The organism is Spirosoma humi (genome assembly GCF_054776575.1).
This window is the reverse complement of the sequence record NZ_BAAHBR010000017.1, coordinates 965,524-1,023,194: the sequence shown is the minus strand read 5'-3', so window position 1 is coordinate 1,023,194 and position 57,671 is coordinate 965,524. Positions and strand designations below refer to the sequence as shown.

Genomic DNA, 57,671 nt, shown 5'->3' with positions numbered 1-57,671 from the left:
CATACAGGTAATTGCCTTTGTTAAAGCGTACACAGTAGAGGTAGTATTTACCATCGGTATCCTTAAAAAGATAGGAATCAATATTTTTCTCAGAGCCGTCAATTGGGCGGACTTCTTTTTGTCGGTAAGGACCTAGTAACGAGGTTGACTGGGCCAATGCGGTTTGCTCATCGGCCGTATAGGTCAGGTAATAGACACCCTTATCCTTGAGAATTTGAGGAGCCCAGAAGCCTTTTGTGCCGAATGTGTGGTCACCTTTAGTGAGGATTATCCCCAGTGAATCGTTTGCCTTGGCAGGCACGGCCCATGTTTTGAGGTCCTTTGACTCTAATAAGGCAAATCCTGGCGGCCCTCCATCTCCCCCTCTGGAGCCGGTTAGATAATACTTGCCTGCCTCCGTATAGATGGTTACATCAGCAAAAAAAATTTCCTGTTTCGCTTGTGCTAAGGCATGATAAGAAGTCAGTAAAAGAATCGAGTAAATAAAAAATGACTTCATTTTAGGGATTATGGTATACTGATTGCAGGTTGGGTCGTTACGTAAGCGACTGATCGATATAACAAAAATTTGCCATAACGCTCCCTTGATAAAAGTGTTTTGAGCTATGCATGTCATGAAAGCCACTCACGAATTGTCATTGTCACGCTAAAAAGCACGAGCTGTCTTTACCGCGATGTTTCCTTTGTGTTAGCTCTCTAAATAGCTGGATAAAAAGCCCGCATTGGTGAAAACCTCTACAAAGAAGTTAAATACTTGGTGGAGCCAATCGCGAGCAAGTTACATATCTCAAAGACCACGTTATACAAGTATATACGCTGATGAAGGGTTGAAATAGACTTTTCCGTCTCGAACCCAACCGCTACCACTGAGCCTGGAATTAGCTAGTTGTCATTTACCATTTAACGGAACGTTCGGTATCTGTTATAGTTCTTCAACCCCGCTGGGGTGACCAGCGGGGCTTTTTGCTCAAACATTTATGCATATAGCTGGCCCTTTGAAGGAAAGACGTTCTGTTCACTTTAGGTGAATTTTGCATTACTCAATCGCTTGGCCTGCTGTTGGTATGATCCTTAAGGGCCTATTCACTTCCCATTTTTAAACCAATTTATCGGGTGTCATGGGCAAATCTCGCAACCGTTTGCCGGTAGCATTGAACACCGCGTTGGCGATGGCCGCGGCCACACCGGTGATACCGATCTCGCCAATACCCCGGGCACCAATGGGAGAAATATGTGGGTCGGGCTTGCCAATAAAATGAACATCAATGGGTGGCACATCCAGGTTGACCGGCACGTGATAGTCGGCCAGGGTGCGAACGACCGGGTTGCCCCAGCGTTTATCATACTCTGTAGCTTCCATCAAGGCTGCACCAATGCCGAAAATGACGCCCCCGATAATCTGCGAACGGGCCGTTTTTTCATTCATGATCCGGCCCACATCCTGTACGCTGGTAAAGCGTTTCACCCGGATCGTTCCCAAGTCCTCATCCACCCATACCTCGGCAAACTGGGCACCGAACGAATGGAAGGCATAGTGTTTATCATCGCTGTTCTGCTCAGCGGGAGCCTGCCGGGGGGTACAAAGAGCACTGGGTACCGTGAGACCCGCACCCGAAACCGGTTGGGTGGTCGCGCAGGCTTCCAGCTCAGTCCGCTTAGCCCGGCTTAGAATGGCGGTGTACGAATCGGTCTTCTTGGGCTCACCGGTAACAAATAGGTGGCTATCCCCGTACCCAATCTCGTCCAGCTTGCGGCCATAGAGCGCCGAAGCGGGGTCGGCTACCGCCAGTGCTACCAGTTCTTTTCTCAGCAAAACGCAGGCTTCCATCGCGGCCGGGTGAATGCTGGCCGTTGTTTGAGAGCCGCCCGCCAATGGAGCTGGCGGAAGACTAGAATCGCCGATCTTTACCTGAATCCGGTCAACTGGTACGCCTAGCGCATCGGCCGCCGTTTGCGCCAGTACGGTATAGGTTCCCGTGCCGATGTCGATGGAGGCCGTCATCAGGGTTACCTCCCCGCCAGCCCTCATGGCTACCCTGACCGATGCCGCGCTCCGGCCGCCGGGATAGGTAGCTGTGGCCATGCCATAGCCGACCAGGTAGTTCCCCTTTCGTGTCTGCCGGGGTTCCAAACTGCGAGCTGACCAGCCAAATTTTTCGGCCCCAATACGGTAGCAGTCCAGCAGATACTCACTCGAAAAGTCATGCCCTTTCATGGGATCCTGGCCCGTGTGATTGGCGATACGGAACGCAATGGGATCCATTTTAAGCGCATAAGCCATCTCATCCATCGCCGATTCAAGGGCAAATGTACCGGGTGTCTCACCGGGGGCCCGCATGAACGTAGGGGTACCGCGGTTTAGTTTTGCCACGTTGTAGGTAACCTCACGCAACGGCGCTTTGTAGAGCACCAGCGACTGTTTGCCACTCGGTTCAAAAAATTCGGTCAGGTTATTGTACGTGTCGGTATGATGCCGGAGGACGCTCAATTTCCCGGACGTATCCGTGCCCAGAGCCACCCGTTGGATGGTAGCGGCCCGATGCCCTACGTTAGTTTGCATCATCTGCCGGGTCAGCGCCAGTTTGACGGGGCGACCCACGGCCCTAGCCGCCATGGCGACCAAAAGGGTGTGCAACCAAAGACCTTTGCTGCCGAAGCCACCGCCCACGAAAGGAGCAATCACGTGCACATTCTCGGGTTTAAGACCCAGAAAATAAGCCGCGATGGAACCGGTGAGGCCCACGCCCTGGGTCGCATCGTAGAGGGTAAGCTTGTTATTCCCTTCCCAAACGGCTACGGTGGCGTGGGGTTCCATGGGGTGATGATGCTCGACCGGCGTAGAATAGGCATGATCCACCCGATGAGCCGAGCTGGCCAATGGGGCAGCGGCTTTACCCTCACTCACTTGGGCTTCCTCCCCCATAAACATTTTGGGCTTCTTACTGGTGGGCAGCGCGGTCTTCAAATCGGTGGCTGCTCTCTCTACTGCATAGCGTACCTTCAGTTTATAGGCGGCTGCCCGGGCTTGCTCGTAACTCTGGGCGACAACTACGGCGATGAACTGGCCAGGGTAGTGCACCTGACTATCCTGCAAAGGCGGCAGGTTTTCCCCCAGAAACGCGGCCCCGGCTTTGGCTTGCGCCGACATGTCCAGAGGTTTCAGCTTCAGGGCATTCTTATAGCTGATGACGGCAAGCACACCCGGCTCTTTTCTGAGGGCCGCGTCATCCAGGGTGGTGATTCGTCCTTTGGCAATCGTTGCCCGGACGGGGAAAGCATACGCCATGTTGGCTTGGTTGAATTCGGCCGCATAGGTTGCTTTACCCGTTACCTTCATCCGGCCATCAATGCGGCTGATTGGTTTACCAATTTCACTCATGGTCTGCTGGGTTGTCTTTTGAGGAATATTACTTAGGCATTCCGTTTTCAGCCCTACCTTCCAGGCCGTACACCCCGCCCTGCATGGCTCCCTGTAACGCTCGTGTAATGGCGTTTCTGGCTATCGCCACCTTGAATTTATTATGCTCCAGGGGTCGGGCGTTTTTAAGCTCGGCGTCGGCGGCTGCCCGGAAGTTGGCCTCCGTCGCTTCTTTACCCGTCAGCCATTTTTCGGCGACCGCTGCCCGCCAGGGTTTATGCGCCACGCCCCCCAGTGCGAGCCGAACCTGTTTAATTTGATTCCCTTCCAGAGACAATGCGGCCGCAACGGACACCAGCGCAAACGCATAGGATGAGCGTTCGCGAATCTTCAGATAGTACGAGCGGTCAGCCAGTTCATTTTCCGGTAATTCGATCGAGGTGACTAGTTCGCCGGGTTTGAGGGTGTTATCTTTTTCGGGCGTATCGCCGGGCAGGCGGTGATAATCGGCGAATTCAATGGTGCGTTTGACATTATTGTTGCCTTCCACGTGCACCCGGGCATTCAGCGCGGCCAAGGCCACGGCCATGTCGGATGGATAAACCGCGACGCACTTTTCTGACCAGCCAAATATGGCGTGATTGCGATTGATTCCCTTCAACGCACCACAACCCGAACCTGGTTGACGTTTGTTGCAGGGCATGGCCACATCGTAGAAGTACGTGCAGCGGGTACGCTGATTGAGATTACCACCGTTGGTGGCCATATTGCGAATCTGCGCACTGGCCCCCGCCAGGATTGCCATCGAGAGCAGCGGATAGTTTTTCCGAATCAACTCATGATTGGCCGTGAAGGCATTGGTCGCCATACCACCGATGGTTATGCCATTGGCCGTCTTTTCAATATCGGCGTGTTTCAACCGGGAAACATCGACCAGTTCTGTTGGATGCATCACATCCTCTTTCATCAAGTCGACCAGGTTAGTACCACCGCCTAAGTACTTGGCGCCGGGATTTGATGCGACCAGGGTAATGGCCGTACCTGCCTCACCCACCTTCGAATATTTGAATGGTTTCATAAATGAGATTGGGTCAGAGGATCAAATCGTACCGTCGGCAAATTGCCAAACCTGGGCTACGGCCTTGTCGCCATGTACTTCGCGGATGGCATCCACAATATTGGGATAGGCTCCACAGCGGCAGATATTGCCCGACATGCGTTCCTGAATTTCTTCATCGGAAAGCCTCATTGGTTTGCCTGTTTGGCGCACCTGCTGGGTGACGTAGCTGGCTTCGCCGTTCTTGGCTTCACTCAGCAGGGCTACTGCCGAACAGATCTGTCCGGGCGTACAGTAACCACATTGAAATCCATCATGCTTAATAAATGCCGTTTGCAGGGGGTGCAGCGTGTCGCCATCGGCTAATCCTTCGATGGTCGTCACGACTTTATCCTCACAGGTGGCGGCCAGCGTTAAGCAGGACAGCACGCGTCGACCATCTACCAGCACTGTGCAAGCACCACACTGACCCTGATCACAGCCTTTTTTAGAGCCCGTCAGTGCTAGGCGCTCTCGCAAAGCATCCAGTAGTGTCATGCGGGAATCTACCAACAGGCTCTGCGCACGGCCATTTAGTTTGAAGGACACATTAACCCCGTTCTCGACATCGGTTGGGGGAACAGGCACCCCGGCGGTGGTTCGGGCCATCAGCTGTTCGATACCCAGGAAATGGGTAGTTAGTAAGCTGGTACCAGTCAAGGTGATGAGTCTAAGGAAATGACGTCGTTTTATGCCTGATGTAATAATCTCACTCATTTCATCGGGCATGAGGTCTTCGATGACCTTTCGCTCGGCGTCAGTTAGCTCCGGAAACTGGGGTTGGTCTTCCATAAGGTCTAGTTGAAGGATACTCTAAAGATACTGGTTTAATCCACGACTTACCATAATTGGATTAGCAATAACTAGCGAGATCACTTCTAATATGGTGGCCACTGACTGAACGAATAACTAATCGATAAATGGGTTGAGGGAGTTTTCGTAATTAGTAAAGTCAGTGCTTCTGTTGTTTGAATCATCCTGAGTGGCTTTACTTACATAAAGCGTGAAAAGCGGACTTAGTCTTCCTAATGTGGTACCGATGCGTTTGTTGCTACGACGGTACTGGCTGACTTTTTAACAAGCTGGCCCTTTTTAGTGTCCCAACTTGAAAATAATTGGTCTCACATGAACAACTGCTACGAGTTACGGATGGTCCACAAGGCTTTCAAATTTAACCACATTGCCGGTCAGCAGCTCATCCACTTGCGTGGCGACAAAGTGAGTAACCCTAGGAGGTGCTGTCCCCACATGATAAGCACGCACCCGCGCTTCAAGCAACTGATCAGATTGGGTAAAGCGGGCATGCTGCCGTAAATGTTCGCCCCAGCTTGAGACGGTAAAAAACTCAACCTGCCGTTCCGGAAGGGCCACATCGGTAAAAATACCGATTCTTGAAGCCCCATCGCGTAGCCGTAGCCGCTGCAGAGGCTGGATAGCCGCCAAAAAAGCGGGTCGATTACTGGCTTCAATTTCATATTCGATCATGACCACAACAGGTCCATCATCGTACTCAACGGGGATATGTACGTCGGGTTCCGCCCAGTGATCAGCGGGGGTTAAATTGAGCTCTTCGGTGGATCGAATCGGAAACGGTATACCCAGGAACATACTCACCAGCAACCATCCAGCTGCGGCGACCAAGGCTGTGGGTAAGTCAATGGCTTCCCCCATAGCACCCCAGACCAAACTACCCAGCGCCATACCGCCTTGAAAGACCAACATATACACACTTAGCGCCCGGGCTTGCACCCATTTCGGTAGTTGTAGTTGGACCGACGCGTTGAAGCTGGTCAGGACCAGCAACCAGGCCAGCCCGGCCACAAACATAACACCCGACAAAAGCACTAAGGAGGTGAGCATGGCCAGTGAGACATTGACCAGACAGAAAGCCAGACCGGCTACGATAATCCGTTGGTTGGGAGTAAGCCACTGGCCCACTTTTCCCTGTACTAGCGCCCCCGTCACCGCCCCTGCACCAATGCAGGAAAGCATGAGCCCATAGGTGCCGGCAGCCAGGTGCAATTGCCGGGCAATCACCAGGGATAGCAAAGCCCACATAGCACTCGCTCCGAAGGTAAAGGCAAAAGCTCGAATAAGAATGACGTACAAGGAAGGCGAGTAACGCACATAGCGTAGGCCCGCCCGCAAGGCGCTGAAAAAATCCTCGGGTACTGTCGGCACAACCGGATCACGAGTCCATCGCCACAGGGTTTGTATTGTAATTAGAAACGATAAGCCATTGAGGATAAATAAATAGCCAGGGGAATAGTAAGCGATGATGAGACCGCCCAGCGCGGGTCCCGCTGCCCGGGCCAGGTTCACACTGACGCTGTTGAGCGTGACCGCTGCGGGTAAGAGTCGACGGGAAACCACTTCAGGGGTAACCGTTTGCCAGGCAGGTCCATTGAGGGCGGACCCAATGCCCAGCACAAACGTAAAGGCGACAACCATAGGTGCGGTTATCAATCCCGTGAGGGTGACAATGCCCAGCAGTAGGGCAATCAGGGCCATAAAGGTTTGAGTCACCAATAACAGTTTACGCCGGTCAACGATATCTGCTAAGGCGCCAGCGGGGATGCTGAGCAGAAAGACAGGCAAACTGGTAGCTGTTTGCATCAGGGCCACTAGGGTTGCTGAAGTAGACAAAGTCGTCACCAGCCAGACACCGGCCACATTCTGCATCCAGGTACCCAGGTTAGAAATCAGAGCTGCCGTCCAGATACTGCGGAACAGGGTTTGGCGTAGAGGCTCCCAAAGTGAAATTGGCGGGCTAGGTTGAGGTGAGGCAGGCAGGGGTAAATTCATCCAGTGGCAAAACGTAAATCATCCAGTATGGCTGGCTTTTTTATTAACCGACCCCTCGCTTGCTTTGTTACCAGTACATCGCCGACTGGGCCGGATGCTAGCCTTGTCTAAGATTTTAAGTTCCTGAGTGGAACCATATTTTGTGGTAGCGATTACACAGCCTACTTAGATTTTACCAGATACACTGTTGCCTTCAATTCGCCAAGGCGCTCAAGTATCCCTTGCTGTACCATGTATTGCAAATCCTTTTTAAGGGTGTTTATCGATACATCCGGCAGCAAAACACTTAAGTCGCTAACCTTTACGGGTTGATGATCCTGTAGCACTGCTAGTATCTGATGTTGGCGCTCGTTTAGATACCCTCCTTTATCTTTGTACAAAGCGTATTTGCTTTCTAATCGACTTGTCAACGTTTGCAGACAATCTAAAAAGAAAACCATCCATTCTCCTACCACCTCTTTTTCCGTACTACGGTATTGCTGACCTGCCATCAATGCCCGATAATAGTCTGCCTTACGTTGTTCGATTACATTCTCGAAGGATACATACTGAGCAAAATCATACCCCATTTTTAGCAGCAACAGTGTGGTCATCAGACGTGACAACCGGCCATTGCCATCCTGGAAAGGATGGATTGATAAGAATTCATAGACAAATAGACCAATGACTAGCAGCGGATGAATTTTGCCGTTTTCTAAGGCAATCCCTACCCAGCTAATCATCTCATACATTTCTGTTTCAGTCAGATGGGGAGCTGTTGTATTGAAGATGACCCGCTGACTCCCGTCTGGATAATTGGCTACTACTTGGTTCGATAGCGTTTTATAACCACCCCGGTGCCGCTGATCCTTGTTGCTGTAACGGAGTAAAATACCATGCAGCTGCTTGACATAAGCCTCTGACAGTTCAATCTCCTTAGCATGATCCAGAATCAAATCTAATGCTTCATAGTAACCGTAAACCTCCTGTTCATCCCGGGTTTTGAACTCAGTAATTTTTACATTCCTGATTAACTTTTCAACCTCTTCATTGGTCAGGATTGCTCCTTCAATCCGCGTCGATGATCCAATACTTTCAATGGTCGCTACTCTACGTAGCTCTCTTAGATAACGATTATTCTTTTGCTCGATAGCCCCCCATTTACCTCTAAATGTGTCAATTAACCCAATTCGACGGATTACCTCCTGCATGGTAGTAAAGTCAAACTGAAGCTTATTCTCGAATGTCATATCCGTATTGTATCTGTATTGTATCTGTAAATGTAGTATATTTAAGTCGCTTCGGGAGACCTATTTTCATTTGTCTAGGCCCTTGTACTATATCATCCGAGAAAAGAATCACAGGATTAAATGATATTATATAAATATTTGTCGCGTTTCGAAGTCTTAACCAGTGGTATGCTCCGATTTACGCAACCGGGCTCCTTTAATGATCCATTTGAAGTAACACCGCACATAGACGCTCTGGTAGAGAGGAGCAAAATAACTTCATTTGGTGAAACGCTCTTCACAGGGTCAAACTTTGAGCAGGAGTTCTTCGCTCACTTTGGTCAAAACATCGACCAAATCATACAGGAACATAATTTACCTGCTGAGATTAGCTCATTGCTTCAATCAACAAAATCTGAAGATGCCTTAGCGATTGTCCAACCCTTATTGATGTCGATCTTTAACGAATTTGTGGGTTTGGAGTCTGAGGGCATGAAAGAACAATTTCAGGATACATTACAGAGAGATATGAACAGCCGGTTTGGCCTCCTTTGTTTATCGGAAAAACCAGATAACGAATTGATGTGGTCTCACTACGCCGATTCTCATAAAGGTTTTGCCATTGGCTTTAAATCAGAACACCCTTTTTTTAGCCAGCGTAAAACGGAGCGTGATCAAACGAATTGTCTACAAAAAGTAATTTATACCAATCAAAGGCCAAGCCTTGCTTTAATAAATCCTGAATTATCCGAAGAGGAAGCTATCGCCATGCTTGTACGCGAAATCTTTTTGAAGAAAAGCCTCAAATGGGAATATGAGGAGGAGTGGCGAATCATTAAATTACTGAATGAGGCTGATTTAGTCAAACAGATACCAGGAGAACAAATCTATTTATTTAACTATCCCATTGACTGTATGGATAGGATCGTGTTGGGGGCCAAGTGTTCGACAACACAAAAAATGGAGATTGTAAGCTTTATAAAAAATAACGCTGAATCAACACCCATCAAGCTTTACGAGTGTATACTTGATCGTACCTCCTATAAAATTAGATTAAACGAAATAAATCCTATATAACCGATTTTGAGCTATTGCAGCGGTATAAAGCTTTGGAAAACTTCATAAATCTTAATCGCTTATTTAACCAGGTACCGATTGACTATGCTGATGGGTCAACAGATGGCGACATCGATTTAAGTGAATTTAATCGCTTTCAGGCAGGCGGTTCGCTCGGCTGGAAAGAACTAGTAAACGAGTATCGTGTTGTAATACTCGCCGAGGCAGGTGCAGGCAAAACACAAGAAATTCGCCACGCCACTCAGACGCTCCGAACAGAGAATAAATTTGCTTTTTTCATGCGCCTGGAGCATGTAGCCGATGATTTAGAGAGCGCTTTTGAAGAGGGCACGTACCAGGAATTTCAGAACTGGTTAAATTCAAACGAGGAAGGCTGGTTATTGCTTGATTCCGTTGATGAAGCACGACTAAAAGATCCGAAGGACTTTACAAAGGCAATTCGTAAACTGTCTTCACGCATATCGATAGCTATTCAACGGACACATATTGTCATTACCTCACGAATATCTGCGTGGCGACCAAAAACCGATTTGAAGTTCTGCGAAACTCAATTTCCCGCTGTCTATACAGTTTCCAAAGAAAATAAAATTGAGATAGAGGAGGAAGATATATCGTTAAAAGAAGCCCGTTCATCTTCTCTGCAAAACGGATTGAATAATACCCCTAAAGAGAAGAAGGAAGGCTTCAAAGTCTATTCACTAGCTGATTTAACGGGCAATCAAATTACTACGTTTGTACACTACGAAAGGGGTAAAAAAAAGTGCTGATTTTTTACGCGAACTTGAAAGACAGGATGCCTGGGCATTTACCACTCGACCTCAAGACCTAGAGGAACTGTTAGCATTCTGGGATGATAAGCAGCGAATAGGAACGAGGTTTGAATTGATGGAGCACAGCGTACAGCGCAGGCTGGAGGAACGTGATCAGGACAGACGGGATTCAAAGCCGTTTACGATCGAAAAAGCGCAAAAGGGCGCTCGTCTGCTGGCTTCAGCATCCGTTTTGATGCATGAATCCGCGATTCGAATTCCTGATGGAACTAATAACTTGAGAGGCATCGATGTAAAGTCAATATTAACCGATTGGGATGATACAGACTGTCAGATTTTGTTGAGCCGTCCGATCTTTGATGAAGCTATCTATGGTACGGTCCGCTTTCATCACCGATCGGTGCGGGAATACTTAACGGCGGAATGGCTTTCTGAACAACTAAAGAATGAGGGGTCTAGGCAGAAAATTGAACACTTGTTTATTCGCACTCAGTATGAGCAGGAAGTAGTCATACCTTCCATGAGGCCAATTCTGTCATGGCTGGTTTTATTCGATCAGCAGTTATTGCTAAAAGTTTATAAGCTTGAACCAGAATTGATTCTGGAGGGTGGCGATCCAAGCAGAATCCCTATTGCCTTAAGACGAAAAATACTCGCTTCAGTCTGTCAAAAACTAGCTTCCAGTTCATCTTACAGGTCCTTTGAGCAGTTGACTGCCGTGAAGCGTTTCGCTCTACCCGATATGGCAAATGATATTATCCATTTGCTGGAAGAATATAAGCAAAATTCAGATGTTACCTCTTATCTGCTTGATCTGGTTTGGCAGGGGCAAATGAAAACGGCCTTACCAATAGCCTTGGATTTCGCCTTAGATCATAATGCTGAAAGGCATACCCGGATAGCCGCTATACGAGTGGTAAAGGAAGTGGGTACGAAAGAGGAATTAAATGCCGTTTGTACTTATTTACTCACGGATGAAGCACTCCATGATAGGAGGCTCTTGGCTGAGTTAGTCAATAGTTCAGATGGCTCTCAAGAGTCGGCCGCTTGGCTTTCAAAAGCGTTAGCGAACACACAGAATGAAAAATTATACGATTCCGATCCGCTTGGTTATTCCTTATTGAATTTTGTTAAGCGTGCAGATCTGGACGCTGTATTTACTCTAGTCAAAGGAGTAGATACACTTTTACGTTGTCAGCCAGTTTTTGAGCGCAGATATTGTGAGATATCGCAGCAATATGGCTGGTTAATGCACATCAGCCTAAAAGCAATAGAGAAGTTAATTATCAACAAACATTCAACTGTATTCACTTCAGCCAGTTTATTTGCCCTCACTCAGGCTCCTTCATTTAGTTCGCATGAAAGTTATAGGACTTGGGCACCCAGTCACACTATTCCAGCGCTCCTATCTGAATGGCAGGAACTGAACCATGCTCTTTTTTGGAAGGATGTTGAAGAAACTCGTAATTATTTTGAACGGCATGAAAAAGAAGCACTGACTTACTTTTGGCAAGTCTCTGGTATTGAAGGGTTTTGGAAGTTTTCGAGTACTGATTTTCAGCTTATACTAACTGATATTTCTAACCGTTCACTTTTGGCTGATCGACTAGTCGCCTTATCACTAGCATTTAAATTATATAAAGAAAATGGAAATCCAGCGGACTGGTTAACCGAGCTTAAAAAGACAGTAGAACATGAAGATAAGCTAAAGAAAAGACTAGACGAATTTGTGAATCCACCTGCTCCGTCTGAAGACTATAAAAAATGGCAAAAAAGAGAAGCTCAGTGGAAGCGTCAAGAAAAAGGGCAAGAGAAGAAGCGTCGGCTGGTTCACGACCAAAACGTAAAATGGCTGAACGAGAATTGTGTAAAACTGCGTGCAAATGGTTTAAATGAGGGAGCAGTTTCTAAAGCTCAGTATTACCTTTATGAACGCCTACGAAGTCTTTCTAAAGCCGAATCAGCAGAACCAGCTAGCCGAAATTGGCAAAGTTTAATAAAAGACTACGGCATAGAAGTTACCAACGCTTTTCATGATGGCTTGTTAAGTTTTTGGCGGACTTATACCCCTTCGCTCCGATCGGAAAAAGGCAAAAAAGATACCAATTCAGTTGGAATTGAATTTGGATTGTCAGGACTTGAATTAGAATCAACTGAAACGACGGACTGGCCACAAAACCTGAGTAGTGAAGAGGTTGAGAGAGCTTGCCGGTACGCTTTTCACACATTTGGTGGGTTTCCAAGCTGGTTTCCAAGGCTTTATAAGTACTTTCCCTTGCTCATTAATCAATTAATTATTCAAGAAATTAGCTGGGAATTGGCACTAGAAAAAATTCCAGAAGGGGAGGATTATACTTATATATTAAATAAAGTTAGCTGGGATTGTGAGTGGTTATGGGATAGTATAGCTAGACCACTTCTGGAAAGGCTGGAAAAAGAGCCTACGAACATAGTTAATCTACAATACATGTTAAAAATAGTTCAGGGAAGTTCAATGATCACAGATATTGAACTCGCTCGACTAGCTGACAAAAAATGTAATACACTAACCTCTTTGCAACATCTTCCTTATTGGTATTCCACATGGATAAGCCTGGAGCCTGAATCGGCGGTAAGGACCTTTTCGGATCGTCTGGCTGAGCTTTATGGCGAAAATCAAAAAGAAGCCACAAAGCTGGCCATGCAAACAATTGTGGCCCTTCTTGGGGGAAGGCGTTCAGGGGCTAGCGTAAGAGAAACCTTTAAATCACCAACTCACCTGAAGAACCTGTATCAGTTGATGCATCAGTATATCCGGGTTGAAGCGGATATTGATAGAGCCAACAAAGGAGTCTATTCCCTTGGATTACGCGATGATGCACAGGATGCCCGTGACAATTTGTTCTCTATGCTTAAATCTATGCCGGGTAAAGAATCCTATTTAGCCATGATGGAATTGGCCAAAATACACCCAGCTGAAGGTTATCGAAAGTGGATGAAGAAAAATGCCAAAGAGCGGGCGGAAATGGATGCAGATAGTTCGCCCTGGACAATTAAGCAATTCAGCGAATTCGCGAAAACATTGGACTGCACACCCGCCAACCACCGTGAACTATTTGATTTAGGGGTTCAACGGCTGTTAGATCTTAAGCATAATCTTGAAGAAAGTGATAGCAGCGATTCATCGACACTGGCATTGGAAGAGGAGGAAGTTGGTATTAGACGAGTTATAGCCAACTGGTGCCGAGGCCGTTCCATGGGTAAATACCTGATTACGCAGGAGGAAGAATTTGCCGACGCAAAACGGCCAGACTGTCGTTTTCATAGTTCTCTCTTTGATGCTCCGGTTCCGGTCGAACTCAAGCTAGCCGATAATTGGAGTGGCCCAGATTTCTTCGAAAGACTAGAGAACCAGTTATGTAGAGACTATTTACGGGACAATCAATCTAATCGAGGCATATTCGTGCTGGTATATCGGGGGCAAAAAACAAGTTGGCAATTACCAGATAGCAGGACAGAAGCAACATTTTCAGAGCTTATTACCGCATTGCAAGAACATTGGGGAAAACTATCAGCTAGTTACCCTAAGATTGAGCAAATAACAATTATTGGTATTGACTTAACCAAACGAATGAACCGAGTAAAACCATCAAAAAAGAAATTAGGTAAATAATAAAAGTAACAATAAGTTATTCAGCAGGCACACAATTATCGATTTTAATTACCTAATTCTGACTCGTCAAAAATTCATACCAGATCATATTTTAACGCAGTGGATGCTTTAAAACCGTCCAAGTAAACGGTGTGGAGATTCAAAACTCTGAACGACTAAATTGAACGGGTTTATTGGACGCGAAAAAGCCTGTTTTCCGCCACTTCCCTCCTATCTGGTTATCGTTCAGAAAAACGTCCGAGTAAAAGCAAGACAAGACACATTCAGTCTTAGGACGTGATTGATAAAATAGCTACCAATTTTTGGCTTTACGACTGATTTGAGAGACTATTAGCAATTATAATTTTTTCATTACAATGTCGGTTAAGCTAGTGCTTCCAATCACCATTTCCTGACGTTGTCTGGCGCGTTGCGAATCGTAAACCTTAGCTAGACAATGATAAAGTACAAGTTCATACGCCCGTTGTTTTGATGGAAATAGCCGGTTGACAATCATATGCATCATACTGCTGCTGTTGTTTAAAAGAGGTATGCGGTCGAACTGGTGAGCTTCTGCTAATTTCGAAAGGGATGACTGCTGGTCATTAACCCAATTTTCGAAACCATCTGTCAGCGAAAATGGTCGATTCAAGGCCTGTTCCAATAAGGGTTTGTATGTTCGGTAATGGTCATTTAACTGCTGCCTAAGCGCCGGGCTGCCGCCAAATTCTGTAAAAAACTGTTCTTTCATGTTAGTCAATATCGTGCACCGCTCATCGATGGTTGAGGACAGGCCAACAAGTAGTTTGTCTATTTTGTGGGCTGCAAAGGCAAACCTTAGGTTCTCGTCGAAAGCATCGCCAGTCTGTTGCATAAACTGAAGCGTGCTGAGGCTATCGTGGCAAAAAAACTGTTCATAAATTGTTATCTTGTCCATTCCGTATCGTTCTAGTTCACGCTGATACGTGTCGGTCTGAATTCGATGGACCAAACCACTCTGTACATACGGATGTAGTACCTGCTCGATACGCCGGATTACGTAGTGATAAAATTCGATATATGGATTTCCCCGAAATCGGAGTCGCAGGTGGGGGTCCTGATCTTTATAGCGTACAAAGAAAAACTGCTGAATAGTCTGCTGCTGAAGCAACTCCTGAATAGCGGGGTACAGTTGGTTAACTAGCACGGCATCAGACGCCTTTTCTCCCGCATAAATTTTCAGGTATAACCATTCACTACCAACCGAAAAACGGCGTTGTGGCATGTCGGACGTAGCGGAGTTGATGGGTGCATAGGCTGGGGCCGACGGATTATGGAAAGGGAGCACCAACTCATGAACGTAGGTCTGCCCCTGGTTATCGCGAACCGGACACTGGTCGAGTTTGGCCAGGCATTCAACAGCGCGGATAGACTTTGCCCGGCGTATCTCCTGCAAAAACAACGTCAGTGAAACATCCGTAGCCATGTCGATTTTTAGCTCATTGTCACCTTGCGCAATGACAAATTGCGCCGGTAATCCCATATCCTGAAGTTTCTGGCGTGTGTCGGCCAAACCTCCCTTTTTGAACTGATCGGCGGTCAACTGCCAATTAGCTCGGCTCAGAATAATGTGTCGGTATCGGACGCGGGGAAGATAAGTTTGTTGAGTCAGCAGACCCCAGTTCCAGCGAATATCCAGGTACGCATCCTGGTACTGGAGTGTGCTTAGAAACTGGTAAACGGGCAATCCGCCCTTGAAATTATGGGCATTTGACAGCCTTGGAATTATTCGTTTGTTCAGTCGTTTAGATCGCAGCACGAGTCGGTCATTTCGAACGGACAGGTATAGATCTGATAACGGAATCTGATACTCTGGTGCTACTGATGCGCGGCCTAGGTAGGGTATTTCGTACTGATAGAGCGTAGGACGATGGCAGATATTGCCCGCTCTTGCTTCGGGCGAATGCACAATTTCGGCCAAAATTACGTCAGGGTGACTTGCTTCCTCCAGTCTGGCGCACTGTTTCAACTGTTCAGCCAGGGCAGGATCCGCTTCTCCAAAACGGCTAAGCAAGTTAACCGCCGATGGCCCCAGGCAGGACGTTAGCGAGAAGAGGTAATCATCACGGTCAATGCTATCAGCCGAAGAGGAAAGCAGTGTACCGAAGGCATAAAAACTGCTTGGTAACGTGCGCATTGCCTCCTGCGGATTACCTACTTTACCCAGGTCGTCGTCTGTTAAAACAATCTCAGATCGCCCATATCGTAATGCCTCAGTATACCGATCCAGCACAAACAGCTGCCAGTTGGTCAGTGTAGCATCCTGGTCTTTTGCTATTCCTGATAAGCTCAACGTATCGAGCATGGGGGCATTACCCACTCCTAGTGTCGATGTATCCCCATAGCCAACACCCATTTCGTGGTCGAGGGCAAATGCCAGCGGCACCTCTTCCGCTTCGTATCGTAAATAGAACCGGTGCCTGAATTCGTCAAGCACATTGTTCTTATACGGTCGGTTCAGGACCAACAGAGCGTTCAGTTGTTGCTTAAAATGGTCGAGCCAACGCTCGCTCAACTGGCAGGTATCAGCGGGCAGGGCTGTATCGATCTGGATGAAATCCGTATGCGGTAAAGCAATTCCTTGTTCGGCAAGGTACTGTGGCAGGGCATTCAGCGCCAACGGTCGGCGGGTGATTAGTTCATTGATTCTGGTCAGCACCCGGCGGGCGTTGATTACAGCAGGGGAAGCAACAAGCCTGGATAGACGTTCAGCAAAAACGGTTAAATGGGCGTCGCCAGTAAGGGTTGGCTCAAGTTCAAACACCAATAGCTGACAGTTGATCAGCTCATTAACGTAGTCGATCGCGTCGTCTTGACTAACCTGATGCTGATCGTTTAAAAAATCGATTAGTTGGGCCTCCGTAGCACCAGCCTGAACAAAGGCAAAGAGATCGGTCAGGAGGTTATCGCGGCCAACAGCACTTATAAAGTAGGTTCGCCCGTCTGGTTCATGCTGCTGTTCAATAAATCGGAAGTAGTTACCGGCCAGATACAACGTTGTGTTAAGGTGTAGCGTTAACTGAGCGCGTATGTCGGGTTGGGCCAGCAGCCAGTCTTTAATCGCCTGAATGTATTCAATGTCTAACCTAGCATGAGGAGCTATGCGGTCCACTGGTCCGGCAATGAACGACGTTTTTTTTTCGACGGACCCCAATGTATACCCAGCAAAAAGACCGTAGGGCGTACTGCGGGTAGTCATTCGAATCAAGTACTTGTGCAGCGTATTGATTAGCTTGGCTTCGTCGGAGAGCGTCTCCCCCGCCAGCCATCGCTCTACGCGATCATACAGCCGGGGCGAGGCCGTTGCCAGTGCCTGTCGTTGTATCGGATTGGTAAACCACTGCCTGATGGTATCGGGGAGGGTAGTATCCCGATTTTGCAAAGACTCGTAAAGCGATTGAAGGGCGTCGAGCGAAAAAACAGTTCTTCTTAAAACAAAGAAATGGAAACGTTGGACCATTGGATGGTGGGTAAAACACCTTCCAATATATTCATTTATTCTGGCATAGATGTGAAAATGAGTAACATTTTACCTAATCTTAATACAAAAAGTTACCACTCTATAAATAAAAAATATATGATGTAGCTACTTATATTTTCCTACGCACTTCCTGTTGGTATGCCTCAATGCACCCTGTAAATTTCTTGAACGTAAACGGTTCGGTAAGGAAGGTAAACGGTTGCATGAACAGATTCGGAAACTGATGCTTGGGAAAAGGTGAGGTAATGACGACACACGGATGATTCATCAGCTGAGAAGCTAGTTCGTCATGAACAATCTCATCTGGATACCTAAGGTGCAGAAAAACAAAATCGCAGTTTAACCACCATTCCTCATGATTTATATACCCTTCCGGGCCGGTTGCCAAAGTTAATTTCTGGCAACCGGCCCGGAGGATGTATTGACTTAGCAACGACTCACTACCACCATCGTAATTAATTAATAAACAGTGCATATCGATAGGGTAATGTTTCTTCTGGGGTGAATTTTAGTCATTCAATAGACGTAATGCATCTGGTTTTGAGACAAAGCAATCAGACTTACCCGGCTTCTCACAAATCAGTAATAGTAAGCCAACAGGGAAGACCTGATTTGGTGGAGCCTGTCCGAACGCCTACGGCGTTTAAATTGACAACGCGTTGTACTTTGATTGAAGGGCGGTTTGGTTGAACTTGTTGCACTTGCATGGGAGAAAAGAGTTAGGGTTGGGGTGAATTAAATTGTTCATCTCGTTCAGCGCTGTGTGCTGGCTGATTGATGAATTAAATATAGGGGGTAGCCGAAAGGGAATCAACTCTCTTAGACCGGTGCACGAACTCCTTAGACCAATGCCACTTTTTTTTCGACCAATGAAAAAACAATTAGGATCGGGGTGTCTCAACTGGCGCAGAGGCGAGTTGGAGTGTGAGTGTAACCACGTAGCTATCAGCCGAATGCTCCACATCAACCTGATGGGCATCAGGATAAAGCAATGCCAGCCGCTGCCGGACGTTGGGAAGGCCGATTCCCCCTGATTTTTGATCCGGAAAGTTTCGTTCAACAGACGTCGCCAAGCTGTTCTGAACCGTAAAGACGAGCGTGTTCGTCTGCTCTACATGCGCTTCTACCCACACATACGCTTCCTGCTGTTGCCCGCCGATACCGTGCTTAAAGGCATTCTCGACAAATGCCAGTAAAATAAGTGGAACAATGAATAGTTTCTCGTGCGTGCCTTCACTGCTGAAAAGAATCTCGACCCGCTGTCCGTGCCTTGCCTGTTCCAACTGTAAATAGTTTTCGATATACCCTAATTCCTGATCGAGCGAAACGATAGTAGCTTCAGTTTCATAAAGGTTATATCGCATTAGTTCAGCCAGACGCAGTACCAAATTAGCCGCCTGCTCGTCCGCGTTAATTACCCGGGCATAAATACTATTAAGCGCATTTAACAAAAAGTGCGGATTCAACTGCGCTTTGAGCAGGTCGAGTTCCAACAGGTTATTTTCCTGGTTAAGGGCCAGATTAATTAATTCTGTTTGTCGAACATCAAAGCCTAACGACAAATAATAACGGAATAAGGACACCAGTAAAAACAGACTGGCATAAAAATAGGGATTGACCAAAATAAGGCTTACAGCTTCCCAATTGTACAGCCATCCTAACACGCCCAGGTGGTGAATTTTGTACCAATAAAACAGAGAAGACCTGGGCAGTACGGCTACAATTTTTGATTCGGCTATATGCGCTACCGATTGTAGCAAAGGATAGGTAATATACGTTAGCATATGAACCGTTCCCAGCAGTGCAATTGACCCAATAAAAAACCGAAGCCACTGAGCATTGTAAAGGTAACGCACAAACAACCAACGCACATTTACTTCATAAATAAGAATAACCAGGCTATACATGGCGAAGAAAACCAGGTTTTTAATGGGTCGTTCATCGGGACGAATGTATACACCATTAAACACGTATATACTGATACCTATCAGTAACCAAACCGTTAGTCGGCGAACAATTCGCGTGAGTAAGGAACGGATGGAGCGTAACTTCATGAAGCGAGCATTGGGTCGGATCCGACTTTTTCTGAAACTGCATCCAAGTCAAGCTGAAGTTCAACCCTATAATGGTCATCGGTTATGTCATGTGTAACCGTATACCGGCCGGAATACTGAATATCCAGCCGCTTATGAACGTTGGACAACCCCACTCCTCCCGACCGACGAACAGTAGTGAGGGCAAGTTTTCTATGAAGGCTGTTCTCGACGACAAAGTGCAGGACGTTTCGTTCCAGATGCGCATTAATGAGAATATAGGCACCGCCAGCTGCCGACGTAATGCCATGTTTGAAGGCATTTTCAACGAATGCGCTGAGTACGAGTGGCGCAATCAAATATTCAGTCGTTGGGCCAGACGAATTGAACGATACCGTTAGTTGGTCGCCATGCCGCGCCTGCTCCAGCGTTACATAACTCATCAGGTAATCGATCTCCCGGTTGAGCGGCACTCTCGGCACGTTAGCTTCGTACAGATTATACCGCATCAGTTCAGCCAACTTCAACACCAAATCAGCCGCTTGATCATCGACATCAATCATTCGGGAGTAAATGCTGTTGAGTGTATTAAACAAAAAATGGGGACTAACCTGTGCTTTCAGAAAATTCATCTTTAACAAGGTATTGTCCCGATCCAATAACAACCGATTTCGTTTTAGGTCAAATTGTTTTTGCCGGAAAACCATCGTTTCCTGCATAATTTTGATGCTTAGTGGAATGAGTGGAGCCACCAGAGCAAACGCAAAATTCCAGAAGAATACCCGCAGCGATAGAAAGCACCCGAAGAGGCCCGTTGGTCCAATAATAGATTGTATACGGGTTATGTATTGACTTGATTTGGGCAGGCTCGGCTCTACACTAAAAATAGCCGTCCGGTTAAGTAGATAAAGCCCCCAGAAAAGTAGCAGGATAATGAAGGTAAGCCAGCCTATCCGGCGCTTGTAAAAATATTTAGGTAACGCCCAGTACACGGTTCCATAAAAAACGAGTATGTTCTGGCTAACCAATAAAGCAACCAATGAAATCAGCACGGGCCAGTCGACCCCAACGGCCCGGTAAACGATGCCTACGTCAATGCCAGCGATCAGCAGGATGGTAATCGCATGAAGTGCAAGGCGTGCCAGGAGAGGAAGATGACCCGTTTTGGCAATGAGTCGATCAAGAAGAGTACGCTTCACCAGTTTTACATCAGGTTTTCTTTCATCGCTTTCCACACAGATTCCCGGTACGTTACACCAATCGGTACGCGTTTTCCATCGATTGTGGTAATTAGATTTCCGTCAATTTCCCGGATACTTCCTTTGCGAACGATGTAAGACCGGTTGACGCGTAAAAACTGCGTTGATGGCAGCATTTCCTCTATTTTCGTCATGGTCATATGGGTCGTGATGGTTCGGGCTGGTAGATGAATGACCAGATAATCTTTCATTGCTTCCACAAAGACGATCTCTTCCGGTAGTACTTTAATCAATTTCTTTTCTTCTTTAACCAGAAAGAAACTCGCCGATTCTCCAGCGGACTGCCCGGTTTTTGTCGCTGGACGGTTAGCTGGAATCTCCGACAATGCCGGTCCGTTACCGGGTAGTGAGACGGATGGCTGTAATTTCGTTACGGCTTTATTAATTGCCCTCAAAAAGCGATCAAAAGCAACTGGTTTTAGAAGATAATCAAGTACATCCAGTTCGAACCCCTCCAGCGCATACTGTGGCGAGGCCGTTACCATAATAACCTGAGGGCGTGGCGCATTTAGGGACTTTAAAAACTCGATACCTGTCATTTCTGGCATTTCGATATCCAGCAGGATCAAATCAGGTTTTAATTCCTGAACGGCTAGAAGTGCCTCCACGGCATTATAGCTATGACCAACCAATTCCAAGAAGGGTACCCGTTTGATAAACTTTTCTAGTACCGCCTGGGCTGGTTGCTCATCATCAATGATAAAACATCGCAGAGTAAGCGCCATAATAGGAGTGAAGGACTAAAGTCAAATGTACATCTATTTTTCTCTAAGTAGTAATTTAAGGCCATTATCACCGTATACGGTATTAGCGAAAGCTTACTGGTTATTCAATTAACTAATTTCGCCTTGCACACGAACATGTGCAAGGCGAAATAGCCATATGCTATATGATACTTGGCAATAGGTAGATGCCGTATAGCTAAGCGACCAACTCCATTGTCCGAACGTTCCGAACCACTTCGTCGCAATTGGCGCAAGCGCTCGCCCCCTCCTGATGATACCACCGGCAACGATCCCGGATGGCGCAGCTAACCAGGGTGGCTTCTGCCTTTCGGTTCATGGCTTCCACAATCTTGCCTACCAGACTACAACCCACGCTTTCCGAATTCCAATGACCACAACCCGTTTTGGCGCAGTTACTGGCGAAACGGAAGCGCTCTTCCGGGGCACGGCTCTGCTGCCGGGCGGTGTCGACAAATGTCTGATCGACAATGATCGGTTCATCGAGGTATTGAATATGACCGGATGCGTCCTGCACGCCGAAAAGAGCAGCACCGGGTTTCGCGGTTGAACTGGGACAAAGTAAGGAAGCCATGAGTCAGGAATTAAAGGGTCATGTCAGGAAATGTTGGTGGGAACCAGATACCCAGTACGGGCAGGTCAACAATAGGGCTTTTCGCACTCAAAGGGGCTCCGCCATTAACCTGATCCAGCACGTCTTGTGTAAGCTGCCCTTTCTCATCCAGTTCGGCCAGTTTTTTCATAAACTCGGCCTGATTTTCTACCTTGCTCTGTAAGGCCTTAATCTTGTTGTTCATCGATTTTTTCATGATTTCTTTGATTGATTTGTGTTATTGTGACTGTATTTTATTTCGGTATTTAGTACTCTTTTATTTGCGTCAATTACTCCAGGAAGAATCCAAGCCATTTTGGTAAACTTGGCCAGGCACTGCCGCCGTTGACCATATTTAGCGCGTCGTCGGTGAGTTGACCTTTTTCATCTAGCTCGGCCAGTTTTTTCATAAATTCCTCCTGGTTACCCGATGCGTCACGCAGTACGTTTACTTTGTCTTTTATCGCTTTTTCCATGGCTTTTTTGATCGATTAATAGATTTTTTAGCGCTCTATGAATATAACAAAGGTGGCTATTCTGAAGCCCCTGAACTATAACAATCACTTGTAATTCAGTTGATTGAGTTATTATTTATTCACAGTAGTTATACATAAAAGCCGCAACTGGCTGGAATCCGAGTGAAGCGGATTCCAGCCAGTTGCGGCTTGCGTAAAAAAGCCAAAATGGTTATGAATCTATGCTTATGATGTTATTTTTTGGATGACGATCAATGAGCAGATTAAGTGGGTCAATACCTGCCCGTTCGGGCTTTTGATCGACACGCACGGTAATTATTTGCTTAGGTTTCGTGATGTGGTGCCGCTGGTAATACAACAGCTTTTCCTGCTGAATTCCTTTTACTTTGGGCGCGTATACCCCCACCCACATCCACTCGTTCAGGGGACGTGGCGTTTCGTTGCCCAGACTGTCAGCCCATACTTTTTGAGCCTCGACGGTTAGAGTCACGTCGTAGTATTTTCCCACGGGTTTAACCACGATCTGATCCGTTTTGAGTTCATACAGAGTAATCGTATTGACCCAGTCATTTAGTAGCCCCTGCAAACTGTCCGGTGTGACGGCTCGTATCTCGGCCGTTAGGTCATAGGCCGTGGGGTATACACCTGTCTGGGCCACTTTAGCCGTATTCCATCGGTTGCGGTAGTTCTTTAATGCCTTATTGATGGATGCTTCACCCAATTGATCCTGTAAGGCATAGAGTACCAGCGCCCCTTTGTTGTAATGGATGTACGACTGATTTTCGCATTGAGCGAGGGGCTGCTCCTTCCGGGATTCTGCCTGACGCCCTCTCAGGTAGTAATCCAATTCATAGCCCAGAAAAGACTGCATTCGTTCTTTCGGGTAGTGCTGTTTCATCACCATCAGCGCACTGTATTCGGCGAGAGATTCGGATAGCATGGCGCTCCCTTTTACATTGGCTTCCGTAACCTGATGGCCCCACCACTGGTGGGCGGTTTCGTGTGCTGTTACGAAAAATGGCATATCGATATCTTTTGCATCATCAATATCAGCCACGAAGCCCATGTCCTCGCCAAACGGAATCGTATTGGCAAACGATTGAGCATACCCTCGGTAACGGGGAAATTCCATGATGCGTAGCTGGCGGTGCTGGAAAGGGCCGTAGTTCGCCTGGTAATAATTCAGCGACGCCTTCATGGCCCGCATCATACGGTCGAGGTTATGGGTATGGCCAGGATGGTAATAGATTTCCAGACTGATCGGTTTCCCGAACTTACCAGCGTACTGCTCCTTTTTGACCAGGTAGTGCGCCGATACAATGGAATAGAAATTGGCGATGGACGAATCCATTCGGTAGCTGAAGTACCGCCGGGGTTTACCATCAGGCCCTGTTTTTGCCCATACTTTCTGGAGGTAGCCGGGCGCAATAGCCGTTTGTTCAGGGGTGGTACTAATGGTCATGGCAAACCGAATCTGATCGGCATCATCCCCAAATACGCTCTGTCGCCGTCCTATCGGATCGTTTTGCGCACGCATTCGCTCCGTTGGCTTCAGGCCATTTTCTTTTCGTTTGTCGTCGTTCTGCAGTTCGTAGCGCTCATTGTACCCAATACTCGGGAAGTAATCGTTGGTAAAAAACGTGCCATTCTGTACAATATCAATATTAGCCTGACCATTCTTGAACCCCTTGGTTCGATAGACTACATCGAAATCGAGCCGTACACTATCCCCCGCCAGTAATGGCCGGTCGAGGTGATAGATATGGTAGGCGAAATCAGCCACGTATTGATTGTCGACCCGGTTCGGGACTGAAAGCCGTAGCTGTTTTACATGCATCTCATCCGCTCGGTATGTTTGCAGATGGATTTCCTGAATGGGTTGTGTCGTCTTGTTTTTAAGAATATACCAGCCCGTTGCCGAGAAATCGCGGGTTAGCGGAAACAGATCGACGTTCATTGTTACGCTGGTCAGGCGTGGCTGGGGCAGGTCGGCAAACTTCTTCAGGGTTTTCTCATAGCGGGTTAGTTCAGCTTCGACCGCTTTGCTGTTTTTATACGTATTAAGTACGTTGGTGTTGTAGTAAACGTAGCTGCCGCTGGAAACGAACACAACCAGCATCGCCAGGCAAACGGTCAGCACGGGGCGCGTTAACTGGTGGCGACCCATGCGCAAACGCAGTTTCATCAACTCCTCCGACCCTCGCACCGATAGCACCACCGCTCCGGCAAAGAGAATTACGCTGAAGGCTGACCAGTAGAGCGTTGTCCAGGAGAAAGAAGCTACTTGATGCCCAAAGCCATTCATGTCGGAATAAGTCCCTAAGGAAGCGGAGTCGAACAGGAGCAACCGGTGTTCGATGCCGAGGTACGATAAAACGCCCAATGCCACAAAAAACAGGATCAACAGAGCATGTCCGGCGAACTTGTTATTGACCATCGTGTGGATAAAAAAGCCCAGGAGCATAAACGTCAGCATCCCTAGCAACGACCCGCAATAGAGACTCTTGGCGTAAACAGACAAATCGATCAGTGCTCCGCCACCTAGAATGACCTGCATAAGGACACCCAGCCCGATGGCCAGTGTAATCATCAGGAAAAACGCGAGGCCTAATCCCAGGTATTTACTCAGCAGCGGAACCCAGTTTGGTACGGGCAATGCATCACTAATGAGGTTGATTCGTACGTCGCGTTCTTTCCAGATCAGATCGCCAACGTACAGGACCATCAGGATAAACAGAAACAAGCCCGTGAACAATCCCATTTTATGCAACATCATATAGGTAGTAGGTAGCGTTCTGGATCCGTACCAGTCACCCGTATTATCGAAGGCCGAAAAAAGGAACATGCCTAATCCACCGATACTTAACGCCAGAAAGGGAAGGTCTTTCATAACCACTTTGGCGTAAAACAGGGTCAAATGCCCAAGATTGCTAAACCAGGCAGCCTGCCCGTATCTACGTCTGACTTTTGCCAATGGGCGACGTAACGCAATAGCATCCAGTTCGGCCTTTTTGTCGGATTTACGTTTAAGCAGCCCATTTGTCGGTTGATAAGAGAAGAATTGGTAAGTGGCCAGTAATGCAAATCCGGCGATGCCTAGCCATAACAGGCGGTTCCAAAGTAGCATATCCGACAAAGGCAGTAGCTGATTATTCTGCTGGCTGATGGACCAGTATTGCATTAAGTACCCTGTTGCCCTCAAACCAAATGGGTCAAGCAGAGCCGCCGTTTCGCGCCGGTCAATCTGGGAAAGTAAGGTGCCTGACAAAAGGTAGAGCATCAGAAAAACCATGCCTTGTGTGAAGACAACCAACATTTTGCGGCTGAGCGCGCCGACGGTGAAGAAAATACTGCCAACAATCAGTGCGTTTGGTACAATAATCGTCCAGTAGGGCTGCCAGTAAGTGGCCGCTCTGAACGGTAATAATCGGTCGGCATTGCGCCAGGGAGCGATCTCGCCCAGCATCAATCCCATCGGAATGGCAGCCAATGTAAGCAACAGAATGGACATGGCCCCCAGGTAACGGCCCGTTAAAAATTCCCACTGACGGATGGGCTTTGTAAAAAACAACGCGTCGGTGCGGTGTTCGAAATCGCGCACGACCGACACGCCCATGATCGCCGAACTGATGAGGACGCCCATCATCATAAAGAGAATTAGGCTAATGCGTACCACGACCATGGTTGCATTGTCTTTCACGGCCCCGCCCGATAAACCCTGAATCAGATCAGTGGTAACCGTCGCGAAGCTGAGGCCCAGCAGTAGCGCAAAAAACAAATAGGTTGCGGGTCGGTTTCGGCGATAGCGAAACTCGAAACTGAGAATGGATAACCAGTTCATAGAACAGAGGGAAAACGGATGGACGAAAAGAGTTTCCAGATCAGACGCATTGCGTATATATTACACCGTTAGGCAGCTAGCGCATGCGCCGTTGACCGGAAACGATCGGCATTTTTAGCACCGGTTATTTCGGTAAAATAAACCTCTTCTAACCCAGCCTCAACGGGAACAAATCCATAGCCGGGCATCGATTTGGCATACACGTAGATGACCGGTTCGCCGGCAATCATGCGCTCGTTAATGACCACATGTAGTTGCTGCATCGACTCTACTTCTTGCGGACGCACGGACTTTTTCCAGATTTGCCCTTCAAGCCTGGCCACTGCTTCAAGCGGGTGACCCGTTAGCAATACCTGCCCTTTATTAACAATCGCCATCCGACGACATAGTTCCTGCACATCTTCGACGATATGGGTCGATAGAATGACGATGGCCTCCTGACCTAGCCCGGCCAGCAAATTCAGGAATCGGTTGCGTTCGGTAGGGTCCAGGCCCGCCGTTGGTTCATCCACAATAATTAGTTTGGGATTACCCAACAGCGCTTGGGCAATACCGAACCGCTGACGCATACCGCCCGAATAGCCGCTCAGGTTGTTTTTCCGAACGTCCCACAGGTTAACGCGATGGAGCAGCGTTTCGACTGTCTCTTTACGCTCAACCCGATTATGAATGCCTTTCAAGACGGCTAAATGATTCAGCAGGGTTATGGCATCGATGCGCGGATAAACCCCAAAATCCTGTGGCAAATATCCCAGCACCCGGCGCAGTTCGTCCGGTTGACGAACAGCATCAATATCCTGACCATCAACATCCTGCAATACTATATGTCCTTCGTCGGGTAATTGCAAGGTAGCAATCGTACGCATCAAACTTGATTTGCCCGCCCCGTTCGGGCCCAGCAGCCCAAACAACCCTGGCTCAATCGTTAACGATACGTCGTTCAGGGCACGAATCGAACCGGCAGACTGCCCGTTTTGATACGTCTTGGTCAATTTATCGATTAGTAACTTCATGTTTGTAGGGGAAATAAAGTAAAATAGGATGATAGCCAGATTTGGATTATCGCTCGCTCGGACAAAGCAACTTCTCAGAAACTGGTCGGGGAAATTATATCGACCAATGCCTCGTTTTCTTCGACCAATAAGGAAGCAGAACCGACGATTGAAACGTCTGCAGTTCAGCCATAACTGCTTACTATTATTAGTACGGCAATGCATCGTACTGACATTCTCGTACGATGTTTTCGGCTTCGTAGAATGTGGCTAGTGCACCTTTTTATCCTGTTGCAACACTGCGATAATCAAATCGTTGAGTGGTAAACTGAGCAGATCGACCAGACTAATGCCGTACAAAGAGGTTACCTGCTGCAAAACGGTCAAGGATAACTCGGTCCGACCCGTCTCCTTTTTGCTATAAGCGGCCTGGCTAACGCCTAACTGAAAAGCAACGTATTCCTGGGGATAGCCGTGAATCTCCCGAAGCTTGCGGATTTTGATAGCAATGTGGTTCATAGTATAGATTGAAAAGTTTGTATCATTTGATCGATACAAATCAATCTTAGTTAGACATGAACAGAAACTTGTTTCGACCAATGCGCTCACTTCATCGACCAATGTGTCATTAACCAAGCTGATTGATCAGTACGCCCACCCATTACATCGATAAATGACGAGTTAACTGCCTTCTATCCCTGATAAACGGTACTTCCTTTATGGTATATGGCTTTCTAATGAGACATAGCAGTAAGGCCATATACAAAAAAACTGACTTTAAAGAACGTGCCTATCAATGAAGATATTACCAATTTCTCCTCCGGGAACGACGATTTAGTACTGATAATAATTTCTATATAACTTATCTGAATAAACTATATCTCAATGGGTTATGATACAACTGATTGTTATTGAATCCGGCTCAATGGTAGGCAACCTTTGTTGCATCAAACAGGACAAAAAATCAATTCCAAATCAATGTTAACCATAAAGCTAAAAAGCAATGAAAAACCGTATCAACTCCGAATTCTCTTTTGAAGTCTGGATGAATAATGACTTCGACTCTATGGCCCACGAAGCTGGCTCGTTCGATGACAATTGGCTCGTATCTGCTGGCGACCTATTTGGCCAAATAGACCTATCGATGGATGATTCAGCAAATTACTACGACGAAGCTGCCTAGTCAATCAATAGCAACTCAATTACGAGCAGAAAAATTTTTACTGAAATGGATAAATTTTTCTCACTATAGCTGAACATATAATAGTAGTTATCCATTATAACCTAATCGAATAAAATACAATATTTTGTTGTTGATAGCTGATTATTTATCGCACAACTTTGTCCCATCAAAACGGAAACAATTAACAGGAATTAAGACAATACACACACTAAATAAATCGAGACATTATGCAAAATACATTAATACAGTTAAACGAATTAGCGCCGTTGAGCGAAGTCGAACTACCACAAATAACGGGCGGTAGTGATGACGTACCAGTGATGATAGATATCTATTTTCCCCGGCCTTTTCCCATCATAAAATTTCCCCCGATCAAGTTCCCTCCTATCAGATTACCGTTACCAATTGATCCAGGTACACTGTAGTCCAGCGAAACAACTCATTAAGACTAAACTACGCATAGTAACTATACAGAGTAAGCTAATTATCATCTCAATCCCTCATTTACAAAGCACGTTTTCCGGAACGATAAGCGTAAAGAGTTGGTGGAACGAGAGGGATTAATCGCAGAAAAATCAATAGCCATATAACGTATCAAGCTGGTGGGGTAAGATTGGGCAATTCCCCTGCTCTATTGACGGGGGAATTCTTTCAACAACATAGCAGACCCAGTATAAATTAGTACTAGAGGTTATAAAGTAAAACCAATAGCTATTGAGCTAATGACTTATTTATCAGACATTTATGTTACAAATAAACTAAAAATAACCAGAAATCATGGCTAAAGTAAATGTATTGGTCGTAGCTGGCTTACTGCTCCTGGCGACTGCCTGCAAAGAGAATTCTCCTGTGGTACCCGTCCAGGCGGCATCTCAAGAAACCTCTTCAGAACCCGTACTGATTGTCCCCTTGGACGATTCGGTATATGTGAACAAAGGCAAAGGCAGACCTGACAAGGTAAAGCATGAAGTGCCTGGCCCATTATACCACGTCGATGTGATGCCGGAAGAGATAGTAATAGAAAAATAATAACGAAGTACCTGTTTAACAAGTAGTTTAACCTAGTAAATCAATTCAAAAAACATGCTGATAGACCTAACGAAAACGGAATTGGGGACCATTGAAGGTGGAAACTGGCTCAATGACCTGGCTCGCGCAGCCGACACAGTTCTCGACGTTTGCGATGACTTTCAAAATAATGGATCAAATCGTCCATTTCAGAAATACGAATAAACTAATAAACGTATGCAAACAGATAACCAAACTCAGGAGCTAACTCAAAAAGAGCAACGGGAACTAACAGGCGGCAACTGGCTGTACGAAGCGGCAAAGGCTGTTGCCGATGCCGTCCTGGATATGCTTAGCTACAAAGGGCCACAGGCATAATGCCGTGACCGACCATACTCCATCTAGTTCAATAGCTTGGAGGTATCAATTGCGAATTAATTAATAGACACAGGGTTGGCGATCTGCCGAATAACTCAAGGAAGATGCCTGTAATACGTTTGATAGCTATCGGGCACAGATCCCGTAGATAACGATCAGGCAGACGGTTTTCACTAGCAAGAGACGAGCTCTGTGGTATAGATTGAGAGTGCCCTCCTGGCCAACGCATCCCGGGTAAGCCGTGGCCGGAAGGAATAGTGTATACATTGTTTTATACCATTTTAATAAACCAAATCATGACTAATTTTAATCTTGACCAAGTTGAAGTAGTTGAATTGAAAGCCATTGAATTGACCGAAGTTGACGGTGGTTACTCCTGGGCGGAATTTAAGCAGGATGTTTCTGATTTCTTTTCTGGAGTCGGCGAAGGTTTTAGCAATCCTCGTAAATAAAAAAATTATTATTCACTATTTAACTATCTTTTACTATGAAACTGTTAAGCCAAGAAGAATTAACCTCTATTAATGGTGGTAGCGAAGCAACCAGAGAAGCAGGTCGCGTAATTGGCGAATTCTTTCGCGGATTCATGGATGCTTTCGGGTTTTCTTAATATTTCCTTCATTTTTGTTTAATCATTTTTTCCTTTAAAATCCAAAGCAATGAATACTCTTACTGTTTTAGATCTTTCCGTACTCGAGTTGAACGAGATGAATTTCAACGATATGGCCTTGGTTGATGGTGGAATGACTGCCTACGAAGCGGGTCGGGCTGCTGGAGCAATTCTACAAATTGCAGCCACTATTATTGCCTTTTTATAGGTCTACTTTAGAATAATCACGCGAAGACAGGTTGCTAAAGTAGCAACCTGTCTTCCTTAAAAAAACCTTGCCATGAACTTAGAAAAAACGTTAACTTACAATCGAATATTTAGTATAATTGCAGTAGTTTTGCTTTTTATAACTTATACATTTAATGATAAAAGTGCTTTAAAAGAAGCACTCTCAATAATTGTCCCTATTTCGCTTTTTATGAATTTCTTTATAAAAAAGAAGATCACGGAAAGTGAAACAGGTCATCCTGTACCGTTTAACATCAAAAGGATTGCCTTTGAAGTGATTTTTTTGAGTGTAGCTCTCATTAATTTTATAAAATTAGTCTGGTTATAATAAGTATGATGATATAGCTTACAAAAGCGAAATAGCATCACGTTTAGATTTTTTCAATAATCAACTGCACAGACTACATTGTTAAGCAACACATATGGTTTTTATTAGTCATCCTTACTGCTTTTAAAGCGCAGCTCCGCATTGGAGTTGCGTTTATCATTCGTGTTTATAGAATGCCAAGAGTAGATTACGGGTCATTTTACCCAACAGTACAACCCGATCGCATACGGTATTCCCCACCGTTATAAAGTACAACTACCTGTTATTGAACCTCGTATAGCATCGACCGACCTTTGAGATAAGATTTTATCCCAAACGTCAACGCGATGCAACATCAACTACACCCGCCTACTGTCATTGAGCACACGACGGAGGCTTATCTGCCCCAGGTTACGGTTCGGGGGCAGCTTATCTATTGCTCCGTTACCCTGGCCATTGTGGCAGCCCTCTGTGCCCTACCGTTCGTGCATACCGAGGTATCTGTGCAGAGTAGTGGCATGGTTCGCACGGTGGCCGAACGCAATGAACTTCGCCCCCTTGTGGCAGGCATCATCGCTGAAGTGCTCGTTCACGACAATCAACCGGTACACCGGAACCAACCCATGATCCGGCTCCAGACCGACGTACTGGACAGTAAACTCCGGCTGAACCGCTCCCAGCAAAGCGAAAAAAACCTCAACATCCACGACCTCGACCGGCTCGTACACGCTTCCCGCCAAAACCTGTTATCAATATCCGGTCTGCAATCACCAGTGGTACGCCAGCAGTACGAACAATTCCGGTTTTTGCTCACCGAGAACACCCAGACGCAAACCAAGCGCAAACGCGAGTTAGACGTCACCCAGCAGCTTTACCAGGACAAAGTTTTGGCGAAGCAGGAGTTCGAGGACAAAGAATACACCTACAATACGGTGGTCGCCCAATACGCATCGCAGATAGAACGGCAGGTGAGCGAGTGGCAGGCCAGCCTCAACCAACATCAGCTTGCCCTCGATGAACTCCGCGCCCAGGAACGTCAACTACTCAACGAGCAAAAACTACACACAATCAAGGCACCCGTGGATGGCACGGTCAGTCAATTGGGCGGCCGTTATGCCGGCTCCTACGTACAGCCCGGCGAAGTGCTCGGCGTGATCTCGCCCGATTCCAACCTGATGGTCGAGTGTTACGTATCGCCAAAAGACATTGGCCTGCTGCGACCTGGTATGATCACCCGCATGCAGGTCGACGCCTTCGACTACAATCAGTGGGGCATGGTGCAGGGCAAAATCACCGAAGTATCGAACGACATTATTGTAATGAACGATACGCCCGTGTTTCGGATCAAGTGTCAGCTCGACCAGAATTTCCTCGCGCTTAAGGAAGGGTACAAAGGCTATCTCAAAAAAGGCATGACCGTACGGGCACGATTTGTGGTGACGCGTCGCACCCTGTTCGACCTTCTCTACGACAACGCCGATGACTGGCTCAATCCAAAGAACACGCCTGCCTTAGCCACGAAATAAACGAAACTCCCTCCTAAGAAATCATGGCAAAGAAAACGATAATCAAACAACACGATATTACCGACTGCGGGGCGGCTTGTCTGGCGTCGATCTCGGCGCACTATAAACTCATGATGCCCATTGCCCGCATCCGGCAGATGGCGTCGACCGATCAGAAAGGAACGAATGTGCTGGGCATGATCGAAGCGGCTCACCGGCTGGGTTTCCAGGCGAAGGGCGTACGCGGCACGTTCGAGAGCCTGAGCAAGATTCCCAAACCGGCTATCGCTCACATCATTATAAAGGAAGTCCTGCACCATTTTGTGGTCATCTACGATGTGACGGACAAACACATTGTTGTGATGGACCCTGGACCGGGCAAATTCATAAAACACACCCACGAGGAGTTTAAGAAAATCTGGACCGGCGTGTTGATTCTCCTGCTGCCTGATGATCAGTTTACGGCCGGCAATGAGAAAGTGTCTGCCACGCAACGTTTCTGGCAGTTGGTACGGCCACACCGCAGTGTGATGATACAGGCGCTCTTTGGTGCGTTGATTTATACGGTGCTGGGTCTGTCGACGTCGATTTATGTACAGAAGATTGTCGATAACGTCATTGTGGAAGGCAACCGGAATTTGCTCAACCTGCTCAGTATCGTGATGGTTCTGATTCTGGTGTTGCAACTCTTCATCGGCAGTATGAAAAGCATGTTTGCGCTCAAGACGGGGCAGCAAATCGACGCGCGGCTGATTCTGGGGTATTATAAACACCTGATGAAACTGCCGCAGCAATTCTTCGATACGATGCGGGTGGGCGAAATTATTTCCCGAATCAACGACGCGGTGAAGATACGGGCGTTCATCAATGATGCGGCTACAGGCCTGGTTGTCAACGTGTTCATCGTGTTATTTTCCTTCGGTATGATGTTCACGTATGACTGGAAACTGGCGATGATCATGCTGGCCGTCATTCCTTTCTACGGGGTTATTTACCTAATCGTCAATAAGCTGAATAAGAAATATCAGCGGACGCTGATGGAAGATGCCGCCGAACTGGAGTCACAGCTGGTCGAGTCGCTGAACGCGATGGGTACCATCAAACGGTTCGGCCTGGAGGAGTTTGCCAATGTCAAAACGGAGACGCGATTCATCAAACTACTCAAAACCATTTTCACCTCGGCCCGCAACTCGGTCTGGTCGGGCAACGCGACGGAAATCGTGTCGCGTCTGTTCACCATCGTACTGCTCTGGGTGGGGTCAGGCTTCGTTATCGACAACCAGATTACCCCAGGTGAGCTGCTATCGTTCTACGCCCTCATCGGCTATTTCACCGGTCCGGCGAGTCAACTAATCGGGGCTAACCGAACGGTGCAGGACGCACTCATTGCCGCCGACCGTTTGTTCGAAATTATGGATCTGGAACGGGAAGAAACCGAGAATAAGATCGAACTTAAACCGGAGATGATTGGCGATATCCGCTTTACCGACGTATCATTTCGCTACGGAACCCGTACGCAGGTATTCGATAACCTCAGCTTAACGGTACCCCGTGGGAAGATCACCGCCGTTGTGGGCGAAAGCGGGTCGGGCAAGTCCACGATGCTGTCACTGCTGCAAAACCTGTATCCGCTCCAGAGCGGTAGCATTCACATAGGCGATTACGACATTAAGCACATTAGTAACGACAGCATCCGGCGTCGGGTGAGCGTGGTTCCGCAGAAGATCGACCTCTTTGCTGGAAACGTAATCGACAATATTGCCATCGGCGAATACCAACCCGACATGCAGCGGATTGTAGCCATCTGCCAGCGACTCGGCATCACGGATTTCATCGAGAAACTCCCCAATGGTTTTCATACCTACCTCGGCGAAAACGGGGCAAGTTTATCGGGTGGACAGAAGCAGCGAATTGCTATTGCCCGGGCCCTGTACCAAAACCCCGACGTCTTGATTCTGGACGAGGCTACCTCGTCGCTCGATTCCATTTCGGAGAAGTGCGTGCAGGAAACGATTCAGCACTTGCGGGAACACAACAAAACCGTCATTCTCATTGCACATCGATTAAGCACCGTGATGAATGCCGACAAAATTGTGGTCATCGAACAAGGTAAACTAATCGAAGAAGGGTCACACTTCGAGTTACTGGCTCAGAAAACCGCTTATTACAAGCTCTGGGCCTCCCAGATGCCACTAACCATTACTACGATGGCCCAGTCGCCACTGGATCTACTCCAGATTAGTGCCAATGGCGATCAATCCGTTTCCAGAATTGACAACACCGACTCTAAATCCGCCCTGGTCGCATGAAACATATATGCTTACTCTTATTCGCATTGAGCCTATTTAACCCGGCTTGGGCTCAAGGTCCCCTATCCGCCTTGCCAACATCCGCCGAACCACGCTCAACTACGTTGACGCTGGAACAGTGTATTACATTGGCGTTGGAAAATCAGCCAGCACTGCGGCAGTCAGTCCTGCAAAAGCAAGTGGCTGATAACAACATGGAGCAGACCCGAAAGAGTCAATTGCCAGTAATTTCGGGGATTACTAACCAGGGAATGAATTTTGGGCGCAACGTCGATCCGTACACGAATGGCATCACCAACGCTCAAATCGCAACCAGCAACGCAGGGTTGGGATTAAACTGGACTATTTTCAACGGATTTCAGGTCAAGAATACCTTGTTCCAGCAAAATTTGATCGCCCAGGCGAGTCAATTTGACGTGGCAGCCATTAAAAACAACCTTACACTTAACACGCTGCTGGCTTATTTGCAGGTACTATCAGCTCAGGATTTATTAGCGGCAAGTGCGGTTCAGGTAGCGGTATCGCAGGCTCAGGTTGAACGAACCGAAAAGCTGGTGAAGATGGGTACGGTCGCTCCATTTAATCTCTATGATGCTAAAAGTCAACTGGCCATCGATGGTATGCAGCGTGTACAGGCCAAAACGAACCTGAATGCAGCCCTGCTGACCTTGTTGCAGGTACTGAATCTGCCCGCCACCACGCCATTAGAACTTGTGCGACTATCGGACACGATATCGATACAACCCAGCTTAATCGATGCGCACCAGTTGTATAGTCAGGCACGTACGTTCATGCCTGAGGTGCTGGCTGCCGATCTCCGGACGAAAGCTGCACAGAAAGGAATTGATCTGGCCAGAGGGCTCGCGTATCCAAGCGTGACGCTGACGGCGAATTGGGGAACGTCGTTCTCAAGCGCAGCCCGGCAAAATATACTGAGCCCAGATATGATTGAGCAAACCACAACCGGCTTTGTCGATGTGTCTGGGCAGTCATATCCGGTAAAAGTGCTGGCCCCAACATCGGCGACGGAGCGCATTGGCTATTTTCACCAGCTCGACAATAATCAGTATAAAAGCGTGGGTGTAAACATCCGCATTCCGATCCTGAATGGTTTTCAGGTACGCTATCGAACGACCAATGCGCGATTACAGCAGCAGTTAGCCGAGTCACAGGCCGAAGGTGTCCGGCGCAACCTAAGGCAGGCTATTGATCAGGCCGCCAATCAGCTAGAAAACGCTTACGACCGTTATAATGCGTTGAAACAACAGGTTTCGGTACTAGGGCAGTCCTTTAATGCTGCCGAAGCCCGATATAACGCCGGTCTATTAAACGCCGTAGAGTACAATCTGGCGAAAAGCAATGTTGACCGAGCGTCGGTTAATTTGATTCAGCTTCAATACGAGACGATCCTTCGCGAGAAGATTGTTGACTTTTATAGGCGGGGTGAGTTATAACGGGGCACTAACTCAAACTCATCTTAATTTAATGATAAGGTTGTGGATGCAATCTGTAATTATTGAGCTAAATCAGTGTGGCACCTAAACTGTTATAGGCTGGTTCCTGACTAAGCTTACAAAGGATTGTATGTTGCGGTTTACCGATATTAAATACTAATTTTTTATCTACCAAAAAGTCGTTTAGTTAAACGTCCGAATGATATTGGGAAAAGATAGAATAGGGATTTCGGCAATGTGCTTACCGCTTGTGCTTGCAGTGGAGAGAGTTTCCTGCGTCTGATCCTGTTTTGTATAGAGCGTCTACAAAGCCGTCTCAACTACCTCCAGCTATTCCGCTTTATAAAAAGGCTAACCACTGGCTAAATGAAACGATTGTTGTGTTGCCAATAGGACTGTATTTCCCGACAAATACAGCACCAAACCAAACACCGATCATGCCAACCGAGTCGATCCTTAACGCACAACTGGCGTTAGCAGAAATGAAAACAAATCCAGTCCTGCGCGACTGGCAGGAACGAAATCACGATTTCTGGAAAGATATTCTTAGTAAAATGCCACCTAATCCGCTGGAGGTATCCGACTTTCAGCCCCGGCAGGGCTATCCGGGTACCATGCTCGAACTGATGGGAGCAGATTTTGGCGATGTTAACACACCCATCACCGTAACAATAGGGGGCGAGACGGCCCTGGTGTTGGAGCGAACGCCGGTCTGGATGCGGGTATTGACGGGTCAGAATACCAAGACGGGTAAAGTAGAGGTAACCGTGGGTGTTAACTCCGCCACCGGCCCGGCTGATTTTGAACTGGCTAAATCAACAACCTACTACGACGACGGGCCGCCGGTTGTCCTGAAAAGCCAGGGATCGTCAGGACAACCCGGTTTAGCCAAAATGGGTACCATAAAAGTATTTGTGGCCTTAGTGACGCCCAATGACCTTACCGCAGTACCCGCCAACATCCGGCAGACAATTGTTGATCAATGGACGGCAGCCACTACCTATTATAATCAGGCCAGTTTTGGCAAATGTACGTTAGCCCCCACAGTGTCCGCCAACTGGACTACACTGAGTGGCGCATTATCCGATTATTACTGGTCAACAAAACTGGATGCCGACGGTAATCCGGTGCTCGATGATGATGGCAACCCGGTTGGTTATGATAACTTCTGGAACATTGACCGTGTTGCCGCCGAAGCCGTCAACGCTAACCTGACCGCCATTAATAACGGTAGCTTTGATATGGTAGCTGTCTGTGGCTTCCTCAATGGAGCCTTTTGCCGAGGGTGGGGCAACATGGAGAAACAAACGTTCTCTTATGCGGGAAACGGGCTGGCCATTTCGGCTCAACTCAACAAGAATACGCCCTTCATTACCGTAGGCGAGGTATCGGACTGGGGAAGGCTTTGCCACGAAGTTGGTCACAACATCGTAGATCCAGTATTTAACAGTGCTACGCTGGGTGAAGACGTGTATGGTTCTGATCTGATTGACGCCAGCGAAGCAACAGCCCAGACTTTCGATATCATGGGCAATCACGACTCACATCCACTGTTTTCCGGCTTTCACCTGGAAAATTTAGGCTGGCTCATCGATAACAATCCCGGTAATATCGATGCGGATAACAGTGGCATACCGGGCCTGACCAATATCCGGAGGGTGCAGTGGGATCGGAATCCTAACTCGATTGATGTTGATCTGATTGCACACGGTTTGGCCGAGAACAGTACGCAGGGCCAACATCACGTACTGAAAATCATGATTACGCCTTCACTAGCCTATTACGTCGAAGTACGCCAGCAGCCGGGAGCCACAGCGCAGGTGTTCGATACCCAGATTCCGGTTGGGGCCTCCCCTAACCAGGGCGGAGTCGTGGTTACTCGCGTACTGACTGATACGGTTAACAACAATCAGCAGACTCGGTTCATCACCCTGGCCCATGATCCGGTTGTACTAACCCAGGGGCAGCAGGCCGTTGATCCGCTACGGGCGCTGACAATCAGCGTCCTCAACGACAATATACAGGCCCGGCCGCAAATCTGTCGCGTACGAATAGCCTGGGCACAGGTCATTGGAGACGACCCCGCCGGACGCTTTGATCTGCGCATTACGCCCTGGAACAGCGATTTCGAGACGCCTGATATCTGGATTGATCGACCACCGATGGGCACCTTTACCAATCTGTCGGATAGCGAAGGGCGGCCAACGGGCTCGGGGGATAAACCACTGGTGGGCACCATCAACCGATTTATCAGCCGGATCCATAACGATGGGGTTGACCCAGCTACTAACGCCCTAGTTACGTTCTATTCGATTACGCCACCGGGCGTGGGGGACAACGGCTCCTGGACTCCGCTCAAAACGGTATCAGTGGCTACGGTGGCGGCCGGTGGTTTCTTTGATGCGGCAACCAACTGGGTACCGCTGGTTGGCGAGCATACGTGCCTGAAGGTATCCCTATCGCAGCAGCTTGGCGAAATCACGGGCGGCAATAACCAGGCGCAAGAAAATATCTTCGATTTCGACATGCCCAGCAGCAGCCCTGTAGAACCGGTTGTGCTGCCTGTTGCGATTCGCAACCCCTCCCCTCGCCGGGAACGAATCCACTTGATGCCCAGCCTCGTCGGAAGGCAGGTAAAAGACTCTTTTCTGGTAGCGCTACCTCACCAATGGGTGTGGGTAGATGGCAACAGCGAGCGCATACTGAACTTAGTCGTAATCGCTCCGATGACCATGGAGCGCTATCTGAAAATACCGCCCGTTCAGGTACGGGTAGCGGGCTTTCTCGAACGCAAGTACACCCAGCCCGATCCGAAAGGGAATATTCCAGGTGAATTTTTAACGCCCATCGGGGGCCTGACCGCCCGGTGCAAACCCAAACGTCGCGGGCGTATCGACATGAGCGCCAAGCAGGAAAACCGGAGCATTGCAGTTTTTGGTCGTATACAACCCGCAGAACCCACGCAAAATGTACTGCTGGTGACCACAGGCCTGCCCAACGGCGATCTGGTCGTTGGCCAAGTGAAGGCAACAAATGGGTCGTTCGAAACGAAGCTATCCGTAGCTGTCATCCTTCGCAGCCACCCCGAGCTACGGGGCGAAACGATTAAGCTGGTGGCTGTACTGGTCGACTCTTCCACCGTTACGGAAACGCGTTCGGCTCCTGCGCAGCTGATACATCTCTAATTAACGGCTAGGCGCTGGTCATTGGGTGGCTCAACACTTCCTAACCACCGAATGACCAGTCCATGAGGTCCATAGCTAATTTGACTTACCTGTGAACTACTGATAGCTTATTCTTTAGGTTCAATTGGCTTAGAAAGGAGATCGTTCAAAAAAATGAACCTGCTATATTTTACTGGACAGTTTATTAAGATTAATTATAGTCGTGGTCAATAAAATATAGTAAGTCCACTTAACATTTTGTTGGGGCATTGGCCAAACACCCAATCGGCTTAAAGATGTAACTATATTGGTTCTTTTGTGCAGATTAGTTCATTTGTTATCGTTCAAAAAAAGGTCAAACATTATCACTAACTGAACGAGAAGTAATCAGCTACTAAAACCGTTCAATTAAACGTCCGAATAAAATAAGGACAAGACACCCTAAGTTTCTCCCTGATTAGATAACAAGGCGGCTATTGTCAACTTGTAAAAGAGTATCTACAACTTTTAGCTACAAAAATTTTTTCCTTTTTGTAGCTAAAAGCTCAATAAGCCGGGGGGTAGTAAAAAAACGGAGTATGACCGGGGGGGTTTCAACCGGTAGTACCCGGCATCGCTCGTAAACTGATTTTTACAGTATATTAGTATAGTTGTCTACAGAACGAACAGCCCTGACGGAACTATCGAGCTTTCCGCTTGGCGAATTATGGTAGGGAGGTTCGATTTTCTAGGACGAACTGCTCCTCTTGGTTGGGGGTTGAATCAACAAGATTGCTTGAATAAGAAATCGAGACAATCGTTTTGCTCTCTTTTCAATTTGACTACTCCAAGGCTAAATCAGATCTATTTGGTTTGACTTTTTTTGTCAAAACTACTGCCTCAAGGGGTAGTTTAAGGCCTTCGTAATAATTTCTTGACATTTTCACCTATTAACTTAACAATCAATATACATCTCGAAACAATGACCATCAAAGTACATATTTGCGGTCATATATGACCACAAATTATCTGAAGGTCTCTCCAGAAATGCAGTTTGATAGCTGAATTACCCTTTATAGGCTAGTTGTAGCTTTGCCAATTTGTTTAGTTAAGTGCAGGGTTAAAGCGGGGCATGAAGAAGTGGTCTTAACATGAAGAGCTTTATGCCATTAGTATCTGGTGTTGTTAGGTATTGTTTTATGGCAAAGTTACTAATGAGAGTTGATATTAGCTATTGGATCTCCCGGTTGACTTGCAGTTGTTGAGGTCAGACAATGGCAGGTCAAACCATACTTATCATACTAAAACTACTGCCGCAAGACCTATTTTTAAGACCAAATTCACAAATCTCCGGCCTATTTGTATATGTAACTCATAATCAATCAAATAACCTCACCCATGTATTTCGGAAGGGGGTGTTCAGTATAGTATATCATACGGAAGCGTCAGAAAAAAAATCCCATAAAGGCGTTTTTCTTGAAAAACGGCCAGGTCGATCGTTATTCAAATAAGGACATGATTGAGAAGTTTAACGCCTTAAATTAGCCTGATTTAAACAGTTTAGTATTTGTTTCTTTTTAGTTATACCACCTTCTTATGATAAAGATACTTTTGGAAGTTAGGGTAGGTAGCGTATATATTGGCGATGGTACCCGGACAGGCTTTGGAGTCGTCCAGCGAATAGTATTTTAACTGAAATAAACTAAGTGTCTTTTTCCAATCTACTTCGCCTTTTATTTATTCAATACAAATTTGAGGAACTCGTTTTGATTATGACTCAATAATACGAAGATGGTAGTTTCAGCTACGCGATTGGAGCAGCAGATAGGCTGGCGGGCAAACGAAATGTATTCCAGCATATCAAATAGATCACTGTTTTCGGCTAAATCAGTCGTGGAAAGGCTCCTGGTTCATCTTTACCATAACCAGCATCGACTAAACTATTCGATAAGGTCTTACGAGTTGTGGCTAAAATCTGAACTTTGGGTCTAAGCCTTTGATAGTTTACCTTTTTGGGAAAGGTGATATATTTACCTTCACACTGATCGCATTATTGGGAATTCGCACGACAACCACTGGTCCTTTTACTTCGTGGAGCATCTTACGGTTAGTTCTACTTTATGAGTAGTTGCTTTTTTATCATAAGACTTCTCCAAAAGTCATACCGCTTCCGTCAGCCGGGCGATAACGGGGCCGCATGAGTATGTCGCGTAGGTCGACGTTATTTTCACCAGTCAGGGCATTCTGCTGTACGTAGTCAGTCACATATAACGACTGGACTAATGGCCGTAAGAATTCGGCTTTCTTTTGCCAATCGGTAAGCTTACCAGTATCTGGCCATAAGACCACGTCCTTCCCTTTTAAAACGCTGAATGTTTCGGGCTTCGTCCAACCCGCTCCAGAGCTTCCCCCCGTTGCCAGCCATACGTATTCATGCCATATTAATGAACATACAATAGCGGTTGACTCTCCTTCAACCAAAGCGACTTTCTTGTTAGGGTATTTATTCAGTAGGTGTTCGCCAAATAGACACTGTTTTAAATGTATGTCAGTAATACCAGCCTGTTTAGCTATTCTTTTACCAGCGAAAAAGATCTTACTCTCGCCAGATTTGGTAGATTTGAACCGTTGTTCTGTTTGATCCCAGTGTTCGGCTTCCTGATCTATTTTTACTCTACGTCCATTCATAGCATCGAAGGGGATAATCTTCACCTGTCTAAGGTTGCCATCTATGTCAAATTGAGGTAGACAGGTGGATAGGTAACCTAAATATTGCCAATAGTTTGACGTACCCAAACGGTAACGTGAAAATGCCTTGTTAGCCACCGAGAAGCTGAACGTGTAACCCAGATATTCATATAAGCCATTGCGTTCGAACAATATTTGAGAGCGCTCATACAGATCAATAGGCAAATAACCAACCTTTGGCAATGGCATCATTATCGACTGCTCACGTGGTCTATATACGTTAGATGGAGATGTAATTCCAATATTCCGCTTTCCATTAAGGTCGATACCATAGTACAGATGGTACAGATCGAACAAAGCCGTCATAAAATCAACATTATAAGCTTTTGCATAGGCAGTAATTGGATACCAGCATTCATTAGTTTGATGGTTATAGATAACTGGTTTACCGCGTTTATTGGAGATATAGTATCGTTCCGCACTATTACGGGTCTGGTCAAATAATCTGACGAGTTGCTGATTTCGAGTAAGGGACTGCCTTGCTAATTGGGACAGGATGGCCGTACCAAAGTCCGTTTCGAGTTGGTCGGCAAGGGAAGGGCTAAACATACTGCTGACTGCTAATGTAGGTGCCAAATAGATTTTGGCAGGCTAGTTTTCTTACTGCCAACTGCCAAGCCCCCTATAAGGGGCTTGGCAGTTGGCAGTAACTTTCAACAACTTGGGTTCAACTGATAAAACTGATCTCTACCCTTACGAAACTCTCCAAGCACCACCGGGCGACCATCTTCATTATACATAGCTGGTCGTTCTTCTTTGATAGTTTTTAGACGGTCCCGAATAGTTGAGTTATTAGCATCAAACTCGTCTTGTAATTTCTTATGTACTTCGCCTTTGGGCATTGGGCCTTCAGTTAATAAACTGACCAGACGGTCGGTTATGTCTTCAATATCAGCTTTATGTTTTCGCTGATTATTATGTGCGGCCACCTGACTGGCATCCGCTAATACTAAGCGATTTTCCTCCTTCGAAAATTGTAGTAAGACAGCTTCCGGACGTTTGCCTCGTCTTAATTTTAAGTATCGCAACTTTATTATATCAGTCTCATTTCCGTTGGCATCTCGCTCTAACGCAATTTGGAGAGCGGTACTGGCTTTATTGGCAGCTTCTGTTCCGGTATGTCCTCTAGCTTTCTCTGTGCCTGGATTCTGGTGAATAACAAGCATAAAGGTTGCGTCGTAGTTATCGCAGAGATTTCCCAGGAAATCAAACAACTTCATTGATTCTCTAGAGTCATTAAAGTCTCCAATTGCATCTGTAACTACATCAATCAGGCAAAAAAGGTGCAATTTCGTATTTTCACGTACATCCCTTAAAAAGCATTCGATGGCACCGAAACGATAGGGCCGTTCGATTGCTTTGATGGATGTAAATCGAAAGTCTTTAGGTTGGGCTTCGAGTGCAAAACCCGCATTCAGCTTTATATTCTGTATGGCGGAGGGTAATTCTTCATTCAGATTGCGCTCAGTGTCGATATAACAGACGCAAAACTTTTCCTGTGTCTGTTTATAAAAAACCAAAAAGTTGGGATCTTCATCATCGCGAGCCAACATCATAGATGCAAATAGTTCGGCTAACCTTGACTTATGGCTTCCATAAGCACCCTGAATAATATTGATTGTCCCTCGGCCAATGATACCTGCTTCACCGCGTTTTATTAAGGCAGGACTGAATACTACAGGCTTTGTAGCAATATCACTCAGTAGCTGTTCACGTTCCAATAATGAGATGAGCCATTCATCTTTTTCTTTACTTTCGGCTTTCTGGTGAGAGCTAGCTTGTGGGCTGTTAGGCTCCTGAGTCTTATCCATTTCAGTGACAACCTCGCCATAGATAGCAGAAAACCTACTACTACTTGAATTAGAACCGTGTTTACTTATATGCTCATTTGCGTTCTCTGTATCTAGTTTATTTAAATCTGATACAGAGAACGTAGAGTTTGTTTTTAAATAAGTTTCTAATGCTTCTTTCTCTGTTGCCAATCTCCCCGTACGATTCAAAGGACTTACTATTTTAAAAACAACCCTATAGTGTTTTACACCACGAATAACTATACTAATCCAAAGGTCACCATTGGCTGCAGTGAACCGATCAGGAGCAGTTGTCTGACTTTCCATAAAATTTTTTATTAAAGCCTAGGTACAAGGCGGGTTTGAGTTTTACTTAACTGGCAGACTTTTTACAACCAGTTTTTAAGATCGCCGGGAGTGCTAACGACGTAAAGAAGGCTGTTCGCTTCTTCTGGTATATCGTAGTCTTCTAGGCCTGGCTTAAGAAAGATAAGTCGAACATGAAAATAGCCAACCTTAGCCCTTATACGCGATCCAAATTTGGCGAAATCAACATGCCATACTTGACCGCCGACCTCTCGAACAGCAACGGAAATTTGAAAGAGTGTCATATGCGCTTGCCTTTCTTGGCTAGTTGACGGCTGATCTGCTCTTCTGCGGCCTGTTCAAGTTTAGCCGCACTCGGCATGGGTTGGCGGGTCTGACTTCTTAGCCAGTTTAAAACGGCTACTTTCTCGTAGAGAACTCGTTTACCGAACTTGACAACACCCGGTATCTCACCTGCTGCGGACTTGATACGAAGGGTACTTGCTGGTACGCCAGAGCAAGTGGCGGTTAGCCATTTGAAATCGCCGTAAGGATCGGCTTCTGGGGCGGGGGTAGATTGATTGATTTTGATTGCTCTATCGACGGCATCAAAGATTAGGGCTTCTAAGCTTGGCCCATCAAGTATAATTAAAACTGACTTTTGCATCACCGTGCTTAATTTGGTTGATACAAAAGTCAGCTAGCTTATCAGCCGTTAAAAACCAGCTATCGTCCATTATCGTCCATTATCGTCCACGTAAGACGATCTATTGAAATAGCATTAAGCCTACGTATAAAGCCTCGTAGAGCGTCGTCGTAACTTATTATTGATTCATTTCTTGGCCTGCTATATGGCAAGCCTATTTGCTGAGCAAATATTTGGGTCAACTCAGAAGTTGGACGAGCAGGAGGAAGTAATTGTCTTTGTTGCAAAGCCTCAACGAAAGCCATCAAACTATTCTTTTGGCGAGCTCCGATCTGGTGAGTCCCATCCTTTTTAATCAAGTTTAGCCGTTTCAAAAAGGCCAGACAAGAATAGGCGTCACATTCTTGCTCAAAGATGTCTTTGAATTTGTCACTCAAAATAATTGATAGGCTTGTAGTCCTTTGATCAGGTAATTTAAACGAAGACTCCTGTGGATTATACACGCCATAGGCGTTAAAGCCCTTTAAGTCAAGCGTGTAAATATGTATACCTAAAGCCAATTTAGGGAGCCTTTTCAAGTATTTTATTACAGCTGGCCAATAAATATCCCGGTAGACAGCTATATTCCACTCAGCCCTGCCAGTACGCTCTAAGAATGACTTTTCCCAACTTTTGTCATTGAACTTGTCTATAGCCCTTTGAAAGGCTTCAATCCAACCAACCGTCAGATTGGGCATATCATTAAATATAAAGGATGTAATTTCTGTAATCTTATCTCGAGTTTTCTCTATCTCTGCACATAGTAAGTCAACCTGCCTTAGTGTTGGGCATGATGCAACTGCCTTAGTTAATTCTCTACGTATCAATTCAGACTCAAGAAGCCCTTCCCATCTATCGGCCATCCTATAAAAACGGGTACGTTCATACGGAGGTGCTAACCCGGGTGCTTCAGGTAGTGAAGCTATGAAGTGTACAAGGAACCAATCCTTTTCATTTAACGGCTTCTCACATTCCTCTTTATACTTCTGGGGAGTAAACAACGGTACAGTTCTACACCAAATGAAGTCAATAGTTTCATTAAGTTTATCAAAAAGGGGAGTTTCTATAGATGACATAATTAGGTCAAAATATTCTAGCCTGATCTTATTGGCTAATAATCAATTATAGATTTTCAAAAGCAGCATCAACCAAATCGGTATCGAACTCAGATAGGTAAATCTGGGTCGTTCGTTCATCAGTATGACCCATTGCTTCGCTGATAACGGCTGTAGAAACGCCGGAATGTTTTAGGGCCGAAGCAAAAGCGTGCCTTGCGACGTAAGTGGTTAAGGGAGTTGTAATGCCAACTGCTGTACCTATAGTTTTTAAATCCTGGTTAACCTGCCCCATAATTTTAGAACACCGGTTATGCATCTGCGTGGGGGTCTTATGTAAAGCCGTGTTGAGGATAGGAAAAATGTAGGCGTTGGGGTAAACGTCCTCGCCCTTGTACCGTTCAAGAATAGCCAGTACAACTGGCATTAGTCGAAGAGAAAACTTCCCGCCTGTCTTTTGGCGTATATATGACAAACGCGGTTTATCCTCTAAATCTGTGCCGATGTTCTTCCAGCGGAGCGTAGCCATATCAACGAAGTTGATACCCCCACAGTAATACGAAAATAGAAATAGATCCTTGGCCAGTTGTACACGCTGGCTGGTGTCGCGGAGGCTGGCATAAGGGCCTTCATAGGGTGATGGCTTATAACCTTCAACTTTACGAATATCCGCTTTACTGATCGCCCGCTTAGTAGTAGTCAGGTTAAACTTACCTATCTGGAATTTATTCTTTTCGGCGGCATTCCTAGCAAACGGGTAGCTGGTGGGTTTTGCATAACCGTTAGCAATAGCCTTATTCAGTACCGCTCGAAGCGTCCTGAACTTCACCGATAACGTAATTTCGGTCAATCCCTCACTTCTCATCTTGATTTCCCACTCGTTGCAGAACTTGATGTTTATGCCATCAAATGATACATCCTGGCCTTCACCAATAAATCGACGTAGGTTGTTTTGAACGTCCCGGTAGACTTTACTATTACCTACGTTGCCCGTTTTATCAAATTGGCCAATCAGTTCATCAAAATATGCCAACAGCTTGAATTTGCGGGTAACCAGCCGTTCACTACTAACTTTTGTAGCTACAGAACGAACATCGTGTACCTCATCGGACTCAGCTAAGGTTTCAGCTGCATTAATGTATTTCTCCTCCCATTTCCGCAAAGCTTCTTCGATGACTTTTCGCTTTACTGCGGGTACGCTTTTCCTAAATGTATTTGTCTCTTCATTCCAAAACTTGGGGTGTATCGTCAGCCCTGTTGAAATATATTTACGCTTACGATCTTTGGTTATGCGTAGCATAAATGGGTGGGAACCATCTGACAAAGTTTTAGAGGTAAAATAGATTACCTTGACAGCTGCTTGACTTTCTTTATGCTCAGTTGACTTTGCCATTTCACGTAAACCGGTTTACACATTGGTTTACACAAACATACAAAATTAACCAAAGCTAACAAAATATGATTCATATAACATTCTTGCAATTAGTTTAAAATCAACTCGATACGTTATCAACAAAATCTATCTAACATACTTGACTTGAGCTTCCCAAGCTGCAGGCCGTGGGTTCGAGACCCATTTCCCGCTCAAACATAAGCCCATGAAAATTAGCCGGTTAGCAGCGATGCTGGCCGGTTTTTTCTTTGGTCTTCACGGCGGTTTACACAACTATGTAAGTTGCCCTTTGCGTTGTTATTAATTTCAATAAGGCTCTAAGTTATCTTCGTCATGATAACTCATAACATCACAGCTGTGTATTGATCGACTCAAGTCCATGCCCCCTTCTACCAACACATATGCCTTAATTTGGCTTAGCTAGGGGAGGGTTTTCCTGAAGATTTGAGAAAGATAATTGAACACGTACAATCCCTAAATTTACAGCCATTTACGGCGTTCATATACCACTACTCTTTAGTCTTTATATGAACGATTTCATGTTTGTCTTGTCCTGTATTTATTCGGACATATAAATGAACACAAGTTGGGCAAAAAGCCTTAAAATGCCGATTAATCCCAATCAATCGCCAAACCCAGCGGTCTATATACGCATGTTAGTTAATGGGTTGAATGATTCAGACCTAGTTTGTTCTTACGAGTAGATTAACGCGTTTTTTACTTCCACTAGAAGCGCTGACCTACTCATGAAAGCTGATCTATTGGACGATACCTCACTTTGGCAACGTTTCCGAACAGGCGATGCGGTTGCCTTTGATCAGCTGGTTTACCGTTATTTTCAACCGTTATATCGCTATGGCGTCCGCCTGGATGCTGATGACGAATACGTAAAGGATTGTATACAGGATGTATTCATTGAACTATGGCAGCGTCGGAATACCGTTAACGAAACAGAGTTTGTTAAATTTTATCTCCTTAAATCCCTCCGTCGTCGCATATTTCGGGGAAGAGCCAAATGGGGTTCGGGTTGGGAGTCGTTACAGGAAGATTATCTTTTTGAGGTCGAGTTTTCAATTGAGTCCCAGCTTATCAATCAGCAGATTACCCAAGATCAAGTCCGGCAACTGGAAGCGTTGTTGAATCAACTATCCAAACGGCAAAAAGAAGTCATCTTTCTTAAATTCTACCAAAACCTGACTCACGAGCAGATTGCCGAGGTAATGGCCCTAAACCGGCAGTCGGTGTACAATATCCTCCATGAAGCACTTCAACGACTGCGCAACACTTGGCAGGGCGATATGGCTTCCTTCGTGGTCTTACTCGAGTTATTGATTGACTGCGCATAGCTCAGGTGCCGGTAATCATTACACAAAAATTATTTTTATATTTTATTTCATTTTACCCAGTAGGATCGGTAGGGTGACTGCATGTTGGTACTAGAGAGCTAGGTTTTAGCTTATTCCTTCATGAAAAACTACCAGGATTACCAGTTAACTGATTTTTTGCTCGATGAGTCATTTAATCGATGGGCTCGCCGGGAAAGCTCACCAGAAGAGGGGGCCTTTTGGCAGAATTGGCTAAGCCAATATCCTGATAAACGGGAGGTTGTTGAGCAGGCTAGTTTGCTCATAACCGGTTTACAGGTCAAACCATACCGGGAAATCACGGAACAGGCGTTGCATCATCAAGTCGATCAGATTCGGTTCCACACGCACCAACGGCGCTCAATCGGACTATCGATCCCCGCTCAATTTGGGTGGTTAGCGAGAGTCGCGGCCATCCTCCTGCTCATCTCCGGTATTGGTATGTCGATATGGGTATACCGAAATGCGTCGAATAGATCCGTTTATGCACAACTGGTCCAGAGCGCGCCAATGGCTTTACTGGAGAAGGTCAATACAACAAGAAATCCTTTATCCTTACACTTATCGGACGGCAGCCAGGTTACGCTTCAGCCTAACAGCCGCATCAGCTTTGACAAGCAGTTTAAGGGTGACAAACGGGAGGTTTACTTGATGGGAGAGGCTTTTTTTAATGTACAAAAAAATCCACGGAAACCTTTTTATGTGCATGCCAATGAAGTGGTGACTAAAGTTTTAGGGACCAGTTTTACGGTTAAGGCCTACGAAAATCAAGCGAATGTGCAGGTTGCCGTGCGAACGGGGCAGGTGTCTGTCTTTGCCAGAAACGACTGGCAACGGGCAAAAAAAGAAGTAAACAGCGATGTGCCTGGTGTTATCCTGACGCCAAACCAAAAAGTGGTTTTCAACCGTCAGGAAGGCCACTTTCACCGAACAATTATATCCAATCCAGTCATCATTAATCACCGGTTCGCCAACGATGTTTTCGTGTATGACGAAACCCCGGTTACCGAAATTTTCACCCAGTTGGAAGACGCTTACGGTGTTGATATCGTCTTCGACGAACAACTGCTCAAGCATTGCACCTTAACGGCAAAGTTTCATGACGAACCGCTGCTGGAGAAACTTAATCTCATCTGCCAAACCATAAAAGCATCTTACCAAATCGTTGACGCTCAACTTGTCATTAGTGCCCAGGGGTGCTATTGATTCTATTTTCTAATCCTTTTACACACAATTAAACCATATGAAAAAAAATAGACCTCTACGAACTTTCGCTCAGGGTCTCTTGAGAACGTCCCTCGTTCAAGGCTGCTTGCTGATGCTGTTTGCGGGTATGACGTATGCGACCACTGTCGATGCCCAATCGCCCCTGGACCGCCAGATTAGTCTGCAATTGGAAGATATAACGGTAAAAAATCTCCTGAAGACGATTGAGCGCGAAGCCGATGTTGAATTTATGTACAGCGACAAAATTATTCAGTCCAATCGGAAAGTCTCGATCACGGTCGCTAACGAACGACTCTCTGTTGTACTCGATAAATTTCTACGTCCGCTACAACTGAGCTATCAGGTAACGGGCAAGCGCATTCTGCTGAACTCGATCAGTCCAAACTTGCCACTACTGTTAAAGACCAGTCAAAGCCCAGCGAGCGTTACGGCCGACCGGATTGTTACTGGCTCGGTTACGGATGATACCGGTGAAGGGCTTCCGGGCGTTAGCGTCATTGTTAAAGGCAGCCAACGCGGCACGACTACCGACGCTCAGGGTAGCTACCGACTGAGCGTACCCGATGGCGGGTCGCCCATTTTGGTGTTCAGCTTTGTTGGTTACCAAACCCAGGAAGTGGCGCTTGGTAATAGCAGTCAACTATCGGTCAAGCTGCTGAACGACGATAAAACGCTCAATGAAGTGGTCGTCGTGGGATACGGTACCCAAAAGCGGGAAGACGTTACGGCGGCTATTGCTTCGGTACCTATGTCCGAGATACGCGATATGCCCGTATCCAATGCGGCAACGGCTTTGCAGGGGAAAATAGCCGGGGTGGTTATTCAACAGAATAATGGAACGCCGGGTAGTACACCCGCCATCAAGGTCCGAGGGTTTGGCTCGATCAGTGCGGGGAATTCACCGCTGATCGTGGTGGACGGAAACATCGTAGATGCCAACGTATTTGGCCTGCTGAATAGCAACGATATTGAGAGCATTGATGTCCTTAAAGATGCGTCTTCGGCGGCTATATACGGTTCCAAAGGCTCCAACGGAGTCATTTTGGTGACAACCAAACGAGGTAAAAATGGCAAAACCAATGTCAACCTGGACGTTTACACAGGTTTTCAGCAGGTGACCAAAAAAATTGATCTACTCAACTCACAGCAATTTGCCGAGTTTGGCAAAGAATCCTCGAACAACGCCTACATTGACAATGTGCCGGGTGCTAGCATTAATGATCCCAACAGTGTTCGACCAACCTCCTACCTGCGTTACCGCTATCCCCGGGGAGAGGTGTATGACTGGTTCAATTTTGATGATCCAACGCGGGTGGCCAATCTGCCGTATCACGACTATCAGGATATGATTTTTAGAACGGCCAAGATCAGTAACTATCAACTTGGCGTTTCGGGCGGCACCGATAAAGCCCGTTACCTGATTAGCGGTGGCTACCTCAAACAGGATGGAATCATCAAGGGCTCCACCCTTGACCGCTATACCTTACGGGCCAATGTCGATGTCAATATTACACCCCAACTACGAGTGGGTCTGAACCTAAACCCGTCGTTTAAGCAACAGCAGGAAGTTACGGCCGATGGGCACTGGGCTAACAACGGGATCATCAATGCTGCATTATCGGCCATGCCCATGGCACCGATTTACGCAGCCGATGGCACAACCTATTCCTCGCAGACCGAACTGGCCGCACCGTATAACTATCCGGGTATTACGAATCCAATTGCCAACATTACTGAGAACCATAGCCAATACCAGCAAGCTAATTTGTTGAGCAACGCCTACGTTGAATATAATTTCCTGAAAGCGTTCAGGTATCGGGCGTCGGGCAATATCAATTTTACGGAATACCGTCGGAATGGATATCGCACATCCCGTATTCCACTCAACCAGTTGCTGCCGCCCAACGTAGCCACGGGGAGAGCCGAATCCGAGCAAGGACTCGGCTGGTTGTTTAACCAAACCCTGACTTTCACCAAAACCTTGAACGATGTCCACAACCTGGAAGTACTGGTCGGAATGGAGTCGACTCGGTATCAGTATCAGTACAGTTTGGGGACGGGTAGCTCTTATGCCAACGACGTGGTAGAAACGCTGAACGCCAGTGCGAGTGGCACAACGTCTACCATCACGTCTAACCGCCGGGAAAACGCGTCGGCATCCTATTTCGCCCGGATCAACTACAATTATAAAAGTCGATACCTGGCTAATTTCTCCGTGCGTCGGGATGGTTCGTCCATCTTCGGTCCCGAAAATCGCTGGGGTACCTTTCCCGCTGGCTCGTTAGGCTGGCGCATCAGTGAAGAAAGTTTCATGAAGGGTATTAGCGCATTGTCGGAAGCCAAACTTCGGGTTAGCTACGGTTTCTCGGGAAACAATGCGTTCATTTCGGGCGGTAGTCCCGATTATTATCCCTATGCCGCCACCCTCCGGCCCGACAACTATAGCTACAACAATACGTTAGCCAATGGATTAGCACCGAGTTCATTGGGAAACCCCCTGCTGGGTTGGGAAAAGAGCCAGCAATTGGATGCCGGTATTGATGTAGGGTTGTTCAATAACCGCATCTATCTGATTGTCGACTATTACCAACGGATAACCAAAGATCTGCTGCTGGCGGTTAACGTACCTTCGCTAACAGGCTTTACGTCGGCCGTTAAAAACATCGGCAAGATGGAAAACAAAGGTTGGGAATTTGCTATTAACACCCGCAACATGACCGGCGCTTTCGTATGGAATACCAGCGCCAACTTGTCATTCAACCGCAATAAAGTGGTAGCCCTCGGGCCAACGGGTGACCCGATACGAAGCAATAGCGGGGTCGATCAAACGAACATCACTCAGATCGGATCGCCGATCGGAAGCTTTTACGGCTACAAACAGCTCGGTATCTTCCAAAATCAGGCCGATCTGGATCGCTATCCGCATGATGCAACGGCCAGACCGGGCGATGTAAAATTCGAAGATGTAAATGGCGATGGGAAAATTACGGCCGACGACCGGACCATTATTGGCAACAACCAGCCCAAATTCATTTACAGCATGACCAATAGCTTTAGCTACAAAGGATTTGATCTGAGCATTGCCCTTCAGGGCACCCAGGGTGGACAAATCCTGAACTTAAGCCGTCGCTTCTTCGAGAATCTGGAAGGAAATGCCAACCAAATCACGACGGTTTTGACGCGCTGGCGGTCGGAGAGCAACCCCGGCGATGGCGTTACACCCCGAGCGAACGCCCGTACAACAGGCAACAACAACGCGGTTTCTTCCCGTTGGGTTGAAGATGGTTCGTACCTGCGCATTCAGAATCTTAGCCTGGGTTATCAACTACCGAAAGCCTTGCTGAACAAAGCCAAAATCCAGCAGGCACGTCTCTATGTATCAGCTCAGAATCTACACACCTGGACGAAATACCTGAACTACAATCCGGAAGTGAGCAACTACGAAGGGCCGCTAACCGGCGGTGTCGATTACGGCTATTATCCACTGGCAAAAACGTTCACCGTAGGTATCAATCTGGGTTTCTAAACCGAAATGACGAAAAAAAATGAACGCATCTAAACTATACATTTCGCTGGCATTAAGTCTGGTTCTCAGCGCGTGTAGCAACGAGTTTCTGGACCTGAAACCGATCTCATCGGCCACCGCCGACAATTTTTACCGAACCGCTGACGATATCAAAAATGCCGTCAATGGGGCTTATGCGTCGTTACAATCGGGCGGTGTCTTTGGCAACAGTTACGTTTTCGGTGACGTTGCTTCCGATAACACGGTACCACCCGCATCCGGCTCCGTAACCGATCAGGATGAGTTTGATCGGTTTTATATCCGAACGACGAACCCCTTTATCTCCGGACGCTGGAATGATAGCTATACGGCCATTGCCCGCTTTAATACGATTTTGGATAAAATTGGCGGGGTGACTATGGACGAAGCACTGAAAAATCGCTCGATAGCGGAGACAAAATTCCTGAGGGCTTTGGTGTATTTCAACCTGGTCCGCACCTTTGGTGACGTGCCGCTGATCCTGAAATCTATCTCGAATCCCGATGAAGGCTACACGTATGGACGATCACCCAAAGCGGATGTATACGCACAAATTGAAAAAGATTTAACGGAAGCCGAAACGGGATTACCTGTTTCTTACCCAGCCGCTGAGGTCGGCAAAGCGACGAAGGGAGCAGCCAAGGCTTTATTGGGTAAAGTATACCTGACTGAAAAGAAGTATGCTCAGGCAGTTCCCAAACTCAAAGAAGTAATCGATTTGGGCGTTTATGACATACTACCAAACTACGGCGATGTTTTTAAGGTCAGCAACAAAAACAACAAAGAGTCGGTGTTCGATGTGCAGTATAAGTCCGGTGGCGCGGGTGAAGGTAATGCATGGCCAAATTCCTTTGCCCCGGAAAATTCGGGCAATGCGGTCATTGCCTTCGGGGGCGGAGGAAACAATCAGCCTACTGCTGACTTGATCAATGCCTACGAAACGGGCGATAAGCGTAAAGATGTTTCGCTCGCTACGTCCTATGTGAACGCCAGTGGGCAGACCATTCCCTACAACTTTGTGAAGAAATACTACGATACGCCCGTTACCAATAACGACAATGGCAATAACATTCCGGTTATTCGCTATGCCGACGTAGTACTGATGTATGCAGAAAGCCTCAACGAGGTTGGGTACCAGGCTACGGGCGATGCGTTTACCTACCTGAACAAGATTCGTAGCCGCGCTGGTCTGGCCAGCAAAACGGCGACCGATATTCCTACGCAGCAAGCCTTTCGGCTGGCTATGGAACAGGAACGCCGGGTCGAGTTTGCGTTTGAAGGCCAGCGCTGGTACGATCTGGTTCGAACCGATCGCGCGATAACGGTGCTGAACGGCAAAAAAGACCAAATCAGGTTAGTGAATACGCTCACGGAAAACAACCTGGTTGATCCAATACCGCAAAGCCAGATTGATATTAATAAAGCGAAAATTCAGCAAAATCCGGGATATTAATTAATCTGGCGTTCCGGTTGCAATACAGGGTAAAAGGGAACAACGGCTGTCTGTTCCCTTTTACGTTTACTCAATTGGGTTTACAAAAAACGATTGTTGCACAATGACTTATTTATGAAACCTTTACTTATTATCGGTTGCCTGTTGTTTTGCCTTTTCGAAAAAAGTTGGGGCCAGTCTGAGCTTGCATCCTGTCAGGCCACCCGGCAAGGAGATACCTTAATTCTGGGTAACTCGCTGATTCAGCGAACGTATTTATTTAAAGACGGGAATCTTACCTCGTTATCCATCACCGATAAACGAACGGGCAAAAAATGGGTAATGGGTAGCCTGGGACCGGATTTTGCCCTACCCGTTAAAACAGGCGATCCTGCTAGTGGTAGTTTTACGGTTAAAGCCATGGCAGAAACGGGCCTTTCTCCCGCCCATCTGGAAGCCGAAATGGTGGTGGCACTAGGAACACTATGGGTAAAGCGCATCTTTCGAATTTATCCAAACTGTCCGGTTATCGCCTGCGATTATTACCTGAAAGGCAGTGCTCCCAATTGGCAGCAGTCGGCCCAGCTGGCCTACGATCTGCGTAATATCGAAACGCAGGCCGCTCAAAAGGAAGGCTCGTCGAACACGGTGGTTATGGACCGGCTGGCGCTGCCCGGTCCGCATTGGAAAGGAAAGTCTGTCGAGTTTTTTGACGCTACCGACCAGAACAATACGCTTGTACAGGAATATACCCGGCTGGCCTATCGACAGGAGGTACGGATGCGGGGTAATTTGATGTTTCTGGATGAAGTCGGAACGAATGCGGGTCTTTTCTGGCTCAAGGAAGCTCCCGTTTCGAGCGTGCAATTAGCCTACCCAGGGTTCGATTTCTCGCTGAAAATCGGGGAAGCGCGTGCTACGGGAATTGGCCTGTCCCCAAGCGATTTACAAGCCAATGAATGGGTGCGGGGATACAGCCTTGTGCTGGGTGTTAGCTCGGGTGGAGAACAGGGACAATTGAGCGCATTACGCACCTATCAGCAGCAAGTACGGGTGCGTAAAGCGAATCGGGATGAAATGATTTTGCTCAATACCTGGGGCGATAGGGGGCAGGATAAAAATATCAACGAATCATTTGTGCTTCATGAACTGGAGCTAGGCGGAAAACTAGGCATCACCCATTTTCAGCTCGACGATGGTTGGCAACAGGGGAAAAGCGCCAACTCTGCTTTTCAGGGCGGTAGTTTCAAAGATATTTGGCGCCAGCCTGACTATTGGCTGCCTGACCCGAAAAAATTCCCGGAGGGGTTCAATCGAATCGTCGAAGCAGGAAAAAAGCGAGGTATTACCTTATCGACATGGTTTAACCCGAGTGTCGATAGTAGTTTCAAATACTGGGATAAAGATGCCCAGGTCATGATCAATCAATACAAGCAATACGGTATTCGGATGTGGAAGATTGACGGCGTACGAATTGCCGACAAACAGGCTGAAATCAATTTTCGAAAAATGCTGGACACCGTGATGGTCAGTACGAGGGGCGAAGCCGTATTTAACCTGGATGTGACGGCCGGTCGGCGGTTTGGCTATCATTACTTTTACGAATACGGCAACTTGTTTCTGGAGAATCGCTACACCGATTGGGCGAATTATTATCCCCATTTTACCCTACGAAATTTGTGGATGCTTGCTAGGTACCTGCCACCACAGCGATTGCAAATTGAATTTTTAAATAAATGGCGAAACCAGGATCGGTATGCGCGGAGCGATGAGTTTAGTCCGGCCCATTACTCCTTCGACTATCTTTTTGCGGTTACTATGCCCGCTCAACCGCTGGCCTGGCTGGAAGCCCGGAACCTGCCTGCTGACGCATTCGACACCGCCAATCTAATTAAAACTTATAAGAAGCACTGGCAGGCCTGGCACGACGGTCAGATCTTCCCGATTGGCAATGAGCCGTCAGGAACAAGCTGGACCGGATTTCAATCCAGTATGGTTCAGCAAGCAGTAGGTTATGTGTTGATATTTCGAGAGAAAAACAAGTCTGATACAGCCCGGATAAAACTCGCTAATTTGTTGCCGGGAACCTACGAGTTCACCCACCTAACAGGACAGGGTAAACGGTTTCGGCAGAAGATCAGTATTGATCAAGAGGTGCTATTTACTTTACCGAAGCCCTTAGGGTATGGCTTTTACCGCTATGAAAGGTTGTGATAAGCAACGTTTTTTTAAACGGCAATCGTGTAGGAGGAAAAAGGCTGTAAACAGCCCTTTGTTCTAATTGAATACACAGCTAAGGATTAGCGAACTAAAAGCCACACACTAGTCAAAACCTGTCCCTTATCAGATTCTTCCTGACCAGCCTATCCGACCGTTTCCATAAATTCCTCCGTGGAGCGGGTATGGATGTATGGGTCATCGATGTCTTTCTCTTCATCAGGACTGGTCCGGGGATTATCACTAACCATTCTGCTAAAATTAAAGGATAAAAAAAGAACCTATTCTGAATCGTGAAGCCTAATCAATTTAGTTAAGCCCTACACCCTATACTACGGTTGCGTCTACTTTGCGTCCACTACCTTACTTTTAAGAATCAGGAGA

42 protein-coding genes (1 of these 42 running past the window's edge) are annotated in these 57,671 nt (G+C 46.8%); 20 read left to right on the top strand and 22 right to left on the bottom strand.

Features of this window, described 5'->3' with window-relative positions:
* The 6 genes from ACYU8Y_RS26380 to ACYU8Y_RS26355 all read right to left on the bottom strand — a co-directional run.
* A protein-coding gene (locus ACYU8Y_RS26380; RefSeq protein WP_460941188.1) for a glycoside hydrolase family 43 protein crosses the window boundary here: on the bottom strand, positions 1 to 499 show its 5' portion. The gene continues 485 nt to the left of window position 1, outside the view; 499 of the gene's 984 nt are visible here — the first part of the coding sequence; it begins with the start codon at positions 497 to 499; the stop codon falls past the left edge of the window.
* Positions 500 to 1,096: 597 nt separating this feature from the next.
* Positions 1,097 to 3,379, bottom strand: coding sequence for a xanthine dehydrogenase family protein molybdopterin-binding subunit (locus tag ACYU8Y_RS26375; protein ID WP_460941186.1), 2,283 nt, complete (start codon positions 3,377 to 3,379; stop codon positions 1,097 to 1,099).
* 28 nt (positions 3,380 to 3,407) lie between these two features.
* A complete protein-coding gene (locus ACYU8Y_RS26370; protein ID WP_460941185.1) occupies positions 3,408 to 4,436 on the bottom strand; it encodes an FAD binding domain-containing protein in 1,029 nt (342 codons plus the stop codon).
* Between the two features lie 21 nt (positions 4,437 to 4,457).
* A complete protein-coding gene (locus ACYU8Y_RS26365) occupies positions 4,458 to 5,246 on the bottom strand; it encodes a 2Fe-2S iron-sulfur cluster-binding protein (RefSeq protein WP_460941184.1) in 789 nt (262 codons plus the stop codon).
* A 351-nt stretch (positions 5,247 to 5,597) separates the two neighbouring features.
* Positions 5,598 to 7,259 carry an MFS transporter gene (locus tag ACYU8Y_RS26360; RefSeq protein WP_460941183.1) on the bottom strand — a complete coding sequence of 554 codons (1,662 nt, stop codon included), beginning with the start codon at positions 7,257 to 7,259 and terminating at the stop codon, positions 5,598 to 5,600.
* A gap of 161 nt (positions 7,260 to 7,420) precedes the next feature.
* Positions 7,421 to 8,449 (bottom strand): Fic family protein, encoded by a 1,029-nt coding sequence (locus ACYU8Y_RS26355; RefSeq protein WP_460941182.1) that lies wholly within the window; start codon positions 8,447 to 8,449, stop codon positions 7,421 to 7,423.
* Between the two features lie 207 nt (positions 8,450 to 8,656).
* Here ACYU8Y_RS26355 and ACYU8Y_RS26350 point away from each other — a divergent pair, with 207 nt between their 5' ends.
* The 3 genes from ACYU8Y_RS26350 to ACYU8Y_RS26340 are packed head-to-tail and all read left to right on the top strand — an operon-like array spanning position 8,657 to position 13,966.
* Complete coding sequence (locus ACYU8Y_RS26350; protein WP_460941181.1) at positions 8,657 to 9,544, top strand: DUF2971 domain-containing protein; 888 nt, start codon at positions 8,657 to 8,659, stop codon at positions 9,542 to 9,544.
* 32 nt (positions 9,545 to 9,576) lie between these two features.
* Complete coding sequence (locus tag ACYU8Y_RS26345; protein ID WP_460941180.1) at positions 9,577 to 10,311, top strand: hypothetical protein; 735 nt, start codon at positions 9,577 to 9,579, stop codon at positions 10,309 to 10,311.
* Positions 10,277 to 13,966 carry an NACHT domain-containing protein gene (locus tag ACYU8Y_RS26340; protein WP_460941179.1) on the top strand — a complete coding sequence of 1,230 codons (3,690 nt, stop codon included), beginning with the start codon at positions 10,277 to 10,279 and terminating at the stop codon, positions 13,964 to 13,966. The genes ACYU8Y_RS26345 and ACYU8Y_RS26340 overlap by 35 nt, the downstream gene beginning before the upstream one ends.
* A 337-nt stretch (positions 13,967 to 14,303) precedes the next feature.
* Here ACYU8Y_RS26340 and ACYU8Y_RS26335 read toward each other — a convergent pair whose 3' ends face one another.
* From ACYU8Y_RS26335 to ACYU8Y_RS26285, 11 genes are all read right to left on the bottom strand, one after another.
* Positions 14,304 to 17,444 carry a lantibiotic dehydratase gene (locus ACYU8Y_RS26335; protein WP_460941177.1) on the bottom strand — a complete coding sequence of 1,047 codons (3,141 nt, stop codon included), beginning with the start codon at positions 17,442 to 17,444 and terminating at the stop codon, positions 14,304 to 14,306.
* A 130-nt stretch (positions 17,445 to 17,574) separates the two neighbouring features.
* On the bottom strand, positions 17,575 to 17,940 hold the full coding sequence (locus ACYU8Y_RS26330) for a hypothetical protein (RefSeq protein WP_460941176.1): 366 nt from the start codon (positions 17,938 to 17,940) through the stop codon (positions 17,575 to 17,577).
* A gap of 406 nt (positions 17,941 to 18,346) precedes the next feature.
* On the bottom strand, positions 18,347 to 19,519 hold the full coding sequence (locus ACYU8Y_RS26325; protein WP_460941174.1) for a sensor histidine kinase: 1,173 nt from the start codon (positions 19,517 to 19,519) through the stop codon (positions 18,347 to 18,349).
* On the bottom strand, positions 19,516 to 20,697 hold the full coding sequence (locus tag ACYU8Y_RS26320; RefSeq protein ID WP_460941173.1) for a sensor histidine kinase: 1,182 nt from the start codon (positions 20,695 to 20,697) through the stop codon (positions 19,516 to 19,518). The genes ACYU8Y_RS26325 and ACYU8Y_RS26320 overlap by 4 nt, the downstream gene beginning before the upstream one ends.
* A 5-nt stretch (positions 20,698 to 20,702) precedes the next feature.
* The gene (locus ACYU8Y_RS26315; RefSeq protein ID WP_460941172.1) at positions 20,703 to 21,482 is read right to left on the bottom strand and encodes a LytR/AlgR family response regulator transcription factor; all 780 of its coding nucleotides are present in this window, start codon (positions 21,480 to 21,482) and stop codon (positions 20,703 to 20,705) included.
* A gap of 196 nt (positions 21,483 to 21,678) precedes the next feature.
* Positions 21,679 to 22,074, bottom strand: a complete 396-nt coding sequence (locus tag ACYU8Y_RS26310) for a hypothetical protein (RefSeq protein ID WP_460941171.1) — start codon at positions 22,072 to 22,074, stop codon at positions 21,679 to 21,681.
* A 10-nt stretch (positions 22,075 to 22,084) separates the two neighbouring features.
* Entirely contained in the window at positions 22,085 to 22,309 is a 225-nt protein-coding gene (locus ACYU8Y_RS26305; RefSeq protein WP_460941170.1) for a hypothetical protein, read from the bottom strand.
* Positions 22,310 to 22,382: 73 nt separating this feature from the next.
* Positions 22,383 to 22,568, bottom strand: coding sequence for a hypothetical protein (locus tag ACYU8Y_RS26300; protein WP_460941168.1), 186 nt, complete (start codon positions 22,566 to 22,568; stop codon positions 22,383 to 22,385).
* Positions 22,569 to 22,779: 211 nt separating this feature from the next.
* On the bottom strand, positions 22,780 to 26,409 hold the full coding sequence (locus ACYU8Y_RS26295; RefSeq protein ID WP_460941167.1) for an ABC transporter permease/M1 family aminopeptidase: 3,630 nt from the start codon (positions 26,407 to 26,409) through the stop codon (positions 22,780 to 22,782).
* Between the two features lie 68 nt (positions 26,410 to 26,477).
* Entirely contained in the window at positions 26,478 to 27,422 is a 945-nt protein-coding gene (locus ACYU8Y_RS26290; protein WP_460941166.1) for an ABC transporter ATP-binding protein, read from the bottom strand.
* A 249-nt stretch (positions 27,423 to 27,671) separates the two neighbouring features.
* The gene (locus ACYU8Y_RS26285; protein ID WP_460941164.1) at positions 27,672 to 27,920 is read right to left on the bottom strand and encodes a helix-turn-helix domain-containing protein; all 249 of its coding nucleotides are present in this window, start codon (positions 27,918 to 27,920) and stop codon (positions 27,672 to 27,674) included.
* A 484-nt stretch (positions 27,921 to 28,404) separates the two neighbouring features.
* Between ACYU8Y_RS26285 and ACYU8Y_RS26280 the strand changes: the two genes are divergently transcribed.
* From ACYU8Y_RS26280 to ACYU8Y_RS26225, 12 genes are all read left to right on the top strand, one after another.
* The gene (locus ACYU8Y_RS26280; RefSeq protein WP_460941163.1) at positions 28,405 to 28,584 is read left to right on the top strand and encodes a hypothetical protein; all 180 of its coding nucleotides are present in this window, start codon (positions 28,405 to 28,407) and stop codon (positions 28,582 to 28,584) included.
* Positions 28,585 to 29,361: 777 nt separating this feature from the next.
* On the top strand, positions 29,362 to 29,613 hold the full coding sequence (locus ACYU8Y_RS26275; protein ID WP_460941162.1) for a hypothetical protein: 252 nt from the start codon (positions 29,362 to 29,364) through the stop codon (positions 29,611 to 29,613).
* Between the two features lie 54 nt (positions 29,614 to 29,667).
* On the top strand, positions 29,668 to 29,817 hold the full coding sequence (locus ACYU8Y_RS26270; protein ID WP_460941161.1) for a hypothetical protein: 150 nt from the start codon (positions 29,668 to 29,670) through the stop codon (positions 29,815 to 29,817).
* Positions 29,818 to 29,829: 12 nt separating this feature from the next.
* Positions 29,830 to 29,970 (top strand): hypothetical protein, encoded by a 141-nt coding sequence (locus ACYU8Y_RS26265; RefSeq protein ID WP_460941159.1) that lies wholly within the window; start codon positions 29,830 to 29,832, stop codon positions 29,968 to 29,970.
* A 296-nt stretch (positions 29,971 to 30,266) separates the two neighbouring features.
* Positions 30,267 to 30,422, top strand: coding sequence for a hypothetical protein (locus tag ACYU8Y_RS26260; protein ID WP_460941157.1), 156 nt, complete (start codon positions 30,267 to 30,269; stop codon positions 30,420 to 30,422).
* A gap of 35 nt (positions 30,423 to 30,457) precedes the next feature.
* Positions 30,458 to 30,580: a hypothetical protein gene (locus tag ACYU8Y_RS26255; protein WP_460941156.1), complete on the top strand. Its 123-nt coding sequence runs from the start codon at positions 30,458 to 30,460 to the stop codon at positions 30,578 to 30,580.
* A gap of 49 nt (positions 30,581 to 30,629) precedes the next feature.
* Positions 30,630 to 30,788, top strand: coding sequence for a hypothetical protein (locus ACYU8Y_RS26250; protein ID WP_460941155.1), 159 nt, complete (start codon positions 30,630 to 30,632; stop codon positions 30,786 to 30,788).
* A gap of 72 nt (positions 30,789 to 30,860) precedes the next feature.
* Positions 30,861 to 31,136 carry a hypothetical protein gene (locus ACYU8Y_RS26245; protein ID WP_460941153.1) on the top strand — a complete coding sequence of 92 codons (276 nt, stop codon included), beginning with the start codon at positions 30,861 to 30,863 and terminating at the stop codon, positions 31,134 to 31,136.
* A 326-nt stretch (positions 31,137 to 31,462) separates the two neighbouring features.
* Positions 31,463 to 32,641 carry an HlyD family secretion protein gene (locus tag ACYU8Y_RS26240; RefSeq protein ID WP_460941152.1) on the top strand — a complete coding sequence of 393 codons (1,179 nt, stop codon included), beginning with the start codon at positions 31,463 to 31,465 and terminating at the stop codon, positions 32,639 to 32,641.
* Between the two features lie 23 nt (positions 32,642 to 32,664).
* A complete protein-coding gene (locus ACYU8Y_RS26235; RefSeq protein ID WP_460941151.1) occupies positions 32,665 to 34,929 on the top strand; it encodes a peptidase domain-containing ABC transporter in 2,265 nt (754 codons plus the stop codon).
* Between the two features lie 71 nt (positions 34,930 to 35,000).
* A complete protein-coding gene (locus ACYU8Y_RS26230) occupies positions 35,001 to 36,383 on the top strand; it encodes a TolC family protein (RefSeq protein WP_460941150.1) in 1,383 nt (460 codons plus the stop codon).
* 437 nt (positions 36,384 to 36,820) lie between these two features.
* Complete coding sequence (locus ACYU8Y_RS26225) at positions 36,821 to 39,568, top strand: IPT/TIG domain-containing protein (protein ID WP_460941148.1); 2,748 nt, start codon at positions 36,821 to 36,823, stop codon at positions 39,566 to 39,568.
* A 2,097-nt stretch (positions 39,569 to 41,665) separates the two neighbouring features.
* Here the strand turns inward: ACYU8Y_RS26225 and ACYU8Y_RS26220 are convergent.
* The 5 genes from ACYU8Y_RS26220 to ACYU8Y_RS26200 form a co-directional block, all read right to left on the bottom strand.
* Positions 41,666 to 42,850 (bottom strand): DUF6371 domain-containing protein, encoded by a 1,185-nt coding sequence (locus ACYU8Y_RS26220; protein WP_460941146.1) that lies wholly within the window; start codon positions 42,848 to 42,850, stop codon positions 41,666 to 41,668.
* Positions 42,851 to 42,927: 77 nt separating this feature from the next.
* Positions 42,928 to 44,391, bottom strand: a complete 1,464-nt coding sequence (locus ACYU8Y_RS26215; protein WP_460941145.1) for a S1 domain-containing protein — start codon at positions 44,389 to 44,391, stop codon at positions 42,928 to 42,930.
* Between the two features lie 280 nt (positions 44,392 to 44,671).
* Positions 44,672 to 45,037 (bottom strand): hypothetical protein, encoded by a 366-nt coding sequence (locus ACYU8Y_RS26210; RefSeq protein ID WP_460941144.1) that lies wholly within the window; start codon positions 45,035 to 45,037, stop codon positions 44,672 to 44,674.
* Positions 45,038 to 45,096: 59 nt separating this feature from the next.
* On the bottom strand, positions 45,097 to 46,131 hold the full coding sequence (locus ACYU8Y_RS26205; RefSeq protein WP_460941143.1) for a hypothetical protein: 1,035 nt from the start codon (positions 46,129 to 46,131) through the stop codon (positions 45,097 to 45,099).
* A gap of 46 nt (positions 46,132 to 46,177) precedes the next feature.
* On the bottom strand, positions 46,178 to 47,503 hold the full coding sequence (locus ACYU8Y_RS26200) for a site-specific integrase (RefSeq protein ID WP_460941142.1): 1,326 nt from the start codon (positions 47,501 to 47,503) through the stop codon (positions 46,178 to 46,180).
* Between the two features lie 746 nt (positions 47,504 to 48,249).
* Here ACYU8Y_RS26200 and ACYU8Y_RS26195 point away from each other — a divergent pair.
* The 5 genes from ACYU8Y_RS26195 (at position 48,250) to ACYU8Y_RS26175 (ending at position 57,284) form a co-directional block, all read left to right on the top strand.
* Positions 48,250 to 48,849: an RNA polymerase sigma factor gene (locus tag ACYU8Y_RS26195; protein WP_460941141.1), complete on the top strand. Its 600-nt coding sequence runs from the start codon at positions 48,250 to 48,252 to the stop codon at positions 48,847 to 48,849.
* A 120-nt stretch (positions 48,850 to 48,969) separates the two neighbouring features.
* The gene (locus ACYU8Y_RS26190) at positions 48,970 to 50,073 is read left to right on the top strand and encodes a FecR family protein (RefSeq protein WP_460941139.1); all 1,104 of its coding nucleotides are present in this window, start codon (positions 48,970 to 48,972) and stop codon (positions 50,071 to 50,073) included.
* A 79-nt stretch (positions 50,074 to 50,152) separates the two neighbouring features.
* On the top strand, positions 50,153 to 53,620 hold the full coding sequence (locus tag ACYU8Y_RS26185; RefSeq protein ID WP_460941137.1) for a TonB-dependent receptor: 3,468 nt from the start codon (positions 50,153 to 50,155) through the stop codon (positions 53,618 to 53,620).
* A 19-nt stretch (positions 53,621 to 53,639) separates the two neighbouring features.
* Positions 53,640 to 55,091, top strand: a complete 1,452-nt coding sequence (locus tag ACYU8Y_RS26180; RefSeq protein ID WP_460941135.1) for a RagB/SusD family nutrient uptake outer membrane protein — start codon at positions 53,640 to 53,642, stop codon at positions 55,089 to 55,091.
* Between the two features lie 114 nt (positions 55,092 to 55,205).
* Positions 55,206 to 57,284, top strand: a complete 2,079-nt coding sequence (locus ACYU8Y_RS26175) for an alpha-galactosidase (RefSeq protein ID WP_460941134.1) — start codon at positions 55,206 to 55,208, stop codon at positions 57,282 to 57,284.
* Positions 57,285 to 57,671: the final 387 nt, after the last annotated feature.

Coding starts and splice junctions, on each gene's coding strand:
- ACYU8Y_RS26375 (WP_460941186.1), bottom strand. CDS start 3,379: ATGAGTGAAATTGGTAAACCAATCAGCCGCATTGATGGCCGGATGAAG.
- ACYU8Y_RS26370 (WP_460941185.1), bottom strand. CDS start 4,436: ATGAAACCATTCAAATATTCGAAGGTGGGTGAGGCAGGTACGGCCATT.
- ACYU8Y_RS26365 (WP_460941184.1), bottom strand. CDS start 5,246: ATGGAAGACCAACCCCAGTTTCCGGAGCTAACTGACGCCGAGCGAAAG.
- ACYU8Y_RS26360 (WP_460941183.1), bottom strand. CDS start 7,259: ATGAATTTACCCCTGCCTGCCTCACCTCAACCTAGCCCGCCAATTTCA.
- ACYU8Y_RS26355 (WP_460941182.1), bottom strand. CDS start 8,449: ATGCAGGAGGTAATCCGTCGAATTGGGTTAATTGACACATTTAGAGGT.
- ACYU8Y_RS26350 (WP_460941181.1), top strand. CDS start 8,657: ATGCTCCGATTTACGCAACCGGGCTCCTTTAATGATCCATTTGAAGTA.
- ACYU8Y_RS26335 (WP_460941177.1), bottom strand. CDS start 17,444: ATGGTCCAACGTTTCCATTTCTTTGTTTTAAGAAGAACTGTTTTTTCG.
- ACYU8Y_RS26330 (WP_460941176.1), bottom strand. CDS start 17,940: ATGCACTGTTTATTAATTAATTACGATGGTGGTAGTGAGTCGTTGCTA.
- ACYU8Y_RS26325 (WP_460941174.1), bottom strand. CDS start 19,519: ATGAAGTTACGCTCCATCCGTTCCTTACTCACGCGAATTGTTCGCCGA.
- ACYU8Y_RS26315 (WP_460941172.1), bottom strand. CDS start 21,482: ATGGCGCTTACTCTGCGATGTTTTATCATTGATGATGAGCAACCAGCC.
- ACYU8Y_RS26310 (WP_460941171.1), bottom strand. CDS start 22,074: ATGGCTTCCTTACTTTGTCCCAGTTCAACCGCGAAACCCGGTGCTGCT.
- ACYU8Y_RS26305 (WP_460941170.1), bottom strand. CDS start 22,309: ATGAAAAAATCGATGAACAACAAGATTAAGGCCTTACAGAGCAAGGTA.
- ACYU8Y_RS26300 (WP_460941168.1), bottom strand. CDS start 22,568: ATGGAAAAAGCGATAAAAGACAAAGTAAACGTACTGCGTGACGCATCG.
- ACYU8Y_RS26295 (WP_460941167.1), bottom strand. CDS start 26,409: ATGAACTGGTTATCCATTCTCAGTTTCGAGTTTCGCTATCGCCGAAAC.
- ACYU8Y_RS26290 (WP_460941166.1), bottom strand. CDS start 27,422: ATGAAGTTACTAATCGATAAATTGACCAAGACGTATCAAAACGGGCAG.
- ACYU8Y_RS26285 (WP_460941164.1), bottom strand. CDS start 27,920: ATGAACCACATTGCTATCAAAATCCGCAAGCTTCGGGAGATTCACGGC.
- ACYU8Y_RS26280 (WP_460941163.1), top strand. CDS start 28,405: ATGAAAAACCGTATCAACTCCGAATTCTCTTTTGAAGTCTGGATGAAT.
- ACYU8Y_RS26275 (WP_460941162.1), top strand. CDS start 29,362: ATGGCTAAAGTAAATGTATTGGTCGTAGCTGGCTTACTGCTCCTGGCG.
- ACYU8Y_RS26270 (WP_460941161.1), top strand. CDS start 29,668: ATGCTGATAGACCTAACGAAAACGGAATTGGGGACCATTGAAGGTGGA.
- ACYU8Y_RS26265 (WP_460941159.1), top strand. CDS start 29,830: ATGCAAACAGATAACCAAACTCAGGAGCTAACTCAAAAAGAGCAACGG.
- ACYU8Y_RS26260 (WP_460941157.1), top strand. CDS start 30,267: ATGACTAATTTTAATCTTGACCAAGTTGAAGTAGTTGAATTGAAAGCC.
- ACYU8Y_RS26255 (WP_460941156.1), top strand. CDS start 30,458: ATGAAACTGTTAAGCCAAGAAGAATTAACCTCTATTAATGGTGGTAGC.
- ACYU8Y_RS26250 (WP_460941155.1), top strand. CDS start 30,630: ATGAATACTCTTACTGTTTTAGATCTTTCCGTACTCGAGTTGAACGAG.
- ACYU8Y_RS26245 (WP_460941153.1), top strand. CDS start 30,861: ATGAACTTAGAAAAAACGTTAACTTACAATCGAATATTTAGTATAATT.
- ACYU8Y_RS26240 (WP_460941152.1), top strand. CDS start 31,463: ATGCAACATCAACTACACCCGCCTACTGTCATTGAGCACACGACGGAG.
- ACYU8Y_RS26235 (WP_460941151.1), top strand. CDS start 32,665: ATGGCAAAGAAAACGATAATCAAACAACACGATATTACCGACTGCGGG.
- ACYU8Y_RS26225 (WP_460941148.1), top strand. CDS start 36,821: ATGCCAACCGAGTCGATCCTTAACGCACAACTGGCGTTAGCAGAAATG.
- ACYU8Y_RS26215 (WP_460941145.1), bottom strand. CDS start 44,391: ATGGAAAGTCAGACAACTGCTCCTGATCGGTTCACTGCAGCCAATGGT.
- ACYU8Y_RS26210 (WP_460941144.1), bottom strand. CDS start 45,037: ATGCAAAAGTCAGTTTTAATTATACTTGATGGGCCAAGCTTAGAAGCC.
- ACYU8Y_RS26205 (WP_460941143.1), bottom strand. CDS start 46,131: ATGTCATCTATAGAAACTCCCCTTTTTGATAAACTTAATGAAACTATT.
- ACYU8Y_RS26200 (WP_460941142.1), bottom strand. CDS start 47,503: ATGGCAAAGTCAACTGAGCATAAAGAAAGTCAAGCAGCTGTCAAGGTA.
- ACYU8Y_RS26195 (WP_460941141.1), top strand. CDS start 48,250: ATGAAAGCTGATCTATTGGACGATACCTCACTTTGGCAACGTTTCCGA.
- ACYU8Y_RS26190 (WP_460941139.1), top strand. CDS start 48,970: ATGAAAAACTACCAGGATTACCAGTTAACTGATTTTTTGCTCGATGAG.
- ACYU8Y_RS26180 (WP_460941135.1), top strand. CDS start 53,640: ATGAACGCATCTAAACTATACATTTCGCTGGCATTAAGTCTGGTTCTC.
- ACYU8Y_RS26175 (WP_460941134.1), top strand. CDS start 55,206: ATGAAACCTTTACTTATTATCGGTTGCCTGTTGTTTTGCCTTTTCGAA.